Source organism: Pinibacter aurantiacus, assembly GCF_019130065.1.
GTDB lineage: Bacteria > Bacteroidota > Bacteroidia > Chitinophagales > Chitinophagaceae > Pinibacter > Pinibacter aurantiacus.
In genome coordinates this window covers 115344-173014 of sequence record NZ_JAHSPG010000013.1, presented here as the reverse complement: position 1 = coordinate 173014, position 57671 = coordinate 115344, and the positions used below count along the sequence as shown (strand labels likewise).

Here is a 57671-nt window from a genome sequence, read left to right as displayed (position 1 = left end):
GCCATGTTATTTTTTTTAGATGCCGAAGAATGATTTAAGAACAGTCGCCACGACTACCAGGAAAACACAACTGCCAAACCATGCAGCTGCGGTCGAGCCGGTATCCGGGTGGCCGTTTGACCATTTTTGATAGACGCGAACAGCACCTATCAAGCCAAGAATGGCGCCCACCGCATACATCAAATTGCACCCCACGTCAAAATATCCCCTCACTTTTGTATTCGCTTCCTGGATACCTGCAACCCCATCCTGCGCTACTGCCAGTTGATAAGTAATCGCTAATAACATTGTTGCCGCGATAACTCTCATTCTTTTTGCTTTTACCACTACCTGTTTGATTTTCATTTTTTCATTTTTAAAATTTTTAAAAAAACTTTCCGTTCGCTAACAACCCTGCCCCCTAAGCATTTTTTTGGTTGCAGCTCCCGGAAAGTGTTTGCAACCCTACAACCTATACCTAACCTATGAAGAACAACGATCTAGTTATTTGTGTCCTTTGATATTTTGCGTATGCCAAAAAGCCTGAGTATTTCATATTTGAAGAACTTTGCTCCAATAATCAAATAGCATAGGGTCATCCAGATCGCAGTTGCTTTTATGTAAGTCGTCCAGGAAATAAGATGATACATGGTTGATGTTTTGATGAATAATGTCGCTTGATTTTCTTAGACAAAATTGCTATCAAAAAATGGCTGTCTTTCACACCACGGACCGAGTACGGTACAAAATATTTTTAGTTTTTTTAGGTGACAGATTAGGGTGAAAACGTCATAACTCATTGAGAAAACAATTTCAGGCCAGCTTTTTCGAAATGCATTCACACTATGAACCGAGTACGGTATTACTTTTTTATAAAAATTGCCGGGGACTTTCATCCGATTGGTCCATCCGTTGGATCAGTTTTTCAATGAGCAGTTCCAAATAGGCCGTTCGGCTTTCTTTTCTTATTCTTAATTCCTGTAACGTCCTGTAGTAATTACCGAGATCAATATTGAATACCTGTTCCAGGTAGGAGGCCACTTGTTTAACATCGGTAGCGCCGTTATTAAAAGCGCCTGCCGATTGAAGGGCATATAGCAATTCAATAAGGGCCGCTTTGGGTGCTGTCCACTGTAATGGTTGTTTGGGTGTGAATGTGCTTTTAGGCGGTTCATCTTTTCTTTCAAGGTCTTCCACAGCTGCATTTAAATAGATGCGCAGCAATTCGTGCGCATGGATCTTAGCGACCTTGAAATCATGGCTGGTAGAAAAATTAAAATCGGAATCGAAATGAAAACTGTCGAGTGTGAGAAAGATGTCCTGGTTGCCTCTTAAGAAATATTTCTCATCCAGGTAAGTGGCACCAGAACGATAGTATTGGTAAAAATCAAGATTGTTATCGAAGAAATGGGTGAGCCTGCCTAGTTCCTTATGGAGGTATTTTAATTGCGTGTCATTGCTTCCCGTAGGTCTACGGGTTTCTATTCTATACACCTTTAGGTAATAGATAAGCTTGCTGCAAAAGCGTGGCTTAATCTCCTTGAAAAAGTTGATTTCTTCTTCCTGGTTAAGGAAAGTGTATGCAGCAATTTTCAGTCTTAACTGCTCCATGATGCCTTTTACAACACGAATGGAACGCTCAGCTAATGGGATAATATTTTCTTCTTCTGATTCAATTTTATCCAGGCTTGCCTTCAGATCATCATAGAGCTTTTTACAAAAGGGGGCATATCAATTTTTTTGTTGGGCAGCGGCATAGGTAAAGTTTGGGTGAAGGTCTGAAAGAAAGGGGAAAAGAAGGAAGAAACGCGGGAGAAAGATATTTGCAATCGGGAAGAAATGCTTTGAGAAATGAATTTACTCTTTGTGTAATTGTCGGTTACTAAAGGTGTAGCATTCTTAAATTTAGTAATTAAACCGTAAGAATGAAAAAGAATAAAGAGAAAAGGGTCATTGTTTGTACCAGTCTTCTTCTTTTATTCCTGCTTATACTTTTGAAGACAACAACAGTAAATTAATCCCGAGATAATGTTTGTAATCTTACTAACAATATTGAAGCTGCTATAAGCGCCTATGAAAATGTTATTTCCTTCTAGCGTTTAGTTGTTTTTTTGCTTTTTCAATCTTATCAATATGAGTAATCACAGTTTCATCAGAAATCTTATCGACGCCTTGGAGAAATTTATGAAGAGGTATTCCTAATCCTTCCGATAATGCTAAAAGCGTTGTGTATTGTGGGTCTTTTTTACCAGATGAAATTAGTTGTACTATTGCATATTCCAGCCCGGAAGATGCCGCTAATTTTCTTAAACTATTTATTGAATCAACCTTTCCACTCTTTTTATTTTCTTCGATAATGTTAGAAAGGCATAGACCTAGCTTATATTTTGCAACGTTTTTTTCTTTGTTATCCATGGAGTTAAAGTCCGTGGATTAAAATTTCAAATTGACGTTCGTACGGATATCAATTGGAAAATTGTCATATATTTACTTTGCGATTCTTCATAAATAATTTGAAGCTTTCGCTTTGAGTCTTGTTCTGAAACGTCGGAAATTTCAATGCCACAAGATGATAAGCAAGGGCTCACGTTTTGGCGTGGGCTCCCTTATTCGTGGCAAGGCCTCCGACGGCCTCAGAACAGTAAGGTGAGTTCCGCGCCATTTTTTATTCCCGCGACAGTACTTACAATGGACTCTTCATTTTAAAATCATTGTGTATGCGTGTTATACCAACCGATTCCTGCGTTGCCCTGAAGAGCTTCCAGCAAGGAGAGGAAAAAGGGTTTCAGTACTTTTTTCATAAGTATTATGGTTCTCTTTGTCATTACGTCAGTGAAATGACGTCCGATCATGAGCTTGCGCAAGAAATCGCAAGCGATGGGTTTATGAAGTTATGGGAGCGCAGGAAACAGTTCTTCAGCGACAATACCATTCGCTCATTTCTATTTACAGTCACTCGGAATGCAGCTATCAGCTATATAAGAACCCGATCAAAAACTGTTGCCACCGATATTGATGGCGTTTATATCGCGGACGATCATTTCAATTCATTACAAAGCATGATGAGGGCTGAAACCTACTGGCAATTGCATCAGGCGATCGAAAGGCTGCCGAAAGTTTGTCGCAAGGTGATCACGATGTTTTATATCCAGGGAATGAGCTATGAACAAATTGCACAAGAGCTCAATATTTCGCTGGCCAATATCCGCAATCAAAAGGCGAGGGGGATTAAGTTGTTGAGGGAAAAAAGTCTTGGGTATTGGGTGATTTTGGTGGTGGCCATTTGGATGATTTGGCAATAAGTAGGCCCAGAAATAGTTTACATTTTTCGTAAAATACGAGAATCATAATTGTAAGTAATCGATGAATTCTTAGTAGGATGCATAATTGAAATGAGGTAGTGATCTTTTTTCGCAGGCCTTTGATATGCCAAGACAGCCGGTTCAAATCCTGCCACCCCCCGCCTTAAGAAAGTCAAAATAAAAAGCCTATAAAGTCAATAGATTTTTACAGATTTTTTGTTTCCTCGAAATTGTAAAGTTTCTCTGCAGGTTTAAGCATCTGCAGTTTTCAGTGTGGAGCTTCTATACCAACAATGACCGAAAGCTCATTGTTTATTCTGCTGCCTGACGTTATCTGTCTGCTGAAATTGAAGCTAAGCAGCGAACAAAAGTTGAGAATATATTCGTCGCTGCACCATATTGATAATACACAATGCTGGCCGTATGTGGTATATCATTAATGAATTAGCTTCTATATCGTACAATCACTAACTTCCGGAGTGACTAACTCGGCGAGTTTGGCGGCCAACTCTGCCATTGGCTCTTCTGCTGTACTCAGTCCACTTCTTGAGCCGAGCAATGGACTTACGTCACGCAGTTCTTCATATGTTGTATTATGTATAAAGTTCTTCATATGTTGTATTATGTATAATTGGAACAAGCAAATCCCGAGCTAAAAGTGGCGAAAGTTCTTTTTCAGTAGTACCCGCTTCTGCAAGTCGTTTTAGAAAGGCTGGGTCACAAGAACAATGACAACTCGAGACTTCGCAAGTCTTTTGTCGATTTCTCGGAGTAGCAGGGAACCAAACAGAACGTCTTTCTCATTAAACCGAACGGAAACACCTCGTGCTTCAAGCAAGTTGTGTAATTCTTTGGCATAAGAATCGAAGATTAACAATCGAATAAAATGAATCGGGCTCTGCCTGATAAAATGTGTAGAAATGTAGAAATACAGATTACCCAATTCAGCTCAAAAAATCCATTTTTTCAGCCCCCAAAAAAATAACGGTCTGTTGTCGTTGTTCTCAATCTTAAAGCCAATCAAAAACGCGGTTGCCATTAATCTCCGGTCAATTTCAGAAAAAAGTGGTTCGGCCTGTCACTTTGCAGGAGATCATGTAGTGGACTTGCCACTTCCGCACAAAATATATCAATTGGTGCGGATAATCAGACATTTCTTAATAGCATTCGTGTTCAGAGAGAATTGTTTTAGGTAGGATCAGGCTGTCCAGAGACAGGTTACAATGCTATTGGTTGTACTTGGAAAACACTGTTCCCATAATTTAGCATTTTCATTTTGTTGACAAATGTAATCATCGGGAAACCATTCGATGGCATCCACTTTAGCGGGTCTATTTTCTTCAACTTGTCGGTAATAATAATCACCGGCAACTGTATAAGGAGGAACTTTTGTTCCGTAGGAAAGCCATTTATAAGGAAAGTCGTAAGAAGTACTCTTCCATTTAATAATGCCGTTTTCTATAAAAATGATCATAACCGGAAATTCTCCCAATTCCCTGTATCGTAAAAACGTTGCTGTTTTGGAGGCGCCGAAATAAGATCCTATTTCTTCAATAAGCGTTAAAGATAATTTTTTATTTTTCACTTTCCTGGTAAAGAGTTCAGTTGGCATTAATAATTCGGCGGCGAAACTGTTCGCCTCCTTCTCATGTGGTCCTTGAGCATACCATTCTGATAAGGTTTTTTCAGAATCGTTAAAAAGTGCAAGATGCCTGTGCAACTGCGAATGACCTATCTCATGAGCAATTATGTAGTTGATTTTAGGCTGATAGGTGATGTTACTGTTGATCGTTATAATACCATCATCTTCATTCATCAAAATACGACCTTGCGATCCATCCAATTCTTTGAAACGCACAACAAGACCCAGAGACCAGGCAATGTCTTCCATAGACATATCGGAGGGTTCCCGCCACCCCAGCTCATTTAAAAGAGTAACTGCAGCTTTCGAAGGATTAATCATTGCGGTCGGTTTTATTCAGCTTGTCTTTCAATGCTGTTATAAGTTGCAGCAGTTCCTGATCTTCCGCAATTGACTCTTTATCATTTAAGGTCATTGATTCAAATTTGCTGAATAGAGGTTGTAATTGTAATGCTTCTTGTGGTGTTAATATTTTTTTCAATTCATTGGCGCTGATCTTTCTCAGGCGATCAATTTCCTGAAGAATAGATTGGTATAAAGTGCGTTTTAATTCTGCACGATTTCTGGCGATCTTAAGTTTTACCTGCCGCAAATGCTTTTGTATAAATGAGTCTGCAATTTCTTCGGCGGTAGGTGGATCTTCCTCCGACTCATGAAAATTCATTTCCAGCAACAGACTGTAAAAATGGTGCAATATTTCGGCGTTTGTTTTTTGCATACCTTATCCGAGTTGAAAATGAGGGGAACTTTTTACTTTACCGATTAATTTTTCACGAAGCTTATCTATTTGCTTCGGCTGCTTTTCCATAAATGTGGCAATGGCTTCTCGTTTCATGCCGTCTTTTACGCACTCCCAAAACATTTCCAGATTTTCATCGCCTTTTATTGCATTTTCAATGATAGCAATTTTTTTACTGAAAACTGCTTCTTGTACAAGAGTCGGCTCACCGGGTAGTGGATCAGTAGTATAAAAAATTTCATCCATATCGTCTCTCGCCATAGAAAACGATTCGCCCTGTTCAGTCCGATATTTTTCAACCTCTTTTCCTATGCGGTTATCGGCAATTCTGACAAGCTGCTGCCCCAGCGTACGCCCATCCTTCCACTCCCAATTGCCGTCAATAATGGCATCGTACGCGAATTGTACATAATACTCTACCGGGTCCATCCCCAGTCTTTCCTCGGTATGTGCACCGAAGAGTGTTCGTTTACGTAACCTAGTAACTAAATGGTCTTTGCACTTCTTAAGCGCTTTGATCCACTGGTGGTCTGTTACCATCGTCAGTTTCCTGAGATTACGTTCTAAATGTTTGCCTTTTTCCACGGTTATATTAACCGGAAAAATACTTTTTTACCCCAAAGGGGAACTTTTTCCGGATTTCGGTTAAATAAGTTATAGAAGGTTCTTATAAAAATAATAAAAATGGATAAGAATATAAATAATGGTGCTAACAAGGCTTTCAAAATACTTTGTGTAGATGGAGGTGGTATTAAGGGGTTATACTCTTCTACGATACTTGAACACTTGGAGCATAGGTTTGGGTCAATGTCTGATTATTTCGACATGATCTGTGGTACTTCTACAGGAGGATTGATTGCGCTTTGCCTGGCGTTGAAGATTCCCTCATCGGCCATCAGTAATATATATGCTGAACACGGGCACAAAATATTTCCGAAGCGTAGCTTGATAGGCGGCATTTTCAGGCAAACGTTATGGAAAGGTAAGTATTCCGACGAACCGCTAAAACAGGTGCTGAATGATGTATTTGGGGATAAAACCGTTGCCGATCTCCAAAACCTGGTTTGTGTTCCGTCTTATTCGTTAACGGATGCGCGACCTTGGGTCTTTAAAAGGGATCATGGGAAGCTGGACAGGGACAATAAAACGTTGCTGGTTGATGTCGCGCTGGCTACTTCTGCTGCGCCTACCTATTTCCCGCTTTGTGAAATTGCCGCATACAATTATAAGCAGTTTATCGATGGCGGCGTATGGGCTAACAATCCTACACTTGTAGGGCTTATTGAAGCACTAACATATTTCGTGGGTAAGGATAAGGAATTTACTTCCGTCGAAATACTATCTGTAAGCAGCTTGAACAATACGGCAGGTAAACCGGTCGGTTTAAAACGGGCGCGTTCCTTTATTAAATGGAGAAATGACCTGTTTGACACCTCGTTGATCGGCCAAAGCCATTTTACTGATTATTTTATGAACAAGTTGTGCGAAATGAACGATATAAAGATCCGGTATCAACGCATCCCTTCTGAGCAGATTTCTGCAGAGCAACAGCACCTCGTGAAACTGGACTGCGCCTCGAAAAAGGCAATTCAATTTATTAAAGGAAAAGGCAATGATCGCGGTCAGCTGGCAAAAAAGGACCTTGAAGTAGAAACATTTTTTCAATTAAAAAAACAATTTAAAATACAATAGCATGGCAAATCTTCACAATGTGTTCGGTGAGTATAATCGAATTATCCGTCTTTCTGACACAAATAGAACTGAATTGATCCTGGTGCGTAACAATTTACGCACAAGGATTCAGAAGCGGCATAATCAGTTTGCGGAAGCCAATAAGCCTTATGACGAACTTGAATTTCAAAGTCAGGGTTCATTCGTTATGGATACCATCATAACGCCAATGAGGGATGACTATGACTTGGACGACGGCATCTACTTTTTAGGCAGGCTTTCGCGCGAAAAAAGACCGGCACCAGAAGTTTTCCATAAAATGGTTGTACAAGCTATCGGGGCAGATCATGACGAAGTGGAAAAGGTCATCGACAAAAATACCTGTGTGCGGGTGTTGTATAAAAGTGGCTTTCATATTGACCTGCCGATTTATTACGCGGACAATAAGGAATGCCCTGACCTGGCAGACAAGGAAAGAAAATGGATACTGAGCAATCCTGTGGAATTTATAGCGTGGTTTGAGGAAAAAACCCACTCTGGTTTCTTGAAGTCGTTCCTTTATGAATCGGCTTTATATGACCAATATGAGCGATGGATCACCGACATCCGGAAACAGGATGTGCAACTACGTCGCCTTGTGCGTTACCTAAAGGCATGGGGGGATTTGCGGCGTGAAGAAATGCCGTGTGGACTTGTAATGACTATTCTCGTTGCCAATGATTTTTATGAACATGAACGAGATGATATTGCATTGAAGGAAACGCTGGTTTTAATAGAGGCGACATTAAGAAAGTCTTTCAGGTGCGAGCGTCCTACAACGCCGGTTGGGGAGGACCTTCTGGCGTCCTACAAAAACAAGGATGCTTTTATGAAATATTTGGGGCAATTTATTGAGAATGCAAAACAGGCACTGCTCGAAACCGACCCACAAAAAGCCTGCAAACACTGGCAGAAAAGCCTCGGTGATCGTTTCCCCTGTCATCTTGCGCCGGCTTTGCCTAAACCAGCTGTTGCAACTGTTGGTTTAATTACCGGTGCTTCATCCTCAAGACCATGGGGGACAACGTTATGACAAATGGTCACAATCAGTTCATTGCGCAATTGGAGGAAGCTGTCACGGCATTTCCGACTTTACGTATAGAATACGTCAATGGTCGTGAAATCATAAAGGGTAACCTCGCTATTATAGACAGGGATGGAAAATATTGGGAGGATTACGGAGTTGAAATTCATTGCTCCAAAGATTTTCCCAATGAGTTTCCCTTGCTTTTTGAAACAACTGGCAAGATACCAAAGATAGCGGACTGGCATGTCTATGAAGATACGCTTGCCTGTTGTGTAAAAGTTCGTCCGGAGGAAATCATCAGATGTCGAGCGGGAATAACAGTTACTGAGTACATCAGAGAAGAAGTGTTGCCATATTTTTTTAACCAGACTCATCGAAGACTTGAGGGTTATTATGTGAATGGTGAATATGCGCACGGCGTCGGCGGAATTTATGAATATTATTCTGGTATCTTGAAAACTGGCGGTAATATTCAACATACAATACAGCTGATGGAGTATATTGCAGCACACGATCGTCCTGACCGCACGAGCATGTGTTTTTGTGGCGAAAAAATAAAATTTCGTCACTGCCATAGGGTTGCATTTGATAAACTCAAAAGCATAGGAGAAATTACACTTAGAACCCACGCATACGAAATTGCCAAGGCGGCAGGAATAAGAAAATAAACTCGTGCAATGAAAACGCGAGTGATGTAAATAATGCGTATTTCTGACTAAGCGGGCCCATCCAGTTTAGCATGCTAATTTCGACGGCAATTACAATCAGCAATATGAATGTCAATTCTCGTCGCCAGTTTGGTTATTAGACGCTCGTAGGTTTCGGCAGGTACTCTTTTGGCAATGTGATAGTGTTCTTCCAGCATATAAAATCTATCCATCTGCCATGGCCCAGGTTGCCTTGCAGTTGTACTACTTGCTTTGTTGCTCTTCTTCGATTGTGAATAAACGCCGATCTAAGTGATAAAGCGAAAATGGTTATTTGGGGTTCACAAGAGAAATTGCGACCCCGGTTTACCCCAGTACTTCGGCGGTGGATTCTGTCGCGGGATGTAGCACTCGCAGTATTCAAAATTGCGGCTGGCGAAGAGTACGGATTTACCCGTATTACACAGAAGTTGAATCCTTATATTGGTTTTGAGTTCGGATTGATCGATTTGTTTGATCCTGCTATTAAAAAGGATAGAACATCTATGTTGGCTGCCATCTGAGCCGACCAGTAGCAGCTTTGATCTGATAATTATTGTTATTTTTAAGTATGGTGCAAATAGAAAAAATACCCAATGCTGATGGAAAAGGCTTTACAATTGCGGCAATAGCTGAAGATGTGGAGCGCGTCGATGCTGTAGATTATTACAGAACCATATTTGTTGAAAAGCAAAAGGTCATTCTGCGGGAAACATTACGATTGAAGAATCCTCCTTTTCCCATGGAAGACCTTGAACCTTTTATAGAGAAGACAGCCACTGCAGATTGGGAAAAGCTTTACAAACAGATCATGGCTGAAAAGGTGCCTGACTTCCTTTTTTCTACACTGAAGGCTGATAACAGAAATTACCAGGAAAGATTCCTCCGGGGTATGAAATTTACGCCAGAGCAGTTAGCGGCTCTTTATTTCAGGGCTTGCCAGGAACTAAGGTACACTTTCAGTTGTTACTCTTCGGAGCACCTGCCCAACAATCGCGATCTATCGGATATGCCTATCTTGGTTCGTGTTGAAGGTGAGCAGGTAGAAAAAGTGGGAGAAACGCCTTTGTCGGACGGAGAGTTGCGGCAGGTGGTTAATCAACGCTCTGCGATCTATGGAAAAATATTGGATAACGGAGATGAGTGGCACTGCTTTTTCATTACTATTGAAAGCGCAGCCGGAAAAGAAAACTGGAAGGAAGGTCAACCGCATTATCATTATATCTCTGATAAGTTTGGTATATCGAGAGAGGAAGTTGTAAAGCAGCTTCAAAGCAAGGATTATCGGTTGGGCAATTTGCCTCACTTGGAATTACATAATTACCGGGATGAGGAACGTGCCGTCGAAAAAAAGTAAGGTTCAGTAGTCACCATCGTTTAACAGCCCTCTTACGGTAGCTTAATTTTTTTGTCAATTTTCCCCAGCCCACACAGGCGGCGAGGTGTTCAGGGAAGCATTGTAACTGATGTATTGTAAGTGCAAATATGCTATATTGAAATTATCCTATACTTAAGTCTCTTAATTTCATTAAGTCCTCCAAAAAACAGTTCGACAGTTGTTCAGCTGACCCGACTTGAGAGGACAAAATTTAGGAAATGAAATGGTATTCTCAACTAACGCATATAATACAAAGTCAAAAAGAGTATTATGAAGGCTGGCTATACACCAATTGGAGAATACTTTGTTAGGTACAAAAAGAGATAAAGGATCAGTAGCACTCCGTAATGATTAACGCTTATTTTATTAAGCAAGCGTTTAGAATCGATGAACAAATTTCAAATCAAAAAGCAACGATTTGGCTATTGATTAGCCTATGCGAAAAAAAGGAGTCGCTAATGAAAATATTGAATCAATTAAAAACGTGTTCCACTTAAATACATAATGTAAAGAGATGGCCATTGGTACATTGTGGAGCAGGCAGAATTATTGATTGTCGGTCAATATTATCCGAATCGATCTAACCTCATTCAAAATTTTTCTTTCCCTCTTTTTTACAAATCCCCCAATTCTTCGTTATACAAGGCGGTATATAGTTTTTTTCCGGTAGCTATCGCAACAAACTGGAAAAAGCACATTTTTATGCTTAAATTAATGCTATGAAACCTGATCGTCAAATGCATACCGACGACGATGCTTATCGTGCGGCCTACTTGATTGCAGGCTATATCAAAAGAACGCTGTCAACAAGGGAGCATGAAGAGCTCGATGCCTGGGTGGAAGCCAGTGATGAGAACATGAAATTGTTTGAGGACCTGACGGATGAAGATAATATTGGACAAGCCATGTCCTATTTTAAAAGCTTGAATATAGATGCCGCCTATAATCGGGTAAAGGCAAAAATACCATTTGAATCTCCTGCAAAGAAGACGTGGCCAAAGTTTATCAGTATCGCCATTGCAGCCTCTGTAATAATCCTCGTTTCCATTATTTGGTTGGTAAAACACAACGATATCGCTACCGGCAACAAGGACTGGGCGAAACAACAAGGGGATAGCAGTGTAGACATTGCTGCCGGCACCCACCGGGCGACCCTGCATTTGGCAAACGGAAAGACCATCTTGCTGGATCATACGAAGAAGGGTATACTTGTTAACGAAGACGGCGTAAGCATCGAAAACTCCGGCGAAAGCATTAGCTATACGGGAACTGCTGAGGGGAGTGATGCAATGAATACCATTGATGTTCCCAAAGGGGGCCAGTATACATTGCAATTGTCAGACGGTACGACGGTTTGGCTGAATGCAGCTTCTTCCATCACCTACCCGGTTTCGTTTACAGGAAGAGAAAGAAAAATCACATTGACAGGGGAAGCTTTTTTTGATGTGGCGCCAAATGCCCATCAGCCATTTCTGGTACACACGGGAGAGGTGGATATAACGGTACTGGGCACACGTTTTAATGTGCAGGCATATCGGGAGGAGAACATGATAAGAACGACCCTTGTTGCCGGGAAGGTGAGGGTTTCAACGGCAAAGCAATCACAGGAACTATCGCTGGGCAGGCAGGCCCTGTACCGACAAGGTGATTTAATAGTGTCCGAGGCAGATACGGCTGCTGCCATGGCCTGGAAAAACGGCAATTTTTCGTTCAGGGGCGAGCCCATTGAAAACGTGATGCGACAGGTGGCGAGATGGTACGATGTTCAGGTGGAATACAAAGAAAAAATAAATCAACATTTTACTGCAGAAATATCCAGGGACGTTCCTTTATCAAAGATGCTCGGTCTGTTGCAAAAGACCAGCAGCGTACATTTTAACATCAACAACAGAACAATTATTGTAAGCCCTTGATCTAAGAAAAACCACCAATAAAAGATGGGCTCAAAAAAGATCAGGAAGTGGTGCTACACTTCCCGATAAATGATTTGAGCAAAACAGGTGTGCCCGATTTTCATCGGTGCCTGGCAATTCGCTAAAACTGCTATTGATTAACTCAAACAAAACAAAGCTATGCTTTTGAATGCAATCCTCAAAGGTTTGCCTGTAAGATCATTTTACTTGATCTGTACCACTACCAGACATGCGATCATTACAGTAATGACAGCAATATTGCTGCATTGTACAATATCTTCTAATGCCCAGCAGGTAAACTTATCGGTGAAAGACGCCCCCTTGGAAACAGTCCTTAAAAAAATACAGCAACAAACAGGTTACCGGTTCGTGTATACCCAGGAACACATGAATCTGTCGCACAAGGTCTCTCTTTCTATCACAAACCTTTCGCTTGAAAAAACACTGGACGCGTGTTTTCAGGAGCAACCCCTTGAGTTTAGTGTGGAAGATGGGTACGTGATTATTCGTCCCAAACAAACCGGAACAGGTAGGCTTCCTGCAAAAGACAGTGTTATCGCGATAGATGGCCTGGTTGTTAACGAGAAAGGGGAGGCTATGGCGGCCGCAACCATTACCGTGGAAGAAACTCGGTTTGTAACGGTGACCAACAACCGTGGTGAATTTCATATATCAAATGTGCATCCTGACAATACGATCACGATCAGCAACGTAGGATACAATACGGTGCAGATGCCGGTCCGTGGTCAACGCTTTTTCCATGTGTTGCTGAAGTTAGCAGTCAATAGCCTTGACGAGACGGTCGTCATTGCCTACGGCACCACCACCCGACGTCTGAACACCGGTGCTGTAGGCAGGCTAACTGCTGACGATATCAGTAAACAACCTGTGTCCAACCCATTAGGCGCATTGGAGGGAAGAATCACGGGTTTGCACGTCTCTCAAACCAACGGGTTGCCGGGGTCAAATTTTACAGTGTTCATTCGTGGCGTCAATTCGATTCAAAGCGGTAATGCTCCTTTATATATCATTGACGGCATCCCCTTTTTAAATAACATCAACAGCTTTACACAAAGAAGCGGACTCGTTGCCAATAGCCCGTTCAACAATATCGATCCCTCCACTATTGAAAGCATTGAAGTACTCAAAGATGCCGATGCTACCGCGATTTATGGTAGCAGGGGAGCCAATGGCGTTATCCTCATTACCACCCGGAAAGCCAAAGAAGCAGGTACACATGTAAGCTTTAACTATACGCAAAGTTTTTCCCACGTTCGCAGTGCCATGCCCATGATGAATACACCCACTTATCTTGCCATGCGCCGGGAAGCCTTTGCCAATGACAAAGAAACCCCTGATGAGATCAACGCGCCGGACCTGCTTGTTTGGGACACCACCAGGTACACCGATTGGAAAAAAGTATTGATTGGCAAAACCAGTCACTCCGAAAATGGACAAATTCAGGTAAGCGGTGGCAATGCCAGCACAAAATTTGGTGTCGGCCTTGGCTACCTGCATGACGGAACCGTATTCCCAGGCGATTTTTATGACCAACGTGTCAATGGCAATTTCTTTGTCTCCCACCAGTCTTTAAATAAGAAGTTCAACCTAAGTGTCAACACCTCCTATACCAATGAGAAAACCCATTTGCCACAGCAGGATTTGACCAACTATATCAATTTGCCGCCCAATATGTACCCTCCTTTCGATTCACTCGGTAATTTGCAGTGGTCTGAAAAACCAGGGACAGTTTCCATTGGCAACCCTCTTGCAGTATTGCAACAGCCTTACAATACCGAAACTGACCGGTTTACCGCTTCAGGACAAATAGGGTATAAGATCATGAAGAACCTGTCGCTTAGGACCTCCCTGGGATATAACCAGTTTCTTTTTCATGAAACCTCATTGTATCCCATCTCTTCACAAGATCCGTCCTACGGCCCGCAAGGCAGCATGACTATGGGAAGCAGTGCTGAAAAGACATGGAATGTGGAACCCCAGCTGGAGTATACCAATGACAAAGTCGGCACAAAAGGAAAACTGTCTGTTTTGGTGGGCACCACTTTTCAGGCCAGCAACGATTATACGCAACTTGATAACGGGTATGGATATACGAATGATTTGTTGTTGGGCTCTCTTAAAGCCGCTCCCTATTTAACCGCCACCAACTCAACCAGTCAGTACCGTTACAACGCCCTTTTTGCAAGAGTGAATTATAATTGGTCAAACAGGTATTTGCTAAATGCCACGGGTAGAAGGGACGGATCCAGCAGGTTTGGACCGGGTAAGCAATTTGCCAATTTTGGTGCCATCGGTGCTGCCTGGATTTTTTCGGATGAACATTGGATACAGGCTGATTTGCCATTCCTTTCATTTGGAAAACTCCGAGGCAGTTATGGCATCACCGGCAATGATAAAATTGGTAATTATCAATACCTCGATTCTTATATGATCACCAATTATCCTTACCAAAGTTTGCCAGGCCTTCGGCCCGCGAGGTTATACAATCCGGGCTTTAGCTGGGAGAACAATCTGAAAAGCGAACTGGCACTGGAATTTGGATTTCTAAAGAACAGGATACTGTTCAATATTGCTTATTTCAGGAACAAAAGTACTAACCAGATCATCCAGTATAACCTGCCCGGGCAAACCGGTTTTACCGGTATCCTTATGAATTTTCCAGGTGTCGTTTCCAATAAAGGATGGGAGATGGAATTACAAACGGTCAATATTCATACGGCCAATTTTAGCTGGCGCACGGCTTTTAACATCACGGCCAACAAAAACAGCCTTGATGAATTCCCGGGGTTGGCATCTTCCAGTTATGCCAATACCTATAAAATAGGGCAGCCTTTGAACCTAAAGATCGGGTATCAATACCTGGGCGTGAATGCCCAAACGGGTCTCTACACGTTTAATGATTTGAATAAAGACGGTGTTTTGAATGACAAGGATTATGTTACCATCGGGACCACTGATCCGAAATTCTATGGCGGGTTACTAAATACGTTTCAATACAAAAACTGGCAGCTGGATATTCACTTTCAATTTGTAAAGCAAATGGGTATAGACCCCGTCTATAGTACGGGCATGGTGGCTGGTAGCATGTTTAACCAACCGGAACTATTGCTGAACAGGTGGCAACAGCCGGGCGATCATAAGCCTTACCAGCAATATACACAAAGCTTCATCAGTGAAGCGTCGGAAGCTGTCAATTATGTTCAGCAATCAACGGCTCTGTTAACGAACGCTTCTTTTGTGCGGTGTAAAAATATCGCGCTGCAATACAATTTTAAGGAGTCTGTTGTTAAACAACTAAAGCTCGCTAGTGCGCAAGCCTTTGTGCAGGCACAAAACCTGTTTACGTTGACAAAGTATAAAGGACTGGATCCTGAATCGCAAAGTACAGTAACCCTGCCGCCCTTGTTTACGATGGCAGCCGGTATTAAGTTATCATTATAAAAATTGCTCTATGAAAGTTATGTATATAGCATCGATCCTTATGGTGACATTGCTGTCAAACGCATGCAAAAAATTTGTAACTATTGACCCGCCCATCGACCAGGTTGTAAACCCTGAACCATTCACCAATGATGCTTCGGCTACATCCACTATTACCGGCATCTATAGTGAAATGATGAACAATGCGGGCCAGTTCTCAACAGCTTCCACTACTTTTTATGCCGGCATGTACGCAGATGAATTGTATTATTATTCGCCGGGGGTACAGGATGAATTTGTTGCAGGCGACCTTTCGCAGGTAAGTCATGATGTGATCAATAGCAATTTTTGGCAACCGATGTATAAGTACATCTATGCGGCCAACCTGGCGCTGGAACAATTGAGATTGTCAACCATGCTGACAGCGCCGGTTAAACAACGCCTTACCGGGGAGGCTTTGTTCATAAGAGTATTCTGCTATCATTACCTGACCAACTTGTTTGGCGATGTACCACTGGTGCTTGGTTCAGCATACACAGAAAATATGTCTTTGCCCCGGACACCGCAAGCTGCAGTGCTTGCTCGAATGTCGCAAGACATAGCAACAGCCATTGAACTGCTACCTGACGATTATCCGGAAGGGGATCGGACGAGGCCCAATAAATGGTCCGCCAAAGCCTTGCAATCAAGGATGGCCCTGTATGCAAAAGACTATACTAAAGCAGCCAGCGTTGCCGGTGAATTAATCAACAACAACTTGTTTGTATTGGAAGCAGATTGTAAAAATTCTTTTTTAAAAGCCAGTAAGGAGGCCATCTGGCAATTACAGCCTGTTCGTCCGAGTTACAATACGACAGAAGGTAATTTGATTTTGCCTGCTTCCAATGCCACGCAACCCTCCTACCTTGTTACCTCTTATTTGCTGAATGCGTTTCAGGTAGGAGATAAGAGAAAGGACGGGTGGCTCAATGCCAGGGTATATAACAATCGCACGTTGTACTACCCGTATAAATACAAAATAAGAATGAACCAAACAGTCTTTGAGTTCTATGTAGTAGAGCGTTTGGCGGAGCAGTATTTGATCAGGGCAGAGGCAAATACAAGGTTGGGAAATATCGCGGAAGCCATACAAGATATTAATGCCATCAGGACAAGAGCCGGTCTTCCTCCTACAACGGCCAGTGATGAGCAAAGTCTGATCAGTGCCATTGAACAGGAAAGAAGGATTGAACTTTGTTTTGAATGGGGACACCGTTGGTTTGATTTAAAAAGAACACGACAAACGGATGTGTTGGCACCCATAAAAACCGACTGGTCAGCGAAGGATACCCTTTGGCCCATTCCTATTCGTCAAATCAATTTAAACCCGGCACTTACGCAAAATTCAGGTTACTAGGTTCCATTCATTAAAAGTCAACATTTAAATTTCTACTTCTGTATGAAAACAGCATTGTATTGTCTATGCTTTATCAGCATGGCACTAAGTTCCTATTGCCAGTCTGTCAAAAAAAATGGCCTTGACATAGGAGACACCGTTCCCGATGTATTATTAAAAGAAAGTATTCAAAATAGTTTAACCAATGCCAGGCTATCCGATTATCGGGGAAGACTGGTGTTGCTGGATTTCTGGAGCACCGGCTGCATTGGTTGTATATTGGGCATGCCACAACTGGACACCTTGCAAAACCATTTCGGCAATAAAATAAAAACGATTATTGTTTGCAATGATAACCGCAAGCAGGTTGAACGAACCTTTAAAGGTTACAAGAAGAATTACCCGCAAACGCCTGTCGTCATAAATGATTCCGTTTTGAATAAAATGTTTCCGCACATGACAGTGCCGCATCATGTGTGGGTGGATCAGCAAGGGGTGGTAAGATTTATTACGTATGATCACAATGCCACTATCGAAAATGTACAGAAGTTTTTAAATAAGGAACCCTTGCATCTTTCCCTGCGTAAACAGATAACTGATTATGATAGTAAGGTACAGTTGTATAATGAAGGAAACGGAAGATGGAATGACAAGATTAAATACCACACGTTATTTGCGACCTATTTGGAAGGGGTGGAACATACCGATCAGCAACTGGAAGTTGATACAGCAACAAATTCACAAACCTTACGATTAATTAATTTTCCATATTATTATCTATTTCTGGTCGCCTATAATGGCACCTTTATGGACGGACCATTTTGGCGGCAAAATAGATGGGTGTTGGATGTAAAGGATACGGTGAATTTACTGCCGAATGTTGAGGTGGATAGTTTAGTGGACAAATGGAATAATTATGGGGTTGCCAGTTACGAAGCCGTCATACCAGGTACTGATACCAGGGAGTTGTTTAAAACGATGAGGAGGGATCTAAACACCTATTCTCCCTATACAGCCTGGGTGGAAAAGAGAAAAATAAAGTGCTACATTCTTTTCAATGATGGTCTAAAACCATCCACCTATAAAGGTAAAGATTCTGTTAGTGTGCAAGAAGCAAATGGGGCGCTGATGATTAAAAACTATACGGTTAAAAATTCGGTGTGGAATAATTTGGATGCTCAAAATATGTTTTCTCCTATGCCGGTGGTTGACGAGACAAATTATGCCGCAAAAGTCGATCTTAGTTTTTCGAAATGGTTGAACAATTTGGATGATCCCAAAGGTTTCCGGGAAGTGCAAAATGAACTCAAAAAAAATGGTTTAGGGATTAAGGTGGGTGAAAGAGAAATGGAGATGCTAATCATCAAAGACAAATAATGATAAAAAAATGGGCTCTGGCTTCATGAAGCTAAATAACCTTACCTATGTTAGTAGCAGCCAGTAGCCCATTTTGTCTTAGTTCTTCGTTTTTGGAGTATAGAATATAGTCAGATCCGGTTGACCGGAGCCATCATCCTGCGCCTGAACGCCACACCTATGCGCACCGCCCGGGCAAGGTAAAGTAGCTGTTCCATCAGTACCGTACAGTTGGTAGTGAGATGGATCATCTTTATTTGCATCATTTGGATAGTCCATATAGATCCAGTTGAGCACCGGTCCCCGGGTTGTCGCTGTTTTTAGGGTGAAGGAATTCAAAGTGATCGCTGTTACGAGGGCAATAACGCCCAGGAGATACTTTTTCATAATTAAAAAAATTAGGTTTAATGAATAGTGCCTACTATGTCACAGGTGTTCGGCTTTCCCTGCCCGAATGGTCGAGCTCGACGCATCCAGGGTATTGCAATGAGGTTTTGTGTTTGATCGTTGTATAGATAATCGCCAACAGGCAAATGCAATCATACAGCAGAATAGATTGAATAACAAATGTTGCTGCCATGTCATTGTACTGATCAGTCCACCGCAGGAGCAGGGTAGATGCTCCGCAAAGGCCAGCATGTAGCCGACATACAGGCTAAAGAGCAACATCAAAAAAGTGGCTAGTAAAAATCCCTTGCTTCTGTACATAGGTATGAAAAGCAATGCCGTGACTGCCAATTCCATCACGGGAATGCTAAGGCCAAGGATCGGTGCAAGCGGTTGCAATAAAATCGATTCGCGCAAGTTTTGGTAAAAGAGCCGCAAATGCATCAGCTTATCGATGGCTGTATAAGCGAATAGTAAAATAAATAATGCGCTGGTCAGGGATAAGATTATTTTACGCATATGGTATAATGTTACATTTTGTTGCTGATGTAAAATTGTTTATTCTATTTGATAATTTTTTGTAGAATGGATTTGCAAACGGGAATGAATTATATGCGATATTTATTTTCTTCGTAAAGAGGCAGGCGTAAATCCAAAGTATTTGCGGAATGCGGTGATGAAGTTCGTAACATCTCCATAGCCTGCTACTGCAGCGATGGCTTTCATAGGTTCATTGGTATCTGTAAGAAGTGATTTTGCGGTTTCCATCCGTGCATTGGTCAGGCATTCAAACAGTGTGGTGCCAAATGTTGCACGAAAACCCGCTTTTAAGGTGAATTCGTTCAGGCCCACCTTTTTAGCAATGTCAGGGATCGATACATGGTTTTTTATGTCAGCACGAATAATCGAACGGGCGGAATAGATGGCATCCAACTCCCTGGTGGTAAAACGATCGATGGAAGGTTTCTCTTTAAAAGTTTCTGAAAGCAGCGCCAACAGGTATTCTTTCGCCTTTGTTTCAAAATAGAGTTCCTGTACTTCATCAATGTAAGGGCATCGAAGGATATCTTGTATGATACCACTTGCCACTTTTCCTGCATACCTGCTTTTGCCAATGACATGTAACTGGTTAGTATATATCTTTTGTAACGCGTTTTGTAAAGAAATAAAATAAGGAATAAACCGGGCTATAAAATCAGCAGAGAACCATATTTCAAAATCATAATATTTTTTCCCTTTCTCAAATAAAAAAGTTGTTGGTGAATGGGCCGTGTGGAGGAATATGAATTGACTTTCCCGGATAACCATCTTGCCCAAATCTTTTATCGTGGCTTTAAAAGTTTCTCTTAATGAGGCAAACGCAAGTGTTCCTTCCGTATCACTTTGAATTTGCCAGTGGCCGGTTTCTTTAAAAGTAAATTGATTGTATTTAATGGTGAAGTGCTCCGAAACCCTTTCCTGCAGCACGATATAGCCAATATCACCCTGGTAATGGCAGACGTTCCCTCCAGGCAAAACCAATCCGGTAAAGTTTGGAGGTATTGCAGTTAATAGTGATAAGGTTCCATGTTGTGGTGAAGAAATTTGCACCATGCGTTAAAAAACAGTTTCAATAGATAAAGTGTTCTTGGAATGTACAATAATAAAAATATTTTTAAAAGTGTATGAGATAAAAGCGTCAATAGAGTATCTATTACAACCGAATTGACTTTGTAAAATACCTAGAGAGAAATTGATAATTATGCGAGCCTTTGGTGGGGTGCAGTGATAATTTAAAAGCGGCAATGATGGAACCGATGAAAATTGGCCACAAGCATAGATGAAATAATCCCTGGAAATATAATGGATATTAAAGCTGCGCCAATTCGTTTTCAGTCTACCAGCTAAAAATGTAATCTAAAATAATCTTGATTTTTGCAATGGGGTTACTTTGCATTCTGCGAACTACATAGGAAATGTATTATTTGCACTATGTAATAAATTGTATTGGATTCGTTAAGCACTTATGGAAACGCAACCATTGCTTTTATAACACCGGTTTCGGGGTCCAGCCAACTGGCGAAATTATCCTTTAATTCGTCAAATGAAATACGATGCGTGATGTAGGTTGCTGGTTTTACGAGGCCTTTTTTCATTGAATCGATTACATGTTCAAAATCTTGTCTTGTAGCATTTCGACTACCCATTAAAGTGGCTTCACGTTTGTGAAATTCAGGATGCGATATTGCCAGATCCCCCTTTTGAAGTCCTACCAACACATATCTTGCGCCATGTGCCATGTATTCAAATCCTGTATTGATGGCTCTCAAACTTCCCGTAGCATCGATCACAACGGTAGGCATATCGCCGTTAGTGATTTCTTTCAATCGCTCTACTACATTTTCTTTCCTACCATTGATCGTAAATTCAACGCCTAGGTTCTCTTTACAAAACGCCAGGCGATTATCGTTGATGTCCAACGCTATTACCTTTCCTCCGGCTATTCGGGCAAACTCCATCGTGCCCAGACCGATCGGCCCGGCTCCTACCACCAATACAAATTCACCGGGAGTAACATCAGCACGCCTTACTCCATGTGCACCGATAGCCAATGGTTCCACCAATGCCAACTCGTCGAAATTTAAACCTTCGCCATGGAGCAATGATTCTGAGGGAACAAGCAAATATTCCCGCATGCCCCCGTCCACATGCACTCCGCAAACATTGATCGCAGCACAGCAATTGGGCTTGCCCATTCTGCAGGCGATACATTTGCTACAATTGAAATATGGAATGAACGTTACGGCTTCACCGGTCTGAAATCCTGCTGCATCGCCACTGATATACTCAGCGCCCAGCTCGTGCCCCAGTATTCTTGGATAGGAAAAAAAAGGCTGTGTGCCCTCAAATGCATGCAGATCAGTACCGCAGATACCAATTCTTTTGATCCGTAGCAGCGAATATCCCTCTTTTACCTCAGGCATTGCTGCTGTTGCATATTCAAATGTTCCAGGAGTAACACAAACTAATGTTTTCATGGTGTGAAAATAGAAATTATGTGTTCGCGTTTATTCAAGTGGATTGTCAAATGATTCCGTTAATTTGGCTTTGAGTGTATGAATGACAGCATAATAACTTTTACTATTACGTAAGCGTTATTCTTTTTTGGTGTCTTCTTTTGTAGGGCGTCTTGGGAATTAAATGATGGACAATCAGGAGACGGACATTTTGAAGTATTCGTTACCTCTTCGCAAAGTTATTGTTCCGGTCCGGCGTACGAAAGTCTGCGCCTACGGTAAACCTTCTGCTGGCCACGGTTTGCACAAAAAAAATGCGTCCGTTTCAAATAATGATTGGCTGTTGTATTGTACTGTCCATTTTCCAGGGAAAGTATTTTTTTGCATTCGGTGCATACAACGCCATCACGGGCTATTTTCAAAATGTCAAATCATTTAAAAATGAGGAAACCAAACTCAAATCCATTCTATTCGGCGGCGTTGCCCAACAAAGAGCGCAGAGAGCTTTTGACCTGTGCGCAGCATTTATGCAACACGGTAAATCTGCTTTGTACCTGAATTGATCTGAACCATTTCTTCTGATAAAGTTATGCAGCCGCCAGGCAGTATGACTTTTTTTATGTTGGTCGCTTTTCTTTTCAAACGCCAAAAGAAAAGCCTGGCAAAAGAAAAAGCTGGTGCCAGATGGTAACCGTTGGTTGGATCTTTTTTTTTGAAAAGAAGTGATGCATCAATTATTCCAAAATTTCGGCTTTGCCTGGGAAAGGCTTGCAAGGAACTACGGCATAAAAGCAATGGCTTTCGCACAAGGCTTTCCTTTATTCCGTTCCTCCTTGCGCCGTTCCGGCTCCAGCCGGTGAGGCTTCCATAATTTTTTTTCACTTTAAAATCATGAATTATGGAAAAGCTAATCAGCTCATCAGACTGGATGAAGGTCACAGAAGTTGAACTCGTGTACAAATCAAAAATCAAAGCATCTGAACGACCCTCCATTCATACCTCTAAAGATGCCCATGTATTACTCATGTCCATTTGGGATATGAATACCATTGAACTCACTGAGCATTTTAAAGTGCTCTTCCTGAACCAATCGGGTCGGGTGCTGGGTGTATATCATCTTTCATCCGGTGGCGTGACAGCCACAGTGGTCGATCCAAAGATCGTTTTCTGCGCTGCGCTCAAAGCCTGCGCTTGTTCTCTAGTGATTGCTCATAATCACCCATCCGGTTCCTTAAAAATAAGTAAGGCGGATGAAGTCCTAACTGGTCGCTTGAAGGAAGCGGGCCGTTTGCTCGATATCAAGCTGCTGGATCATTTGATCATTACGGCAGAAAGCTATTGTTCATTTGCTGATGAGGGTTTGTTGTAAACAACCCTTTTTTTATGCATCGCGAAGCAACAATCCGGATCAATTTCAGATAAGCGCTCTTTAATTTTTGGACTGTAAGGATTGAAGATTTTGATACATATCAGTTAGCCCTGCCTTGTCCAGCATTTCATGAATAATACCGGAAAGATCGGTCTGTCCATCTTTTTGCAACGCTTGTAAAAGACTGCTTGTTTCCCCTTCCTTTAACTGTTGTCCTTGTTCTAGTAATTTAACCAGTAACAACACATTTTTTCGGGTCATGTTGAAGGAAAGTTTTACATGGTCCTGCATCCCAGGTGAACTAATGATCGTTTGATAAATGCTGGTAATTTCTTTGTCTGATAACATGGTGTTTTATTTTTTAATTGACATAAAATTTTGACACTTTAAAATTAGCAGCTACTGTTTTTAAATACCGTGATTGGCCTGTTGGCAATTCCGACAGGTATTATTTATTTCCCCGGCTACTTTTAATTTAGCAACGGGTCTTTATTGATGAGCTATACAAATGGTTTTTGAGTGGCTATTTTTTAGCATGGATAGCATGTCTTTTTACTTCTCAGAAAATGTTATTAACGGACAAGAATACATTTTTGGTGTGGGAGGACGATGATCTGAACAATTGGCAGGCACTCGTACAGATCTAATTGATGGAAGAAGATCGAGGAGTGGCTGAACAAAAGAATTTGCTGAGGGAGCCTGCTGCTCCGCACCCTGTAAAATGTCCCGTTGTATGACAACGGGCGATTTTACCCGCTTTTACTCCGGAGTCGTTGCGGGTTATTGGATGATTTTATAGAAGCATTTTTTATTTGTAACTGTGAAAATGAAAGGCGATGAATGATAATAATGATAACCGTACAAAGTTCTTGCAGGTAAGATTGACGGAGAAAGAATACAAGCTGGTGACAGAAAAATTTTCGCAATCTGTCTATAGAAAATGGAGCGAATTTCTGCGGAAAAAATTACTGGATAAACCGGTTGCTGTCTATACAAGAAATCAATCTTTGGATGAGTTTATGCGGGAGATGATTGTTCTTCGAAAAGAGCTCAATGCTATTGGAAATAATTATAACCAAGTAGTGAAAAGATTGCACACATTGTCTGAAATAAAAGAGATTTTTTATTGGTTGAATGAACACGAAGCCGCCTTTCAATTGCTGATCAAAAAAACGAACGAAATCAATTCAAAAATTGCCCAAATCAGTGATCAATGGTTGCAGTAATTAAAACCGCCGCAGGTGTAACAAATGCGATTCATTACAATGAAAACAAATTGAAGCAAGGAACAGCACTACTGATCCATAGTAGCAACTTTGCAAAGACCACTGAACATCTTGGATTTACAGATAAGCTACGCACCCTCGAAAAGCTTATGGCCCTAAATGAAAGAACTAAATTAAACGGGGTACATATCTCCCTGAATTTTGATCCGTCGGAAAAAATATTGGTCCCGCAATTACAGAAGATAGCTGACAGCTATATGCAGCAAATAGGATTTGGTAATCAGCCTTATCTCGTGTACCAACATCATGATGCCGGACACCCGCATATTCACATCGTGACCACGAATATTCAATGGGACGGAACACGCATAAAAATGCAGAACATCGGTCGCAACCAGTCAGAGAAAGCAAGGTTGCAGATCGAACGGGATTTTGGACTCGTAAAAGCACAATCCAAACAAAAGCAGGCGGAGATGATCAAGCCGGTTAATGTGCAGAAAGTGCAGTATGGAAAATCAGATACACGCAGGGCAATCACCAGCGTATTGGATGCGGTCTTGCCGGTGTACAAATATGCTTCTCTACCTGAACTTAACGCCGTGTTGAAATTATACAATATCAAAGCTGATAGAGGAGCCGAGCATTCCAGGCTGTTTGATAACCGAGGCTTGCTGTACCGGGTATTAACTAACAAAGGAGAATACGCGGGTATTCCTATAAAAGCCAGCCAGATCTATAATAAACCCACGCTTGATTATTTAGAGCATCGCTTCGTGGAGAATCAACAGTCAAAACAGGGGCATCAAGTGCGTGTTAAAAATGCGATCGATCTTTATTTTAAAACCAACCGGACTCATTCAATGGATGACCTCATGCAAACCTTGCAAAAAGGAGGCATCCATATCATCCTTCGTCAAAATGAATCAGGAATGATATATGGCATCACTTACGTTGACCACCATACGAAATGTGTTTTTAATGGCAGTGACCTAGGCAAAGCCTATAGCGCCAAACAGGTACAGGAACGATGTGATCCGTTTGCGCACTTGCATTCCGAAGACGCTCCTCAATTAAAACATGCAAATGAAAAAATAAATCCAAATGCAACGGCCATCCAGGGCGAAATAAAAGAGCAGGCAGTTGCTATAAGTTTGAAAGAAATCACCAACGCGTTGTTGACCATTGAGCAGGAGTTAGGACTGGCTGCGGAATTAAAGTCGGAAGAAGCTCGCAGGAAAAAGAAAAAATTACGTCACTCTTAAATTGAAATATTATGCGTACCGGGGAGAATGAGCAGGGTTTGAAAAAGGTTATTGATCTTACCAGGATGATCAGTATAGTGATCCTGCTGATCCATTGCTATTATTTTGGGTATGCAGGATTTAAACAGATAGGCTGGGTGAGTGTTTTCTCCGACCATCTGTTACAAAACATTGGTCACATCAAATGGATGAACAGTTTCACCCTTTCAAAAACGGTCGCACTTGGCTTTTTGTTATTGTCAGTTCTTGGCGTAAAAGGCAAAAAAGAAGAGCGCTATGATCTTGGCTCCTCGTTGATATATCTTCTAATGGGATTGTTAATATACTTTGCGAGCGGACTGCTTTTTTATCTTCACGAATCTACAGCTTTGCAGATCGTAATGGCTTATACAACTGCGGTATTCAGCGGCTTCTTATTGGTTATAACTGGTAGCGCGGGCATTGCGCGCATCATCAAAGTGAAATTGAATACGGATACTTTTAATACGGCACAGGAAACATTCCCCCAGGAAGAAAGGCTACTGGCCAATGATCATTCTATAAATCTCCGTGCCCATTACAAATGGAAAGGAGAAACGAGGGCATCCTGGATCAATATCATCAATCCCATGCGAGGGTTGTTGATCGTCGGAAGTCCCGGTGCCGGTAAATCTTATTTCATCATTGAGCAAATAATTGAACAGCACATCAAAAAGGGATTCTGCCTGTTCATTTATGATTTTAAATTTGATGATCTTACCCGGGTGGCCCACGATTGGTTCTGCAGGTACAAACATATTTATCCTGCAAACGCGGCTTTCTACACCATTAATTTTGATCAGCCACAATACCGTTGTAATCCGCTTGATCCTGCCGGCATGAAAGATATTACGGATGCCATCGATGCGGCCAGGGTATTGATGTTGGGACTAAACCGTTCCTGGCTAAAAAAGCAGGGAGAGTTTTTCGTGGAATCACCCATCAATTTTGTTACCGCACTTATCTGGTTCCTACGCAAATACCAGGATGGGGTTTATTGTACATTGCCGCATGTAATTGAACTCATGCAAACGGAAGTAAAACAATTACTGACCATTCTTCGAACGGAACCTGAAATAAGCGCACTCATCAATCCTTTTATCAGCGCCTTTGAGACCAAATCATTTGAGCAATTGGAAGGGCAGCTGGACGCAGCAAAAATTTCGCTGGCAAGGTTGGCGTCACCGTCCCTGTATTACGTTTTGTCCGGCAATGATTTTACACTCGATATAAATAATCCCGCTGCACCTAAAATTGTTACCCTTGCCAATAATCCTCAAAAACAGGAGGTGTATGGTCCCGTGCTTTCCTTATATGTAACACGCATGTCCAAAATGGTAAATAAAAAAGATCAACTAAAAATGAACGTGATCATTGATGAATTCCCTACCATCATCTTGCTCAATTTTGACAACCTTATTGCCACCGGAAGGTCTAACAAAATAGCCACTACCATTGCCATCCAGGATGCCAGTCAATTGAAACTGCATTATGGCAGGGAATGGGCAGAAGTGATCACAAATATTTGTGGAAATATTATTGTTGGCCAAACACGTGGTGAGCTGGCTAAAGCGGTTTCAGAAATGATAGGGAAGACATTGCAGGAAAGAGAAAGTATTTCGGTGAATAGCAATGACAGCTCCATTTCAAAATCAAGGCAATTGGAATCGGTGGTACCGGTCAGCACCATTGCCAATTTATCATCCGGTGAATTTGTAGGGATGGTAGCGGATAATCCTGATCAACCAATTGTTTTGAAGGCGTTTCATGCGAAAATTGGAAGGATCAATGAGCACCGACAAAAGCAATCCTCTCCATTTCAAACAGCCGGTATTTCTCAAAAAGAATTGACTGTATGTTTTGAGCTAATTCAACTTGATATAAAACAACTGGTAGAGGAGTTGATGAATGATATTTTAAATGATCCGGCAAAAGAGTTTTTAGTTGTTCGGTAATATCTAGGAAGGACCTGGATGCTTTGGTTCTAGAGGTAGATGCAGTGAAACCTCTTTGATCCTGAATGGCACTTGTCCTTCAATCACTTAAGGTATCTTATCACATGGCTGATTTTTAAGTTTTATTTCTTTCCTTATTTTCGTGTCAATGGAACATTATTTTGAATTACCGGTGAACTGTGAGGGACAGGAACAAAACTTTAAAGGCCGTCTTGTAACGTTTGGTTACGATTATAAATTTTATATAGTGGTAGCAGGCGAAGAAATTGTTTTTGAAAGAGACGAACATGGATATTTTCACACAATAAGTAATCCAATAAGAACGCCTGATAGAAATAATACAATCCTACTCGAGGCGATCGTTCGATCTTTGCAACAACTGCCTCTTCGTTAAAATAGTAATAAAATTGAGTTCACTATTTTCTTGTTCTATTGATAAGTTTTGTTCATTTTAAAGTTTTGTCCCTTAGACATTACTGATGCCATTCGTTCGAGGGCCAGTTACAAATATGTCTCTGACCGTACGCATTGTTCCTGAACTGACGGACTAACATGGTCCTCCGGGGGAAATTGTAAATTAAAAATTGGTGACTGCCTCGCCGGTATTGCTGTTTGCTCGGGAATGCAAAACTCTACAGTAGTTAGTTTTGATAACATTAAAGTGGAATGAGCTTGGAGTGAAAGGCCAGCTGAAATTGGAGGCTGCTGTGGAGGAAGTTGCAATGACGAGTTGTATAGCAAAAAAATACAATCTAAATAACGCTAAGCGGTCTTTTGTCCGTAAAGTCAAAAATGCTCAATTCAGTATTGTTTAGTTAAGGCTACACGATATTGAATGGAGCGTTTTGTTTTGAGCGGGTTCTTGTCTACCGTAAAAGGGTAGATATGCGCCGTTATCGGGTCAATAAGGTTCAATCTCTGATATTGGCAATGCGACCTGCTTTTCGGTAGTGACAAAGTTGCCTGTTGAAAATGCAATTTTAGCACTCCGGACATTCGGTACATAAAAAACGACAAATGTTCACGTCCAGAACATTTATTCCCTTTTCTTCAACAATTGAGCGATCTGCCTGCTGACGGCAATTCTATTTTTAAGCTGATCTAAAAACTGCTGCCATATCATGTTGAAACGATGTCTTGCCACGGTCGCATTTATGTGCTTTTCATTTTCGCTGGTAAAAGCCCAAACCAACTCTCCCGTAAAAAGTGTGAGTTCAGTTACACCAATTTCAAAATCTGACTCCCTGGCGCTCTATACAGAAGAAATGACCTACGTAAATCCCGTTCTTCCGGGAGACCATCCGGACCCTACACTTCTAAAAGTGGGAGACGATTTTTACCATTGCGGTTCTTCTTTTCACTTTAACCCTTATTTACCGATATATCATTCCAAAGATCTCGTTCACTGGAAAATAATCGGCCGTGTGCTTCCACCTGCTCATTCATCCATGGTGACCGACCGTCCATCAGGCGGTGTGTGGCAGGGAGCCATCACTTATTTCTATGGTTCGTACTGGATATACTTTTCGTCGGGAGGCCAGTGGTTTTCCAAAGCCTCTTCACCGTACGGCCCCTGGTCAGCGCCGGTAGAGGTAAAAACCAATGCAGTGACCGGACCGCTTGGTTACGACAATTCCATTTTTGTGGATGATGACGGCAAGCCCTATATGGTAATTAAGAATGGCCAGAAGGTAAACCGCCTGCAAGCGCTGGGTCGTGACGGACAACTCACCGGATCAGTGATTAATCTCGACTGGATAAATGCCAACCTGCAATACAGTTGGGCAGAAGGGCCGGTGATGTGTAAAAGAAACGGTTACTATTATTATTTCCCTGCAGGGGACGTTTCAGGAGGGCAATATGTCTTGCGTGCCTCTGCCTTAACCGCTGATTCTACAAAATGGGAGCGACTGGGCAATTTCTTCAAACCGAGTCCCGATCCAAGGAATGCATTTAGGAGCCCAAATCATATTGCGGCGCCTGTTCAATTATCCGACGGCACGTGGTGGACCATCGGTCAGAGTTATCAAAAAACAGACAGCGACGACTGGTCCGGTATGGGAAGGCAAACTTCTCTGTACCAGGTGATATGGGAAGGTGATCGCCCATGGGGAATGCCTCCGGTGAGTACGCCGGTTACAAAGCCAGATCTTCCGCAAGGTGGCATTGGGTGGCGAAGCATGTACAGCGATCGCTTTGACGGAAAAACCGAACTTGATCCGAGCTGGCACTTTCTCGACAAAACATCAGGGGCCAGTTATTCATTGTCGGCGAGAAAGGGATGGGTTTGTTTGAATCCGGGCAATGGGAAAACCCATCTCGTTCAAAAAGAAACAGATCATTTTTATACAGTCACTACCAAAGTAGACTTAGATGCGACCGATACTAGCAATAAAGCGGGCATCTATCTCACGAATGGCAATCAAAAAGTATTTGTTGCCTTCTATACAGGTTATAAGAACGGCAGGAAAATAATATTGCAACACGATAGTTCAACTTTTAGCATAGCGAATAAAGCGGGCAGGGAGCTATGGTTGAAACTGGAAAGAAATGAACATGAACTGACTGCTTCGTATAGCAGGAATGGAAACGATTGGATAAAAGTGGGTGCGGTTAACTGCATTAAACTTGATCGCGCACAACCAGGCTTTAATTCCTGGGTGGGTACAAGTGTGGGCGTTTTCGCGCAGGGTAAGTCCGCAGATTTTGACTTTTTCATTTGCAAAGACGGACGCGCTGCTTTGCCGGCCATTGGTTATAATAATTATTATGGTGTGGAAACGGTTACCACAGCCAATGGCAAAATGGTAACCAACAACAGCGAAAATGGTGGCTGGATGATGTATTCAGGAGTCGATCTTGGAACAGAGGCCATGCCTTCCCGCAACATGGAAATAGAATTTTCCGCCGATGAAAATACAAGCCTGGAGGTGTTTCTCGATAGTTTAGATAGTGAAAAACCGCTTGCGGTTATAACAGTTCCTTCCACCCAGGGCAAACTCATAAAACAAAGTATTGATATAGGTAAGTCATGCGGTCAGCATGATGTATTCATTCGCTTTTTCCGCAGAAGCAGCCGGGCCGTGTATATACGCTCGATCAGCTTTCCCGTAAAGTGATGAAGTTTCATGACCGCGTTTAAATTTTTTTAAAACCAATCTATATGCTAATGTCAACCTTCCAACAAAAAAGGCGATCATACCAGCCAAGGGCAGGGATGATCAGAGTTCTAACGATTGCTTTGTCCGTCATGTTAACTTTTTTCCATCACGCTGTAATCGCGCAGGCGATACACGTGACAGGTCATGTAACCAATAGTTCCGGCGAGCCTATTGGTCATGCATCGGTTTCCGTTAAAGGAGGTTCCGGTGCGGTTGCCGCAGACGACAAAGGTCTTTTCCTCATCAACGTTCTGCCAAATGGTACGCTGGTGATCAGTTCCGTTGGCTACGAAAAACAAGAAGTAGCAGTCAACGGACGTACAACCATCAACGTTTCACTCAAGCCGGCGGCGAGCAGCATGCAGGACATTGTGGTGATCGGTTATGGTACACAAAGAAAAGAAGCAGTAACAGGTTCTGTCGCTTCCATCAGCGGTGATGCGATGCGTGAAGTGCCTTCGGCAAACGTATCGCAGGCATTGCAGGGCCGCATGGCGGGTGTGCAAATGACCCAAACATCTACAAAGCCAGGAGCTACGATGCAAATTCGTATTCGCGGACAACGTTCCCTGACCGCTACCAACGATCCGCTGATTGTGCTGGATGGTATTCCTTTTCCCGGCTCTATTGGCGATTTAAATCCCGACGATATCAAAAGTGTGGATGTATTAAAAGATGCATCGGCTACTGCGATCTATGGATCACGCGGTGCCAATGGGGTTATTTTGATCACCACCAATAAGGGCCAGAAAGGTGCAAAACCAAGAATTGCCTACAGTGGTTATTATGGAAACCAAACTGTTTTCGCAAGGTATCCGATGATGAACTGGCGCGAATTCACTACGCTGAAACAAGTATCCAACAGATTCCCTGCATTGGGAACGGACGAAGACTCTACCGGAAAAGTAAATACCGACTGGCAGGATCTTTTGTACAGAACAGGTACATTGAACAGTCATGACATCAGTGTTACCGGTGCAAGTGAAGGCGGTAGTTACAATGTAGGCATGGGATATTACCGCAACCAGGGTGTTATTCCATCCCAGCGCTACACAAGATATTCATTCCGTACATCTGTCGATCAGCAGATCGGTAAATTTGTGCGCGTTGGTTTCACTACAAACAGTAACTACAATTTAAACGAAGGAAGCCAGGTGGGTGTAAACGTTGGGTTGTCGCCACTTGCCAATCCGTTTAATGCCGATGGCTCTACAAAAAGAATTGTAAACACTACGCTTGGAGATAGCTATGTGTTGACAAGAGCGAGAGTGGATAGCTTAACGGATAAGGGTGTATGGTTAAACGAAACAAGAAACTTTGCGACCTACAACTCTGTGTTTGGCGAAGTAAAAATTCCTTGGGTGACAGGCTTGAAATACAGAGTAAACCTTGGCCTGGACTTCATCCAGGGTAACAACGGTAACTATACGGGGCAGGGCGTAAACAGCACGAATGTAACAACGCCTTCAACAGCAGGTATCAGCAATTCACAAACGTATCATTGGACAATCGAAAATATTTTGTCTTATGACCGCACATTCGGCACAAAACATAACATAAACGCTATCGCGTTGTATTCTGCGGAACAACAGAAATACAATTCTTCTTCGATGTCTGCGAGAAACATTCCTTCCGATGCGTTTCAGTTCTATAACATCGGCCAGGCGCAGGCTACAGACATCACGGTTAATCCAAACAACCAAAATTATTATCAGTGGGGTTTATTATCATATATGGGACGTGTGATGTATTCTTATGATAACCGTTACATGATTTCCGCAACGGTGCGTTCAGATGCTTCTTCAAGATTGGCACCTGGTCACCAGTGGCACACATATCCTGCCGTTTCGGTAGGTTGGAACCTGGCTAATGAGTCATTTATGAAAGATGTAACCTGGTTAAATGCCCTGAAGCTTCGCGCAGGTTTCGGACAAACGTCCAACCAGGCTATCGATCCTTATAAAACACTGGGTACATTGGGTACAAGGCCATACAATTTTGGTGAAACCAACTATGCAACAGGTTATTACGTAACGCAGGTTCCGAATCCAAACCTGGGATGGGAGTATTCAAAAACATGGAACTATGGTATCGATTTCAGCTTGTTCCACAATCGCCTGACCGGTACCGCTGAATACTATGTTACAAATACGTTTGATCTTTTGCAGGGACTGGCTTTGCCGGCAACTTCCGGCGTTAGTGGCTATACAGCCAACGTTGGTAAATCGCAAAATAAGGGTATTGAAATTACCCTTAACGGAACCATCATTGATGGCGGTCGCGACGGCTTTACATGGGATGCAGGTATTAACTTTTATGCCAACCGTAACAAGCTCGTAGCACTTGCATCGGGTTCTTCAAAAGATGAAGGCAACGGATGGTTCGTGGGCCATAACATAAACTCTATTTTCGATTACAAAAGGATAGGGTTGTGGCAGTCAAAAGATCCAAACCTTTCTACACTTGAGCCCGGTGGCTCAGTTGGTATGATCAAAGTATTGTACACCGGTGGTTACAATGCAGACGGTACACCGGTTAGAGCGATCGGCGCAGACGACCGCCAGGTGATGGACATGGATCCTAAATACATGGGTGGTTTCAACACACGCCTCGCATACAAAGGTTTTGACCTTTCTGCTGTTGGTTTTTTCCAGCATGGTGGTATCCTGATCAGTTCCGTATATGGATCGGGTGGTTATTTGAACAATTTAACAACACGTAACAACAACGTAAAAGTTGATTACTGGACACCTACACACACTGATGCTAAATATCCAAACCCTGCTGGTCCATTGAGCGGAGACAATCCTAAATACGGCAGCACGCTCGGTTATTTTGATGCATCCTTCCTTAAGATCCGTACCATTTCCCTGGGTTATGATTTTAGCAGAAGCCTCGTTAAAAACAAGGGCGTGAGATTGCGTGGATACTTTACAGTGCAAAATCCTTTTGCGTTTTTCTCACCATATAAGAAAGAGTCAGGCATGGATCCTGAATCAAACTCTTATGGTAACGAAAATGCAGCGGTGCCTTTATCTGCAAGCTTGAAACGTTTGTTAACAATCGGTGTAAACACACCATCTACACGTAACTACATTGTGGGTGTTAATTTATCATTCTAAACTAACGGTCGTATGAAACACATCAATATCAATAAACTATTCGCAGCTACTGCAATGTCAACCTTGTTGCTGGCAGGCTGTACAAAAATATTGGATGAGCAACCGCGTTCCTCTTTCACGCCGGATTATTTTAAAACAGAAAGTGGTGTGAAAGGCGGTATTACTTCTTTGTATGCCCACTTGCGCAACATTTACGGGCAGGCATATTACTACAACTCCTGCATTACAGGAACCGATGAAGCCACATGGGCGCAAAGTGCCGATGGTAACTTTAAAGACATGGACATGTCCGGCGTCGGCCAGGTGACTTCTACCAGTTTTCCGCCAAGTATCCCTTGGGGCGAATCATTTTCTGATATCAATACTGCCAGCGGTATTATCGAAAACGCTACTTCGGTGGGACTTTCAAACGCATTGATTGCAGAAGCAAAATTTTTCCGTGCGTTCGATTACTTCTTGCTCGTGCAAACCTATGGTGGTGTGCCATTGGATCTCGGCAGCGGTGAATTAAAATTTAACACCAACCCTTCAAGAGCTTCCAAGCGCAATACCGTTCCGGAAGTCTATACAAAAGCAATTTTTCCAGACTTGTTGAAAGCAGTTAGCGACCTGCCTGATGCTGGTCGTGTGACGGGAGGTGTAACAAAAACTTTGGCTCGTCTGTATTTATCAAAAGCATACCTGACTTATGCATGGTGGTTGCAGAATCCAAATAACATTCCTACTTATCCTGATGTGGCACGCACAGATCCCGATGGTCACAATGCACAGTGGTATTTCCAGGCGGCTTACGATATAGCAACAGCAGCCATCGACAGCCATGGTTCATTCGCTTTGCAACCAACATTCTACGATCTGGGCGTTGGTTCAAATGACCGTAACAGCGAGGTTCTTTTATATGCTGACCATACGCAACAAAGTGAATATTACAACGGTTCCAGCCTTACTAACGGTAGTGGCGGTGCTCCGGACAACTTTGCTGTGTGGATGCTGACATGGAACTATACATTGATCAGAAGCAGCAAAAGTGCAACAGAATGGACCACCACGGTAAGTACCGTACAACGTGAAGCAGCGCAGGATCTGGGTCGCCCATGGACACGTATGGCGCCAACAATCGATGTGATAGAAAAAACGTTTGCCGACAAAACAAACGACTCCCGTTACGATGGAACATTTGTAACCGTTTATCGTGGCAACTGGGATGTAGCTGGTGATAAAACGTCGACCTATTACAACGCGAACTATATGCCTGTAAAACCAAACGATGCGATCCTTACATTCCTTGACAGCGAACCTGCAACTCCGATTGATTATGCCGCCTGGGCAACTAAAAACAACGTGGGTGCCGGTGCATTACCTGGCAGAGCAGATTTCGTAGTATCTCCTGAAGGAATCACAAGGTTAAGATATCCGGGCCTTTGGAAACTGGGTACTTATCGTACAGATAACAACGGTGGTCTTGGACAGCCAAACGCCGGAACTACGCGCCCTTTCAACATTGCAAAACTGTCTGAGTTATATTTCATTGCGGCAGAAGCAGCGGTAAAAGGAGCCACTACAACAGCGGGTAAATCACCGGCAGAATTGATCAATGTGCTTCGTGCACGTGCAGGTAAATGGCGCTTCAGCAATGCAGACAATGCAATAAAAACAGTTGATCATAGTGCTGAAATGCTTGCTGCTACGCCTGCAACAATCGATATTAACTATATTCTTGCAGAACGTTCACGCGAATATTACGGAGAAGGTTATCGCTGGTACGATTTGGTACGTACGCAGAAATGGAATGAATTGGCGGCAACCTACCGTATTGGTGGAGTAAACATTACTGACCACACACCAACGACTGTAACACGTACTATTCAGCCGTACCATTATTTGCGCCCGATCCCGCAAGGACAGATCGATGGTATGCAAATGAGCGACGCGGAGAAGAAAGCATATCAGAATCCTAACTATTAAGCAAATAACAGTGCTATCGTTCGTGAGCACCAATAAATGTTCGTCGGATATTAGCATTAGCAAGCAGAAGGGGTGTTTCTACACCCTTTTCCCTTTTTCACCGAAAGCTTTCGCAGAACAAAGCGAAATAAGCAGTGATTATTAAATACGATGCATCATTTGATTGGATACATTTGAATAACATAATTAAATCAAAAGATCACAGAAGTCAGCAATGGTGTGTGATCTGACTAGTAGCATAACGCGATATGAAACATTTATTTTCTGTTTGTTGTTCTTTGTTCATTACGACTTTGCTTTTTGCACAGGATGGTCATGAGCTATGGTTGCGTTCTTCAAAATCTCAACCTGTAAACATTGTTTGTTCCAAAAAAACGCCTACGCTGTCTGTGGCCATGGATGAGTTGAGGCGCGGTTGGCAGGGAAAATCTGGCGCAACCATTACATTAACCATCACGAAAGAAAAAGCCCTTAAATACGATGGTTTTAAACTCAGTGAAAACGCTGTACAGGCAAACAATGACAAAGGTATTTTATATGGTGTATATGAATTATTACGTCGGCAACAAACTGGTGAAAATATAACCAGTGAAGTAAACAACCCTTCTTATGAAACGCGTATCCTCAATCACTGGGATAATCCCGATGGTTCTGTAGAACGTGGCTATGCGGGTCACTCTATCTTCTGGAGAAAAGACGAGGCATTTACTGTTACGTCACAGGATAAAAAACTATGGCAGGAATATGCACGTGCCAATGCTTCTGTTGGTATCAATGGCACAGTTCTAAACAATGTAAATGCGGCACCGCAAATATTGAATGCTGATTATCTGAATCGTGTAAAAGTTATTGCAGAGATCCTGCGGCCCTATGGGATGAAAGTTTATCTCTCCGTAAAATTTTCTTCACCCGCTTTGCTTGGAAAATTGAAGACATCTGATCCCTTAGATCCTGAAGTTATAGCCTGGTGGAAAGCGAAGATCAAGGAGATATATAGCATCGTTCCTGATTTTGGAGGTCTTCTTGTAAAAGCCAGCAGCGAAGGACAGCCTGGACCACAGGACTTTGGTCGTACACATGCCGATGGCGCCAATATGCTCGCGGATGCGTTAAAGCCTTATGGCGGCATTGTGATGTGGCGTGCATTTGTATACAGCCCCAATGATAAGGATCGTGCAAAGCAGGCATATAATGAGTTTATGCCGCTTGACGGACAATTCAGGGACAATGTAATCATACAAGTAAAAAATGGCCCAATCGATTTTCAGCCCCGTGAACCCTTTAGTCCGCTGTTTGGCGCGATGAAGAATACATCCGTTATGCCTGAGTTCCAGATAACACAAGAGTATCTTGGCCACGCTACTCACTTAGTGTTCCTTGCTCCGATGTGGGAAGAATGTTTGCAAAGCGACACTTACCAGAAAGGAGAAGGCAGCACAGTTGCCCGTTGTACAGACGGCAGTATTTATCAACAGAATCATACAGCCATTGCAGGTGTTGCAAATATTGGTCTTGATGCCAATTGGTGTGGACATCATTTTGCGCAAGCCAACTGGTATGCCTTTGGCCGCCTCGCATGGAACGTTAATTTGAAAAGCGAACAGATTGCCGAAGAATGGCTCAGACTAACATTTTACAATGATTCATCTGCAAGAACAGGATCATCTGATTACAATGCATCATGGACAAATGATTTTCTCAAACCAGTGAAACAAATGATGCTGGACAGCAGGGAAGCAGCTGTAAACTATATGACACCTCTGGGTTTGCATCATATCATGAGTGCCAATGAACATTATGGTCCGGGACCGTGGTGGGCGCCTAAGGGAATGAGAGCAGACTGGACACCTCCATACTATCACCAGGCAAGTGTCATTGGAATAGGCTTTGACCGTACAACAAAAGGAAGTGATGCTGTTGAGCAATATCATCAACCGTTGGCATCGCAGTTCAACGACCCGGCTACCTGTCCGGAAAAATTTTTGCTATGGTTTCATCATTTGCCATGGAACTATACCATGAAAAGCGGTCGCACCCTTTGGGATGAACTGTGTTATGATTATGACAAGGGTGTTCAGCAAGTTCGTTCTTTTCAAAAGACATGGGATAAGGTTCAGCCCTATGTCGATAGCACGCGTTTCACAGCAGTACAGCGGAGTTTGCGTAGCCAATGCCAAAACGCAATATTATGGAAAGATGCATGCCTATTGTATTTCCAGCAGTTCAGCCGGATGCCCATACCTTATGCGCTCGAACGTCCTGTTAACAATCTTGATGAAATCATTAAAAACGACAGCCGACGGACCGCTGAATAATAAAACGTCATTGTAATCTTTATTGGAGATCATGATAAAAATCAGTGCTATTGTACTGACAAAGAAGCTCGTAAAATGAGCAGTTCATCGGCCCGGTAACGGTGGTGCGAAGCCGGGCCACTTTTTAATTTGCTGGGTGCAAAAAAATATGTGTCTATTTGACAATAAACATCTGCTTTAAGAGGGCAAAAACGATATTTTTAAAGAAAATTATTTTTTAACACAAACGCATAGGTTGCAAAGAATACACAAAGAAAATAAGCCCCGATCTTTTTGGGCCTTTTTCGAAGACATCAACTATTCTCCTGATCGCGGCTTCGGGTAAAAGATTGTTATTGCTTTAGTTTGAAGGATCGCCCATCCGGAACAGGCATTCGATCCATAATGAATTCGACATTTATACTAATAGTGGAAACAAAAAGAACATCCTGATAATAAGGCGGGTCATAATTTTGCACCTTTCACAGACAGGGACTTTGCTTCGGCCGAAGACCTAATTGATGGCTGATGTGTCCTAAACTGCGAGTGCTTTATGTCCAGACTTTTTTCAAAAAAAATTTGATCGTGAGCCAACTTCTTTTAGATCTTTCGGCTAGTTAAAGGTCGCAGACTTTATAAAGCATATACTATTCACAAATTTGATGTATGGTATTTAAATATTATTGAAAGCAAACAATTTTTCCAACCATTTTTTTGAAAAAGAAAAACATGACAAATCGAATAATTGCAGGCATTATTGTTTTTATGGGTGTGATTTCCTCTTATCGATCGACGGCTCAAACAGTGTGGCTCGACCAGTTAGATCTAAGTGTCGCTACGCAAGGTTATGGTGTGCCTGGAAAAAACAGATCGGTGGATAACAAGACGCTTACGATTGCGGGCCAAAAATTTGAACGAGGCTTTGGTACGCACGCTGAGAGCTCTTTGATAGTGTTGCTGAAGGGTAAGGCCCGATCATTCAGTGCTAAGGTTGGAATGGATGATGAGGTTAGGGGGCACGACCCTGCTGTAGAGTTTGTCATCCTTGGAGATGGCAAAAAAATGTGGTCGAGTGGCATAATGCATTTGGGCGACAGCGCCAGACCATGTCATGTTGTTCTTGATGGTATTCAGAAAATGGAATTGGTAGTGACCGATGGAGGAAACGGTAACTACTACGATCATGCAGATTGGGCAGAGGCAAAATTTGAAACCACAGATGCCGCTATATTGTCAACGTTTAGTCCCGTACCTGCGAATCCTTATGTTTTGACGCCTAAGGCTCCGGCCGGTCCACGAATAAACAGTGCCACGGTATTCGGCGTGAGGCCAGGTTCTCCCTTTCAGTTTCGCATAGCCGCAACCGGTGAACGGCCAATGGTTTTTTCCGCAACCGGGCTACCATCCGGACTTACTTTGGATATACAAACAGGCGTTATAACAGGCAAGCTGGAAACAGCGGGCACGTTCAATGTCAAACTCAAAGCCAGCAATGCGAAAGGAGCAGCAGAAAAAACACTTCGCATCATCTGCGGTGACAAGATCGCCCTAACGCCACCTATGGGATGGAACAGTTGGAACTGTTTTGCGGGAGAAGTGTCTGCCGACAAAGTGAAGCGTGCCGCTGACGCCATGGTAAAGATGGACCTTATTAATCACGGCTGGACCTATATAAATATTGATGATTTCTGGCAGAACCATCGCGATTCAAAAGATGAATCTTTACGCGGCAAGTTTCGTGATGATGCCGGTAACATCATTCCCAATGCACGTTTTAATGACATGAAAGGGCTTGCCGATTATGTGCATGGTCTCGGGTTGAAGATCGGGCTTTATTCCAGCCCCGGTCCTTGGACATGCGGTGGCTGCGCCGGCAGTTACGGATACGAAAAGCAAGACGCAGAAAGCTACGCCAAATGGGGTTTTGATTATCTCAAATACGATTGGTGCAGCTATGGTAACGTTATAAACGGACTGCCGGGCAATGATGCGAGTAAAGTTTCCTCTTTATCCTACAAAGGAGGGAATGAACTTGCAACTGCAAAGGCGCCCTTTACGCTCATGGGAAAATATTTGCAGCAGCAGCCCCGCGATATCGTGTTTAGTCTTTGTCAATACGGAATGTCGGACGTTTGGAAATGGGGTGACTCGGTAGGTGGTAGTTGCTGGCGCACAACCAATGATATAACCGATACATGGGCCAGCATGTCCGGCATTGCGCTGGCACAGGATAAAGCGGCACCCTACGCAAAACCGGGTAACTGGAACGACCCCGATATGCTTGTGCTTGGAACAGTGGGCTGGGGCAACCCTCATCAAAGCAAGCTCAGACCCGATGAACAATATCTTCACTTTAGCCTTTGGAGCCTTTTTACAGCACCTTTATTAATTGGGTGCGACATGGAAAAACTGGATGATTTTACCCTCAATCTGCTTACGAATGACGAAGTGATTGCGGTGAACCAGGATGCCCTCGGTAAACAGGCTACCTGCCAATTCAAGAAAGGCGACATGCGCGTTTATGTCAAAGAACTGGAAGACGGTGGGCACGCGGTCGGTTTTTGCAATTTTGGACTAGAGCCTGTTGACATGTCATTCTCAGATTTTCAACAATTGGGTTTGAAAGGGAAATTAAAAGTGCGCGATCTGTGGAGACAGAAAGACATTGCAAAACTGGACGCTCAAAAGGGCAGGCTTCCGATCAATGTGCCTGCGCATGGTGTGTTGCTGGTGAAATTCGTTTCTGTGAAGTAGATGAAAGAATAATAAACAGGAGAATTGAGTTTGCGGGATTTTTTGATAACGCCGTTTATCAGGAAATCCCGTAATTATTTGTGACAATAAGCAAGTGGTGTAACATGAACTGCCGACATATTTTTTGGGTTGAAAGTTTTTACAGCGCCACATCAAAAAAACAAAAACGCTCACACATATAAATACCCGTTATATCGGTGGTTCAAAAAAATAATTGTCTTATTGACAGTAATATTTTTATAAATGTTTATTAACCATCTTGTTGTGTGATTTTTTTATTTACAGTTGATCACATAATCGGACCTTTTAAAAGGACAAAAATGCTATTTATATCTACATCACGTCAAGTCTTTTTTTGAACGATCATTTAGTTTTGACTTATTAAATCACGATTGTTTGTTTCAAATCCTGTGCGTACAGCAACTTATGTAAGTCATAATTTTTTCCGCCATTATTTGTCTCAAAACGTGTTTTAATACACTCCAAATTTAACCGGTTATTTTTTTTGGAAAGATGAAATCAAACCAAGTGTCAATTGCAAATTAGTTGATCACCTGGAAGTCGTTTATATGCTTGCGAACTCAAAAAAGGTTGAAATGCTTAAGCTGTTGATTGATTGTAAAAACAATTGATCAATGTAGCTGCGGCAGTAATATTTCAATACAAGTTAAGATATGAAAAAATACACTAACTGCTCTAACCAACGAGGCGTCCTGCGCCCTAAACTCTGCCTGATTAAGACTGTTCTGACAGTCTGTTTCCTCTTTTGTTTTATCACTTTTTCCATTGCTCAAACCACTCAGAAGATTACCGGAAAGGTTTTCAATGAAAAAAATGAACCCATGGAAGGGGCCAGTGTCACACTGGCCGGCACCAAGATATCGACCGGTACGGGTCGGGATGGTACATTTTCACTAACCGTAAACAGTGCCGATGCAAAATTGGAGATCACTGCGGTAAATTATGTTGGTAAGAATGTCACCTTAAAGCCGGGAGAAACCAATGTTATTGTTCGCCTCGAACTCAACCCGAAGAACATGGAAGATGTGGTGGTGATCGGGTATGGCAAACAAAAGAAACAAAGTGTTGTCGGTGCTATTGCTCAAACAACCGGTGAGGCGCTGCAGCGTGCGGGAGGCGTCAATAATCTTGGAATGGCGCTTACCGGAAACCTGCCAGGCGTAATTACCATGTCATCAACTGGTATGCCTGGTGCAGAAGATCCACAGATTTTGATACGGGCCCAGACTTCCTGGAACAATAGTTCTCCTTTGATTCTGGTGGATGGAATTGAGCGTTCCATGAGCTCCATAGACATCGCCTCCGTGCAAAGTGTTTCTGTGCTCAAAGATGCCTCAGCAACGGCTGTATTTGGTGTAAAAGGAGCCAACGGTGTTATATTGATCACCACGAAGCAAGGCGCAAAAGGTAAGGCGAATATACAGGTTCGTTATAACGCCACCGCAAAGACCGCTTCCAAGTTGCCTGAAAAATATGATTCTTATGACGCGCTGGTGTTGAAAAATCAAACGATTGCCAGGGAACTGATGCTCGGCTCAAATGGTTGGAAAGCCTATAAACCTATGGCCATTATCGATAAATACCGCAATCCTGCTAATGACAAGGAAAGGGACCAATACCCCAATGTTAACTGGACAGATGAGTTATTTAAAAAAGTAGCCATGGCTCACAATGCCAGTGCCAACGTATCGGGGGGCTCTGACTTCGTAACTTACTACGCCGGTGTTGACTTCGTGTATGAAGGTGATCTTTTCAAAACTTTTCAAAATGGCAGGGGCTACGAGTCGGGTTACGGATATACAAGAGCGAATGTGCGTAGCAATCTCGACTTCAATCTGACCAAGACGACCAAACTATCCACTAAATTATTTGGTTCCAATGGTGTTCGCAAATTGCCATGGGGGGCTGCCGATGGCGACGCTTCCTATTGGGCATCTGCCTACAGAACGGCGCCTGATGCAATGCAACCTGTTTATTCCGACGGCACATGGGGTTTTTATTCACCCAGGAATGCAGATGTGCCCAATTCGGCATTTAATCTGGCAATGTCAGGCGTTGAAAAACGAACCAACACGCAACTCACCACAGATTTTATTCTTCAGCAGGATTTAGGAATGCTCCTGAAAGGCTTAAGCTTTAGAGGCAACTTTTCAATGGACAATACATTCCAGGAGACTGGCCGTGGTATAAACGACCTGTATAATTCTGCGCAAAGAAAATGGGTTGACCCGGAAACAGGAACGGTCTATTATGAACAGCAGATCAATACCGGTACCCAGCTTGATTACACCGACGGGGTAAGATGGACGAGCCAGGCGGGATCAGTGAACACTGGCGCCACCTACCGCAGGACAAACTACTCTATGCAATTAAACTGGGCTCAGAAATTTGGTGCCCGAAAACTCCATGATGTGAGTGCAATGGGTGTTTTCCTGCGTGAAAAATATGCCACTGGCAGTGAGTTTCCTCACTATCGTGAAGACTGGGTGTTCAGGACAACTTATAATTATGCATCCCGCTACTTCCTGGAAGCAAATGGCGCGTACAACGGTTCAGAAAAATTTGGACCCGATAACCGGTTTGCATTTTTTCCTTCCTTGTCTGCGGGTTGGATGTTGAGCAACGAACGTTTTATGCAAAAGTTGCCTTTCATCAACACTTTTAAAATTCGCGCATCATGGGGTAAGATCGGTGACGACAATGTATCGGGTCGCTGGCTTTACCAGGACCAATGGACCTACGGAGGAAATTATGCGATGGGAGACATCCCTGCCAATACCCCTTACACATTTTACGATATTTCTTCGCTGGGCAACCCAAATATAGCATGGGAAACCGTGGAGAAACGTAACCTGGGGGTTGATTATAGTTTATTCGGGGGCAGAGTTACCGGTAGCGTAGACGTATTCCGTGATGACAGAAGCAACATTATCATCAATGGCTCCTCACGCGCCATCCCTACTTATTTTGGTGCCACCGCGCCGAGTGCAAACCTTGGAAGAGTGGTGGCCAATGGTTATGAAGTTGAACTTGGGCTGAACCAGACCTTTACCAACGGCATGCGCGTGTGGGTGAATGCCTCCATGACACATGCGAAAAATAAAGTGATCTCGCAGAATAATCCGCAATTGTTGCCGGCCTACCAAAAATCAGAAGGTTATGCCATCGGGCAAACGACATCATATCTCGATTATGGTTTCCTGAAAAGCTGGGATGATCTCTACGGAAGCACGCAAAGAGGAACAAATAACCAAAGTAAGTTAACCGGTGACTATAATATTGTTGACTTTAATGGTGATGGTGTTATTGATTCCTATGACAAGGCTCCTTATAAATTTTCAAGTGTTCCTCAAAATACATTCAATACCTCTGTGGGCGTTGAGTGGAAGGGCGTAAATCTGTTTGTCCAGTTTTATGGTGTTAACAATGTTACGCGTGAAGTGACCTTCCCTACATTCGTGGCGTCTTCAGACGTTGCCTACGTTGAAGGCACTTACTGGACACTGAACGGTGGAGGTAACATTCCATTACCCCGCTGGTCAAGTGTAGTAGGTAATGAGGCCCCGGGTACCCGATACCTCTATGACGGATCTTTTCTGCGGTTAAAAAATGCGGAGATCGGATACACTTTAAAAAACCAAATCGTCAACCGGTTAGGCATAAAGAGATGCAAAGTGTATTTGAATGGTAATAATCTTTTCCTGTGGACAAAGATGCCAGACGATCGTGAGTCCAACTTCAGCGGCAACTCAAGTTTCGGCGCCTACCCAACTTTAAAACGTTTCAATTTAGGGATTGACTTAACCTTTTAAACTGTTTGATAAAATGAGAAAATATGTAGGAAAAATACTTTCCCTTACGACTGCATGTTTGCTATTGATTAGTACAAACTCGTGCAAGAAATATCTGAATAAAGCGCCCCTCAGTGATATCAGTTCGACTGAGGCGTTTAAAAATTTTAAGAATTTCCAGGGATTTACCGAAGAGCTCTACAACAGCCTTCCATTAATAAGTTCCCAGGACTATCATAACAACTGGAATTTCGGAGAAGATGAAAATTGGGAAACGGGTGAAACGCGCCTGATGACCAATGCCATTGACCAGGGAGATTACTGGGGCTGGAACACCAGGGGCTACAGCTATTTTAAAACCGGTGGTGTTGCCTCAACAACCGTTCGTGGTGACAAGGGACACCTGTATGGTCTGTCATGGTATGCCATCAGAAAAGCAAATGTTGGTATTGCCAATTTAAACCTGTTGACAGATGCTACAGATGAAGAGAAAAATCTTATCGCAGGCCAACTATATTTTTTCAGAGGATGGTACCATTTCATGTTAATGCAGTACTGGGGTGGATTGGCTTATGTAGACCAGGCTTTACCTACTGACCAGCCCCTGGATTTGCCAAGGTTGAATTATCAGCAAACCGCTGATAAGGCAGCAGCCGATTTTCAAAAAGCAGCTGACCTGCTTCCTGTTAACTGGGATGAAACAACAATCGGTAAACAAACCCTGGGCAATAACAATTTCCGCATCAATAAAATTCTGGCACTTGCTTATTTGGGAAAGGATCTGCTTTTTGCAGGAAGCCCTTTAATGAACAGGGAGTCTACCGGCAATAGCAGCTATAACGCAGACTATTGTAAAAAAGCGGCTGATGCTTTTGGACAGGCTCTGCAACTAACGGAATCTACGGGACGCTATGAGCTCGCCAATTTTTCAGATTATTCAAAGCTATTTTATACCTATAACCAAAGCGGAAAGATTCCCGGTTTAAAAGAAGCGATGTTTATGGAAAACACCGCCGAGTCCGGCAGTCGCTGGCGCTGGAACCAGGTGAATGACTATCGCCCAATGACCATTGTCGGGTCCGGAATTAAAGTGTACCCAACTGCCAACTATGTGGACTACTATGGTATGGCCAATGGGTTACCTATTGTTGACCCTGAAAAAGCTGATGCGGAATCAGGCTACGATCCTCAATATCCATGGAAAAACAGGGATCCCAGGTTTTACAATGACATCATGATCGACGGTGATAAATGCGTTACCAATGCCGGCAATGTGGGCAATGATCAGAACAGGCAATATGCCAGTCTTTATTCCGGTGGTTTATACAGAACAGCCAATACCACCAAAGCTGTTTTGACAGGTTATATGAATTCAAAATTCACCGCCAAACTGCTCAATGATTGGGACGGCTACAAGGAAAACAATGTGTTTGCGCTCAGCTTTATGCGTCTGGCAGACGTTTACCTGATGTATGCAGAGGCAGCGGCACAAGGATACAATTCCGCACAAGGAAAAAGCAGTAACTACAGCCTTACAGCGGTAGATGCAGTCAATAAAATAAGGGACAGGGCAGGCGTTGGCCACATCTCACCAAAATACCTTAACTCCACTGATGATTTTATGAGTGAATTAAGGAGGGAGCGTGCAGTGGAACTCGCATTTGAAGGGCACAGATTTACGGATCTGCGCAGGTGGCTCTTACTCACCCAGGCACCATACACATTAAAGAAAGGCATTGAATTCGATCGCGGCATGCCTAACGCTGACGTATATGCAAGTCCAAGAAATGCAAAGGTGCTGAACTTCAGGGAGACAATCATATTGGAAAGGCATTTGGGCGAGAAGCATTATTGGTTTCCGTTCCTTCAGTCGGATGTTAACCTTTATAAAGGCTTCAAACAAAATCCTGGTTGGTAATTAAAAATGCAGATGAACAATGAAAAAGAATTATAAAATAAAAACCCTTCTTTTCGCTTTATCTATATTGGGAACGATAAGGCTGAAAGCACAGGAAAATAGCATAATAGTAAATAGTGATACCGTAGTCAATGTTGCATTCGGCTCGGTAAATAAGGCTGATCTTTTAGGTGGTGTCTCTACTGTGAACGTCACAAATCTTCTAAAAAAGAGCTATGGAACATATAGTCTTGATAACCTTCAATGCCTTGTAAGTGGTTATGCGGGTACTATATGGGGACAAGCGCCGCTGATACTTGTAGATGGCATTCCGCGTAGCGCTGCTGATATCAGGCTGGTGGAAGTAGAATCTATAACGGTATTGAAGGGGGCCAGCAACGTAGTGTTGTATGGCAGCAGTGCAGCGAAAGGGGTTGTGTTGATCACCACAAAAAGAGGAAGTAACAGTCCTTTGCACATCGATGTCAGGGTGAATACCGGAGCGTATGTTCCAAAGCGATATCCCGGCTATTTGCATGCTGCAGATTATATGACCTTGTATAACGAAGCATCAAGAAATGACGGCATCGCAGAAAAGTACTCCCAGGATTTGATCCAACAAACCGCACAGGGCACTAACCCATACAAGTATCCGGATGTCAATTATTTTTCTTCGGACTATTTAAGAAAGGCCTATTCAAAATCTGATATAACAACAGAAATATCCGGGGGGAATGACCGTGCCAGGTACTACACCAACGTTGGCTTCTCCTACAACAACGACATTTTAAATTATGGTTCTACCAAAAAGAACAACTCCATGTTGTTCAACATACGATCAAATGTTGACATGAACCTGACCAAGTGGCTTTCTGCATCCACAGATGCCGTTGCTATTGTTTCAGATAACTACGCGGGTCGCGGCGATTTTTGGGGTACTTCTGCCACTTTCCGTCCTAACTGGTTTTCTCCTTTGGTTCCCATCAGCATGTTCGATCCAAATAATAAATCGCTTCAAACGATCGTCGATAACAGTAACAACGTTATAGATGGAAAATATCTTTTAGGAGGAACCTCAACCGACCAGACCAATGCATTTGCTGATATGTTAGCCGCGGGCTATGTTAAAACAAAGAACCGCCGCTTCATGTTCAATGTAAATGCGAATGCTGATCTGGGTTCTTTATTAACAGGCTTGTCCTTTAAGACGGGGCTGAGCATGGATTATTCATCCATTTATTCAGAAGGCTACCAGGTGGCATATGCTGTATACCAGCCAACCTGGGCAACTGTGAATAACAGCGATATGATTACCGCTCTGAAACAGTATAACAACGACGGTAGTTCCACCAATGAATTTATCGGGCAAACAGGATACAACCAAACCATGTCTTTTAAAGGACAGTTTGACTATAAAAGATCGTTCAAGCAAGTGCACAATGTTTCGGCTTCTCTGTTAGGCTGGGGATATATGACACAGGTATCGAGCGATGCCGGTCATAGCGGAAGCAAATATCAGCCTGTAAGAAATTCAAATCTTGGCCTGCAGGCGGGTTATAACTTCGCCCACAGATATTACATTGATTTCTCCGGCGCATTGACACACTCGGCAAAACTTGCACCGGGTCATCGCGACGGAATTTCTCCAACCGCAACAATAGGCTGGCGTATCAGCGATGAAAAATTTTTCAAGAACAATGTTTCCTTTGTGGATGAGTTAAAAATTAACGCGTCTTATGCATCGGTTAAGCAGGACATTGATATTACCAATAACACCACCGACTACTATCTATACCAGGGATATTTTAATAATAAAGGAGGTTGGTACCAATGGAGGGATGGCGTTGCCGGTGGCTGGACAACGGGTTCCGTGCAGGGAGAAAATCTGGACCTTTCTTTTATTAAACGCAACGAGTTCAGAGTGGGATTGGATGCATCGTTATTTAATCACTTTATCATTTTAAATTCAAATTACTTTATTCAGCATACCGATGGATTGCTTACCCAGGGCGCTTCCACTATTTTCCCGTCCTATTTTTCAAACTGGGATTTTTCTTTCCTGCCATACCTGAACTATAACAATGACAAGCGTTCCGGTATAGACTATTCTATCAACATTCAAAAGAAAGTAGGAGCGTTCCAATTGTCGGCCGGTTTTTGCGGAATGAATTTTACCTCAAAAGCTGTTCGCAGGGATGAAGTGTACCAGGATGCTTATCAAAGAAGGGCAGGTCAGCCGCTGGATGCTTACTGGGGTTATGTAAGCGAAGGGTTCTTTCAAAATCAGGCTGACATTGACAATCATGCAAATCAAACATTTGGCAGCGTGAAACCAGGCGATATCAAGTACAAGGATATTAACAACGACGGCGTGATTGATACAAAGGACCAGGTGAATTTGGGTCATAACGGATGGGCGGTTTCTCCATTCACGTACGGTGTAAATGTAACAGTGAACTGGAAAGGATTTACGCTGTTTGCAATGGGAAGTGGTCAGTCCGGAGCGATCGGATTTAAAAACAGTTCTTACTACTGGGTTAGCGGGTCGGCAAAATATTCAGACGTAGTGCTGGGAAGATGGACGGAAGATACAAAAGACAAAGCGACCTATCCGCGCTTAACGACTACTTCAAGCAGTAATAATTTCCAAAACTCAACTTTCTGGTCGTATAAGAATAATCGTTTCAATCTTGCCAGAGTACAACTTACTTATGATTTCAATGAACGCCTGTTTAAAAAATCATTCGTTCATGGCTTGAGTGTATACGCCAATGGTGACAACCTTTTGGTGGTGTCCAAAGAAAGAAAAATGATGGAAACCAATATCGGATCAGCTCCCCAATATCGATTTTATAATATTGGTTTAAAAGCATCCTTTTAACTGAATAAACTAAATGCACATGAAAATGAAAATATTGATCTTGGGAGCAATTGTTATGGTCCTTTCTGGATGTAAAAAATTGATGACCGCGGATCCGGAAAATCAGAAATCGATCGCGCAGATGTATACGGATGCCAGCTATGCCCAGGGCTTTCTGGTAAATGCGTACAGATCGATTCCTGCCTATTATGACAACAGTGATTACGGTACTGATGATGCAGTGACCAATCAGAAAAACAACAGTTATCTGCAAATGGCGAAAGGCTCGTGGACCGCTGCCAACAATCCTGTAAACCTTTGGCAAAGCGCTTATGGCGCCATTCAGTATCTTAATCTTTTTTTGGAAAATGTTGACAAGGTAAAATGGGCGGATGATGTGCAGGCGGCAAAACTTTTCAATATGAGGATGCGTGGAGAGGCTTATGGCTTACGTGCTTTGTTTACGTATTTTTTATTACGTAACCATTCAGGTGTAGGCAGTGACGGTCGTTTACTCGGTGTGCCCATTATTACCAACTACCTGACGGTTAATTCAAATTTTAACTTGCCGCGGGCAAATTTTGATGAATGCGTTAAGCAAATCTACAAGGACCTCGACAGTGCTGAAGCCAATTTGCCACTGGAGTACAATAGTGTAACTGCGCTCGGACAAATACCGCCGCAATTTGCATCGACAGCTAAAACGGTGGAAGTATACAATCGCGTAATGGGCGATTACTCAAGGCAGTTATTTAACGCGCTGATAGCAAAATCATTTCGTGCGAGAACCGCGCTGCTGGCAGCCAGTCCTGCATTTCAAAATGGCAGCAACACTGGTACCTGGACCAATGCGGCCGACTACGCAGCAACTATCATAGATTATAAAGGAGGCATTGGCGGCCTGGCATCTAACGGTATTACCTACTATGCCAATACCAGTGAAATTGATGCACTAAGTGGTGGTAGCAACCCGAAAGAAATTATTTGGAGAGAAAATATTTCCACCAATAATGGCGACCAGGAAGCGCAAAATTATCCACCGTCCTTATTTGGAACGGGATACATGAACCCAACGCAAAACCTCGTTGATGCTTTCCCTATGTTAAATGGTTATCCGATCAGCAATGCCAGTAGCAATTATGATCCAACCAAGCCTTACGCAGGAAGGGATCCACGGCTTGCATACTACATCATTTACAACGGAAGCAAAGAAGGTGTATCAAATACTGTTATTTATACTGGCAGCGCGTCTGGTACGGATGATGGTATCAATGTAAAAGAAACGTCTACCAGGACCGGCTATTACATGAAAAAACGTTTGCGCATGGATGTTAACAGAAATCCATCCGCAACATCTGGCAAAACCCATTATAATCCACGGATCCGGTATACGGAAATTTATCTCAATTACGCAGAGGCCGCCAATGAAGCTTGGGGACCCCTGGGAACGGGCAGTCATGCTTATTCAGCTTACGATGTTATTAAAGCGATCCGAAAAAGAGCAGGCATAGGAACTACTAACGGAGATGCCTACCTGGAAGAATGTAAAGCTGATAAAGATAAAATGCGGGAACTGATACACAACGAACGTCGTCTTGAGCTGTGCTTTGAAAGTTTTCGTTTTTGGGACCTTCGCAGGTGGAAGCAAAACCTGAATGAAACGGCAAGAGGTTTGGACGTAAATGCAAATGTGTACACGCCGATTGCTGTTGAAGAAAGGGCTTACAAGGATTATATGAATTATGGCCCGATTCCATTTTCTGAATTACTTAAATACGGCAACCTGATTCAAAATAAAGGCTGGAACTAACCTTAATAATTGTTTAGAATGAGAAGAAATAACACTTTTTTATGGCTATTGAGCACATGTTGTCTTTTAACGGCCTGTGTAAAAAACAATGACATCACACATCCCAATTTTGATTATCAAACGGTCTATTTCGGCACACAGTTTCCAGTAAGAACAGTGGAATTGGGCGAAGATGTGTATGTCGATAACTCCCTGGACAATGCACATAAAGTGGCCATAAAGGCTACATTGGGAGGGACGCGCGATAATACCAAAAATGTAGAGATTGAGTATTATGTAGATGAAACGCTTTGCAATGGTCTTTATTTTTCAGCTACTGGTGCAAAGGTGTTGCCATTGCCATCCTCTTATTACATATTGACGTCGAATAAAATTGTCATTCCAAAAGGAAGCATACTGGGAGGAACGGAAGTTCAGCTGACAGATGCATTCTTCGCTGATCCCCTTTCAATTCAAAACACGTACGCCATACCGCTGGTAATGAAGAGTGTAGCAGGGGCAGATTCTATTCTACGGGGAACAGCTTCGGTAAGCAATCCTAACAGGTGCATAGACGCTAACTGGACCATAAAGCCACTTGACTACGTGGTGTACGCGATTAAGTTTGTGAACCAATGGCACGGCAATTACCTGAGAAGAGGAAAGGATGCCGTTACTTACCAGGGTGAATCTGTTGCCCGTGATACTGCCAGGCACACCGCTTATGTTGAAACGGATGAAGTGGTCGGTTTAAAGACGCGCTCTCTTTATGAAGTTAACCTTCCGGTTATTTTTAAGAGCAAAACCGGCGCAAATATTTCGTGTACACTGATATTAAATTTTAATGACAAAGGCTCTTGCACCATTTCTTCTGCCACTGCCGGTATAACAGCCAGCGGTACGGGAGCATTCGTGAAAAAAGGTGAAAAAAATAGCTGGGGAAACCAGGACAGGGATGCGCTCTATCTGAGCTATGATGTGTCTATGGCGCAACTCACCGCTAAGACAACAGATACGCTGGTCCTTCGCGATCGCGCGGTATCTCCCGAATATTTTACGCCGGTCGTAAAGTAAACGGTTGGATGGATCTTAGTTAAGATACGAAGAATATTATTTAGGTATCGGCCGGAATTCGATGCTACGCAGTTCAAGCATTAGAAAACGGGACCGGTACCTAAATTTATTATTGAGCGGATTGATTTGATGCGGAGTTAACGACTGCGCAATAAAATATCGACCGGTTGAATTTTTGTGGAGCATTTTATTCTTAACTTGTTGGAGGGAATAACTTGTCAATTTTTGTACGTTTTTCTGAAATGCCGGGTAAGAAGTGTTTTTTTACTGAAAAGTTTTCAGACAGATAATTGCTTATGAAATTACTTCGCTTTGTAAAATATAGGAGTACCATCCTGTGTGATGCGCATTGTTCGGCAATTCAATTTTCCTTGCCTTCATTCATCATCAACCCTAAGTCTTTATGAAATTGCCTGCGTTACGTTTGCTGATCCTGTTGCAATGCTTTTGCTTATTTACTAATCGGGCAACCGGGCAAAAGAATGACTTTTCTTTTGTTCATTACAACATCACAAACGGGCTCTCATCGAACAATATAAAAGCAATTGTGAAAGATAGTTATGGTTATCTATGGATCGCAACAGACGATGGACTGAGTAAATTTGACGGCAGCAGGTTCGTCGTGTATAATCATATTGATGAAGATTCCTCCAGCTTACCCACCGGTTCGATCGTTAGCCTGTATGAAGATAAAGATGGTAATTTTTGGATCGGAACAGCGCTTGGTCTTTATTGCTACGACAGGTTGAAGGACTGCTTTAAAAACTACACTTCTATAACAGGGAAGGTTGTTATTCGAAGTTTTTGTAGCGATAAACAAAATGCCCTTTGGATTGGGACTTTTGATGGGTTGATCAGGTATGACCATGCCACCGGACAAAGCGAAAAATATGTAGCAGATACACTTGCCAATGGATTGGAATCAAATTTTATCACCGCAGTATTTGAAGATAGCAAACAGAGACTTTGGGTGGGTACCAATGTTGGTTTGTATATGTTACAAAGACCGGGCAAAAAATTTTTAAAATATACCAATGTTAACGGCGAACGGTCAGAAGGAACCAGTATTAAAGCAATCGTGGAGGATAGTGTGGGCAGGATCTGGGTGGCAACTGCTGGCAACGGGTTAAGCGTTCTCGAACGTGATGCCAAAAGTTTTCAATATTTCAAGCATGACTTGACGGATGGAACATCGTTAAGCACGAACCTACTAAGCACGATGGTCTGCAATGATGGATATTTATGGATTGGCACTGAAGAAGGCCTGAATAGATTAAATCTTCACACACTTACAATCAGCCGGTTTGCTGAAAACGAACGCAGTAAATTCAACCTGAAAGACAAGAATGTCAAATGCATTTATATCGATAATCAGAATATTTGCTGGATTGGCACGTTCAACGGTTTGTATAAGTACGACCGGAACCAAACCATTTTTAATTTGGTGGAAAGCAACCCTTTTGATCCGAAAGGTTTGAACTTTCCAATGGTTACTTCCTTTGCCGAAGCCCCCAATGGCAATATTTATGTTGGAACAGATGGCAGAGGTTTGAATTTATTTGATCGCAGCACCGGCCTATGCCAGCATATAACCATAGATCCTGCTTTGGCCAACAATAAACTGTCAGTTTTGTCGCTGGAAAGGAGTGATAATCTTTTATGGATCGGAACCTATCAATATGGCTTGTATGTGTTAAATATAACAACGGGCGAAATACACCACTATTCAAAAGGTTTGCAACCCAACCAGCTTTCCAGCAATGATATCTTTTGTTTAAAGAAGGATAGGGAAGGCAACATTTGGATTGGCAGCAATGGCGCAGGAATTGACGTGTATGTAAAAAAGACTGGTCAGTTTAAAAAGTTTTCAAGTTTTGCACGTTCTGCAAATGGAATTTCTATAAGCAGATATATACGTTTTATAGAAGAAGACGCGACAGGCAAAATTTGGATCGGCACGATTGGAACAGGTCTTGTTATATATGAACCTGCTATTGGCACCTACAAAGTGTACTTCCGGTCAAATACTTCCGCTCCGCTTGACGATGTGCAAACAATTTTCATCCAGGATGATTCGACAGCTTGGTTGGGAACCCCGGGAAAGGGATTATTTAAAATGTCGAACAAAAACGGGCAACAACCCCAATTCAAAGCCTATCAGAATATTGTCAACAAAATGATCTGTAAAATTTTGCAGGATAGTTCGGGCAGGCTTTGGGTCAGTACAAACCAGGGCGTTAGTTGTCTGCCTGCCGGTGATTCCATTTTTAGAAATTTTACATCCTACAGTGGCTTGCAGGCAAGTGGCTTCATGCTGAACGCCGGGTTAAGAACCAGTAAAAACGAACTGTATTTTGGGGGACAGGAAGGATTCAATTATTTCTTTCCCGGCAACCTGAATTTTAATCTGAATGTTCCCAAGGTTGTTTTTACAGATCTTAAAGTTGCCAATCAATCAGTCAGGCCCGGAGCAACCAATATTTTGCCCGTCCATATTTCACTGGCCAAACAAATTGAACTAAGTTATAACCAAAGTTTTTCGATTGATTTCAGCGCGCTTGATTTTACAGATCCCCTGGAGTTACAGTACATGTATCGGTTAGAAGGTATCGACACCTCTTGGAATGTAATGGGCCAATCTAAAACAATATGGTTCACGCACCTTAGTCCGGGTAAATATATTTTGAAAGTACGGGCACAAAGCCCCAATGGGCGCTGGACAACAGAAGATGCCACCCTCGCCATAATAATAAAACCTCCATTCTGGCAAACTTATTATGCCTATGCTTTTTATTTATTGTGTCTGGGGGCCATTCTCTGGCTTTTGCGACGAAAAGCAATTCGCCGCATGCATGAAGAGTTTGCACAACAGCAAGAGAAGGAACGTGTGCGCCAGTTCATCGAAAATGAAAGAAAAGATGCAGAACGTCAAAAGGAATTTCATGTTCAAAAAATAAAATTTCTGACCAACCTTAGCCACGAGCTCCGAACACCTGTTGCTTTGATCGTTGGGCAAGTGGATACTTTAAAGGAAAAAATGGAAGCAGTCAATGAAACGGGGCGACTGCAAATCATTCGCCGCAATGCTGCGAGATTGCTGCAGCTGGTGAATCGTTTACTGGATGTACGTAACCAGGAAACTAAGGAACTAAAGCTGAATCTTAGTGAGTCAGACCTGGTGGCACTTGCCAGGGAGATTGCAGATTCTTTCAGAGACCTTGCACAGATAAAAAAGATACAATTTGTTTTTACATGCATGTTTGATCAATTTCAGACCACTTTTGATAAAGACAAGATGGAACGAATTCTTTTTAATGTATTGGGTAATGCCTTTAAGTTTACGCCCGAAGGCGGACAAATTACTTTCTCAATAGGGTGGGACACAACGCTGAACAGATTGGCATTGCAAGTAACCGATACGGGAGTAGGCATGTCCCCTGAAGAGCAAAGCAGAGTTTTTGACAGACATTTTCAGGGGGAACAGGGCACACAATTTGGTGAAGATGGAAGCGGGCTTGGCCTTTCTATAGTAAAAGATTTTGTGCAACTGCACGATGGCTCGATAACCCTCAAAAGCAATACCGGTGAAGGTTCCACTTTTTCCATTTATCTTCCTTTCAATGCCAATGAGACCGCGCCTGTTTTAATGCCGGAGCAAGACCATATAAAAACACCTGTTCATGACGCTAACCTGGAGCTACAGCAGGAACCGGAAACGGAGAACTCGGAAAAGTTAAAAGTATTGATAGTCGAAGATCACGAAGATTACCGGGCATTCCTGAAGGAAAGCCTTATGGATGAGTATAAAATATATGAGGCTGCCAATGGAGTAGATGGATGGAAAAAAGCACTGGCCAGTCATCCCGATATTATTGTGTCTGATCTTCAAATGCCACTTATGGATGGAATTGAATTTGCACAAAAAATAAAATCAGATAAACGAACCAGCCACATTCCTGTTATATTTCTAACAGCGCAATCCGGTGACGACACACAACTGCAGAGCCTGAAAACCGGCGCCAGTGACTACCTTACAAAGCCCTTTCAAGCAGATATTTTAAAGCTTAAAATAAAAAATCTCGCTTTGTTGAATAAAACGTCCAAAGAGATTTATAGCCAACGCGTGAGTGTTCAGGCCAGTGCTGTAGAAGTGGAATCGGAAAAAGAAAAAATGTTGCTGGAAATAGCTCAATATATTGAAGCCCATATTGGAGAAAGCGATCTGTCTGTAGAAGACCTCAGCAAACACATGTGTATGAGCCGCAGTACCCTTTACAACAAAATTGTAGAAATGACCGGTGAAACCCCCATCGAATATATTCGTTCTTTTAAATTGGGCAAGGCCGCTGAGCTTTTGGAAAAAACCGATTTAAAGATTGCTGAAATTGGGTACAGGGTTGGTTTTGGATCCCCCAACTATTTTAGCCGCGCGTTCAAGGCGAAATATGATATTTTACCTTCCGATTATGCAGTGATGAAAAGAAAAAAATAGCAGTAAGAATGAAATTGTAACTAAACATAGAGTCAAATAAGGTCGCTGCCTTTTTTACGTACCAACACCTGCAAAAAAATACCTATTCCGATGATCCGGAAAGGCAGGTTGCCTGTATTGCTCACTGGCATTTTATAGGCCTATTGATTTTTATCATCACGGTTTTTTGAATGCTGTAACTTCTTATCGTTCTTTTAAGTTTTCATGATCCTCGCTATTTCATTAAATAAGTGATTACTAAATAGTCGCGCATGCACAAGTGATGGTTTATAACACGCTTATGCAAGCCGGTTAAAACATTTGTGCAATAAATATCATCAAGAGTGAACCTCCGAAAATGCAGGTGCGAATAGCTTTGGGGCTATTTCTTACTAAAATGTTTGTTATGCCATTTATTCATTTCTTTCCTGCCTTACTGACGATTTCCTCCCCGCCTGAAGAAACTTTAAAATGAGGTGAATGAGTTTTAAAAAAAATAAAATCAAACCGATTTGACATTTGAAATGAGATCCGTAAAAAGAATATACTTCCCTTTCCTGGTATTTTGGATACTTACTTCCTGCGTTTCCTTCGGGAAGACGTCTTCATCAACAACGAATGAAAATTGGGTGGGGACCTGGGCAACAGCTCCACAGCTGGTGGAACCCAACAACCTGCCGCCTGCACCGGGTTTGTCTAACAATACGCTAC

Annotated in this window: 41 protein-coding genes (2 of these 41 cut by a window edge); 27 read left to right on the top strand and 14 right to left on the bottom strand. The window is 42.6% G+C overall.

The features are described from left to right. The 5 genes from KTO63_RS16625 to KTO63_RS16605 form a co-directional block, all read right to left on the bottom strand. Positions 1-5, bottom strand: partial view of a DUF4133 domain-containing protein gene (locus KTO63_RS16625; RefSeq protein WP_217792513.1) — the beginning only. 313 nt of this gene lie to the left of the window's left edge; 5 of the gene's 318 nt are visible here — the first part of the coding sequence; its start codon is at positions 3-5; its stop codon lies off the left edge, out of view. 10 nt (positions 6-15) lie between these two features. Further along, positions 16-345 (bottom strand): DUF4134 domain-containing protein, encoded by a 330-nt coding sequence (locus tag KTO63_RS16620; RefSeq protein WP_449580024.1) that lies wholly within the window; start codon positions 343-345, stop codon positions 16-18. Between the two features lie 134 nt (positions 346-479). Beyond that, entirely contained in the window at positions 480-629 is a 150-nt protein-coding gene (locus tag KTO63_RS16615; protein WP_217792512.1) for a hypothetical protein, read from the bottom strand. Between the two features lie 220 nt (positions 630-849). Then, a complete protein-coding gene (locus KTO63_RS16610) occupies positions 850-1590 on the bottom strand; it encodes an RteC domain-containing protein (protein WP_217792511.1) in 741 nt (246 codons plus the stop codon). Positions 1591-2061: 471 nt separating this feature from the next. After that, positions 2062-2394 carry a helix-turn-helix domain-containing protein gene (locus tag KTO63_RS16605; RefSeq protein WP_217792510.1) on the bottom strand — a complete coding sequence of 111 codons (333 nt, stop codon included), beginning with the start codon at positions 2392-2394 and terminating at the stop codon, positions 2062-2064. A gap of 302 nt (positions 2395-2696) precedes the next feature. On the opposite strand from KTO63_RS16605, the gene KTO63_RS16600 reads away from it, so the two are divergent. Continuing rightward, on the top strand, positions 2697-3281 hold the full coding sequence (locus KTO63_RS16600) for an RNA polymerase sigma factor (RefSeq protein ID WP_217792509.1): 585 nt from the start codon (positions 2697-2699) through the stop codon (positions 3279-3281). Positions 3282-3732: 451 nt separating this feature from the next. Here KTO63_RS16600 and KTO63_RS16595 read toward each other — a convergent pair whose 3' ends face one another. From KTO63_RS16595 to KTO63_RS16580, 4 genes are all read right to left on the bottom strand, one after another. Beyond that, complete coding sequence (locus KTO63_RS16595; RefSeq protein WP_217792508.1) at positions 3733-3894, bottom strand: hypothetical protein; 162 nt, start codon at positions 3892-3894, stop codon at positions 3733-3735. 585 nt (positions 3895-4479) lie between these two features. Beyond that, entirely contained in the window at positions 4480-5244 is a 765-nt protein-coding gene (locus KTO63_RS16590; protein WP_217792507.1) for an ImmA/IrrE family metallo-endopeptidase, read from the bottom strand. Beyond that, positions 5237-5641, bottom strand: coding sequence for a hypothetical protein (locus tag KTO63_RS16585; RefSeq protein ID WP_217792506.1), 405 nt, complete (start codon positions 5639-5641; stop codon positions 5237-5239). Before KTO63_RS16585 ends, KTO63_RS16590 begins: the two co-directional genes overlap by 8 nt. A 3-nt stretch (positions 5642-5644) precedes the next feature. After that, entirely contained in the window at positions 5645-6247 is a 603-nt protein-coding gene (locus KTO63_RS16580) for a hypothetical protein (RefSeq protein ID WP_217792505.1), read from the bottom strand. Positions 6248-6346: 99 nt separating this feature from the next. Here KTO63_RS16580 and KTO63_RS16575 point away from each other — a divergent pair, with 99 nt between their 5' ends. From KTO63_RS16575 to KTO63_RS16540, 8 genes are all read left to right on the top strand, one after another. Further along, positions 6347-7354 carry a CBASS cGAMP-activated phospholipase gene (locus KTO63_RS16575; RefSeq protein WP_217792504.1) on the top strand — a complete coding sequence of 336 codons (1008 nt, stop codon included), beginning with the start codon at positions 6347-6349 and terminating at the stop codon, positions 7352-7354. A 1-nt stretch (position 7355) separates the two neighbouring features. Beyond that, positions 7356-8405 (top strand): CBASS cGAMP synthase, encoded by a 1050-nt coding sequence (locus KTO63_RS16570; RefSeq protein ID WP_217792503.1) that lies wholly within the window; start codon positions 7356-7358, stop codon positions 8403-8405. Next, the gene (locus KTO63_RS16565; RefSeq protein WP_217792502.1) at positions 8387-9067 is read left to right on the top strand and encodes a hypothetical protein; all 681 of its coding nucleotides are present in this window, start codon (positions 8387-8389) and stop codon (positions 9065-9067) included. Before KTO63_RS16570 ends, KTO63_RS16565 begins: the two co-directional genes overlap by 19 nt. A 589-nt stretch (positions 9068-9656) precedes the next feature. Then, positions 9657-10442 carry a hypothetical protein gene (locus tag KTO63_RS16560; protein ID WP_217792501.1) on the top strand — a complete coding sequence of 262 codons (786 nt, stop codon included), beginning with the start codon at positions 9657-9659 and terminating at the stop codon, positions 10440-10442. A gap of 740 nt (positions 10443-11182) precedes the next feature. Beyond that, the gene (locus KTO63_RS16555) at positions 11183-12376 is read left to right on the top strand and encodes a FecR family protein (RefSeq protein ID WP_217792500.1); all 1194 of its coding nucleotides are present in this window, start codon (positions 11183-11185) and stop codon (positions 12374-12376) included. Positions 12377-12535: 159 nt separating this feature from the next. Next, positions 12536-15838 carry a SusC/RagA family TonB-linked outer membrane protein gene (locus KTO63_RS16550; RefSeq protein WP_217792499.1) on the top strand — a complete coding sequence of 1101 codons (3303 nt, stop codon included), beginning with the start codon at positions 12536-12538 and terminating at the stop codon, positions 15836-15838. Between the two features lie 10 nt (positions 15839-15848). Beyond that, positions 15849-17213 carry a RagB/SusD family nutrient uptake outer membrane protein gene (locus KTO63_RS16545; protein ID WP_217792498.1) on the top strand — a complete coding sequence of 455 codons (1365 nt, stop codon included), beginning with the start codon at positions 15849-15851 and terminating at the stop codon, positions 17211-17213. Positions 17214-17255: 42 nt separating this feature from the next. Next, positions 17256-18569, top strand: a complete 1314-nt coding sequence (locus KTO63_RS16540; protein ID WP_217792497.1) for a TlpA family protein disulfide reductase — start codon at positions 17256-17258, stop codon at positions 18567-18569. Positions 18570-18647: 78 nt separating this feature from the next. On the opposite strand, the gene KTO63_RS16535 is transcribed toward KTO63_RS16540, so the two are convergent. The 4 genes from KTO63_RS16535 to KTO63_RS16520 all read right to left on the bottom strand — a co-directional run bounded on the left by KTO63_RS16535 (position 18648) and on the right by KTO63_RS16520 (position 21952). Beyond that, positions 18648-18935 (bottom strand): hypothetical protein, encoded by a 288-nt coding sequence (locus tag KTO63_RS16535; protein WP_217792496.1) that lies wholly within the window; start codon positions 18933-18935, stop codon positions 18648-18650. A gap of 39 nt (positions 18936-18974) precedes the next feature. Then, on the bottom strand, positions 18975-19454 hold the full coding sequence (locus tag KTO63_RS16530; protein ID WP_217792495.1) for a MauE/DoxX family redox-associated membrane protein: 480 nt from the start codon (positions 19452-19454) through the stop codon (positions 18975-18977). Between the two features lie 102 nt (positions 19455-19556). Beyond that, positions 19557-20528: a helix-turn-helix transcriptional regulator gene (locus KTO63_RS16525; RefSeq protein WP_217792494.1), complete on the bottom strand. Its 972-nt coding sequence runs from the start codon at positions 20526-20528 to the stop codon at positions 19557-19559. A gap of 410 nt (positions 20529-20938) precedes the next feature. Continuing rightward, on the bottom strand, positions 20939-21952 hold the full coding sequence (locus KTO63_RS16520) for a zinc-binding alcohol dehydrogenase family protein (protein WP_217792493.1): 1014 nt from the start codon (positions 21950-21952) through the stop codon (positions 20939-20941). A 293-nt stretch (positions 21953-22245) separates the two neighbouring features. Here KTO63_RS16520 and KTO63_RS16515 point away from each other — a divergent pair, with 293 nt between their 5' ends. Next, positions 22246-22494: a DUF945 domain-containing protein gene (locus KTO63_RS16515; RefSeq protein ID WP_217792492.1), complete on the top strand. Its 249-nt coding sequence runs from the start codon at positions 22246-22248 to the stop codon at positions 22492-22494. A 335-nt stretch (positions 22495-22829) separates the two neighbouring features. Then, on the top strand, positions 22830-23300 hold the full coding sequence (locus KTO63_RS16510; RefSeq protein WP_217792491.1) for a JAB domain-containing protein: 471 nt from the start codon (positions 22830-22832) through the stop codon (positions 23298-23300). A 60-nt stretch (positions 23301-23360) separates the two neighbouring features. Here KTO63_RS16510 and KTO63_RS16505 read toward each other — a convergent pair whose 3' ends face one another. Further along, positions 23361-23648 (bottom strand): hypothetical protein, encoded by a 288-nt coding sequence (locus KTO63_RS16505; RefSeq protein ID WP_217792490.1) that lies wholly within the window; start codon positions 23646-23648, stop codon positions 23361-23363. Between the two features lie 488 nt (positions 23649-24136). Here KTO63_RS16505 and KTO63_RS16500 point away from each other — a divergent pair, with 488 nt between their 5' ends. The 16 genes from KTO63_RS16500 to KTO63_RS16425 form a co-directional block, all read left to right on the top strand. Next, entirely contained in the window at positions 24137-24526 is a 390-nt protein-coding gene (locus tag KTO63_RS16500; RefSeq protein ID WP_217792489.1) for a plasmid mobilization protein, read from the top strand. Beyond that, positions 24514-25788, top strand: coding sequence for a relaxase/mobilization nuclease domain-containing protein (locus KTO63_RS16495; protein WP_217792488.1), 1275 nt, complete (start codon positions 24514-24516; stop codon positions 25786-25788). The genes KTO63_RS16500 and KTO63_RS16495 overlap by 13 nt, the downstream gene beginning before the upstream one ends. 11 nt (positions 25789-25799) lie before the next feature. After that, positions 25800-27761 (top strand): conjugal transfer protein MobC, encoded by a 1962-nt coding sequence (mobC, locus tag KTO63_RS16490; protein ID WP_217792487.1) that lies wholly within the window; start codon positions 25800-25802, stop codon positions 27759-27761. 148 nt (positions 27762-27909) lie between these two features. After that, positions 27910-28155 (top strand): hypothetical protein, encoded by a 246-nt coding sequence (locus tag KTO63_RS16485; RefSeq protein WP_217792486.1) that lies wholly within the window; start codon positions 27910-27912, stop codon positions 28153-28155. A gap of 727 nt (positions 28156-28882) precedes the next feature. Beyond that, on the top strand, positions 28883-30880 hold the full coding sequence (locus KTO63_RS16480; RefSeq protein ID WP_232373218.1) for a family 43 glycosylhydrolase: 1998 nt from the start codon (positions 28883-28885) through the stop codon (positions 30878-30880). A gap of 44 nt (positions 30881-30924) precedes the next feature. Beyond that, entirely contained in the window at positions 30925-34044 is a 3120-nt protein-coding gene (locus tag KTO63_RS16475) for a SusC/RagA family TonB-linked outer membrane protein (RefSeq protein ID WP_232373217.1), read from the top strand. A gap of 12 nt (positions 34045-34056) precedes the next feature. After that, the gene (locus tag KTO63_RS16470) at positions 34057-36009 is read left to right on the top strand and encodes a RagB/SusD family nutrient uptake outer membrane protein (RefSeq protein WP_217792485.1); all 1953 of its coding nucleotides are present in this window, start codon (positions 34057-34059) and stop codon (positions 36007-36009) included. A gap of 248 nt (positions 36010-36257) precedes the next feature. After that, the gene (locus KTO63_RS16465; protein WP_217792484.1) at positions 36258-38324 is read left to right on the top strand and encodes an alpha-glucuronidase; all 2067 of its coding nucleotides are present in this window, start codon (positions 36258-36260) and stop codon (positions 38322-38324) included. 708 nt (positions 38325-39032) lie between these two features. Next, positions 39033-41057: an NPCBM/NEW2 domain-containing protein gene (locus KTO63_RS16460; RefSeq protein WP_217792483.1), complete on the top strand. Its 2025-nt coding sequence runs from the start codon at positions 39033-39035 to the stop codon at positions 41055-41057. Positions 41058-41731: 674 nt separating this feature from the next. Next, positions 41732-44890 (top strand): SusC/RagA family TonB-linked outer membrane protein, encoded by a 3159-nt coding sequence (locus KTO63_RS16455; RefSeq protein WP_217792482.1) that lies wholly within the window; start codon positions 41732-41734, stop codon positions 44888-44890. A gap of 13 nt (positions 44891-44903) precedes the next feature. Then, complete coding sequence (locus tag KTO63_RS16450) at positions 44904-46787, top strand: RagB/SusD family nutrient uptake outer membrane protein (protein WP_217792481.1); 1884 nt, start codon at positions 44904-44906, stop codon at positions 46785-46787. Positions 46788-46806: 19 nt separating this feature from the next. After that, complete coding sequence (locus KTO63_RS16445) at positions 46807-49647, top strand: SusC/RagA family TonB-linked outer membrane protein (RefSeq protein WP_217792480.1); 2841 nt, start codon at positions 46807-46809, stop codon at positions 49645-49647. Positions 49648-49666: 19 nt separating this feature from the next. Continuing rightward, on the top strand, positions 49667-51436 hold the full coding sequence (locus KTO63_RS16440) for a RagB/SusD family nutrient uptake outer membrane protein (RefSeq protein WP_217792479.1): 1770 nt from the start codon (positions 49667-49669) through the stop codon (positions 51434-51436). 18 nt (positions 51437-51454) lie between these two features. After that, positions 51455-52489, top strand: coding sequence for a DUF5627 domain-containing protein (locus tag KTO63_RS16435; protein ID WP_217792478.1), 1035 nt, complete (start codon positions 51455-51457; stop codon positions 52487-52489). Positions 52490-52892: 403 nt separating this feature from the next. Continuing rightward, positions 52893-56981: a hybrid sensor histidine kinase/response regulator transcription factor gene (locus KTO63_RS16430; protein ID WP_217792477.1), complete on the top strand. Its 4089-nt coding sequence runs from the start codon at positions 52893-52895 to the stop codon at positions 56979-56981. A 503-nt stretch (positions 56982-57484) separates the two neighbouring features. Further along, positions 57485-57671 carry the 5' portion of an SGNH/GDSL hydrolase family protein gene (locus KTO63_RS16425; protein ID WP_217792476.1) on the top strand. 1043 nt of this gene lie beyond the right edge of the window, so 187 of the gene's 1230 nt are visible here — the first part of the coding sequence; the start codon lies at positions 57485-57487; its stop codon lies beyond the right edge, outside the window.

What these genes read in the sequence shown, in the direction of transcription:
- KTO63_RS16485 (WP_217792486.1), top strand. Translation starts at nt 27,910, where the DNA reads ATGGAACATTATTTTGAATTACCGGTGAACTGTGAGGGACAGGAACAA.
- KTO63_RS16435 (WP_217792478.1), top strand. Translation starts at nt 51,455, where the DNA reads ATGAGAAGAAATAACACTTTTTTATGGCTATTGAGCACATGTTGTCTT.
- KTO63_RS16555 (WP_217792500.1), top strand. Translation starts at nt 11,183, where the DNA reads ATGAAACCTGATCGTCAAATGCATACCGACGACGATGCTTATCGTGCG.
- KTO63_RS16505 (WP_217792490.1), bottom strand. Translation starts at nt 23,648, where the DNA reads ATGTTATCAGACAAAGAAATTACCAGCATTTATCAAACGATCATTAGT.
- KTO63_RS16515 (WP_217792492.1), top strand. Translation starts at nt 22,246, where the DNA reads ATGCGTCCGTTTCAAATAATGATTGGCTGTTGTATTGTACTGTCCATT.
- KTO63_RS16480 (WP_232373218.1), top strand. Translation starts at nt 28,883, where the DNA reads ATGTTGAAACGATGTCTTGCCACGGTCGCATTTATGTGCTTTTCATTT.
- KTO63_RS16430 (WP_217792477.1), top strand. Translation starts at nt 52,893, where the DNA reads ATGAAATTGCCTGCGTTACGTTTGCTGATCCTGTTGCAATGCTTTTGC.
- KTO63_RS16540 (WP_217792497.1), top strand. Translation starts at nt 17,256, where the DNA reads ATGAAAACAGCATTGTATTGTCTATGCTTTATCAGCATGGCACTAAGT.
- KTO63_RS16560 (WP_217792501.1), top strand. Translation starts at nt 9,657, where the DNA reads ATGGTGCAAATAGAAAAAATACCCAATGCTGATGGAAAAGGCTTTACA.
- KTO63_RS16590 (WP_217792507.1), bottom strand. Translation starts at nt 5,244, where the DNA reads ATGATTAATCCTTCGAAAGCTGCAGTTACTCTTTTAAATGAGCTGGGG.
- KTO63_RS16525 (WP_217792494.1), bottom strand. Translation starts at nt 20,528, where the DNA reads ATGGTGCAAATTTCTTCACCACAACATGGAACCTTATCACTATTAACT.
- KTO63_RS16605 (WP_217792510.1), bottom strand. Translation starts at nt 2,394, where the DNA reads ATGGATAACAAAGAAAAAAACGTTGCAAAATATAAGCTAGGTCTATGC.
- KTO63_RS16440 (WP_217792479.1), top strand. Translation starts at nt 49,667, where the DNA reads ATGAAAATGAAAATATTGATCTTGGGAGCAATTGTTATGGTCCTTTCT.
- KTO63_RS16615 (WP_217792512.1), bottom strand. Translation starts at nt 629, where the DNA reads ATGTATCATCTTATTTCCTGGACGACTTACATAAAAGCAACTGCGATC.
- KTO63_RS16445 (WP_217792480.1), top strand. Translation starts at nt 46,807, where the DNA reads ATGAAAAAGAATTATAAAATAAAAACCCTTCTTTTCGCTTTATCTATA.
- KTO63_RS16520 (WP_217792493.1), bottom strand. Translation starts at nt 21,952, where the DNA reads ATGAAAACATTAGTTTGTGTTACTCCTGGAACATTTGAATATGCAACA.
- KTO63_RS16500 (WP_217792489.1), top strand. Translation starts at nt 24,137, where the DNA reads ATGAATGATAATAATGATAACCGTACAAAGTTCTTGCAGGTAAGATTG.
- KTO63_RS16465 (WP_217792484.1), top strand. Translation starts at nt 36,258, where the DNA reads ATGAAACATTTATTTTCTGTTTGTTGTTCTTTGTTCATTACGACTTTG.
- KTO63_RS16570 (WP_217792503.1), top strand. Translation starts at nt 7,356, where the DNA reads ATGGCAAATCTTCACAATGTGTTCGGTGAGTATAATCGAATTATCCGT.
- KTO63_RS16535 (WP_217792496.1), bottom strand. Translation starts at nt 18,935, where the DNA reads ATGAAAAAGTATCTCCTGGGCGTTATTGCCCTCGTAACAGCGATCACT.
- mobC (WP_217792487.1), top strand. Translation starts at nt 25,800, where the DNA reads ATGCGTACCGGGGAGAATGAGCAGGGTTTGAAAAAGGTTATTGATCTT.
- KTO63_RS16600 (WP_217792509.1), top strand. Translation starts at nt 2,697, where the DNA reads ATGCGTGTTATACCAACCGATTCCTGCGTTGCCCTGAAGAGCTTCCAG.
- KTO63_RS16495 (WP_217792488.1), top strand. Translation starts at nt 24,514, where the DNA reads ATGGTTGCAGTAATTAAAACCGCCGCAGGTGTAACAAATGCGATTCAT.
- KTO63_RS16610 (WP_217792511.1), bottom strand. Translation starts at nt 1,590, where the DNA reads ATGGAGCAGTTAAGACTGAAAATTGCTGCATACACTTTCCTTAACCAG.
- KTO63_RS16475 (WP_232373217.1), top strand. Translation starts at nt 30,925, where the DNA reads ATGCTAATGTCAACCTTCCAACAAAAAAGGCGATCATACCAGCCAAGG.
- KTO63_RS16455 (WP_217792482.1), top strand. Translation starts at nt 41,732, where the DNA reads ATGAAAAAATACACTAACTGCTCTAACCAACGAGGCGTCCTGCGCCCT.
- KTO63_RS16585 (WP_217792506.1), bottom strand. Translation starts at nt 5,641, where the DNA reads ATGCAAAAAACAAACGCCGAAATATTGCACCATTTTTACAGTCTGTTG.
- KTO63_RS16510 (WP_217792491.1), top strand. Translation starts at nt 22,830, where the DNA reads ATGGAAAAGCTAATCAGCTCATCAGACTGGATGAAGGTCACAGAAGTT.
- KTO63_RS16575 (WP_217792504.1), top strand. Translation starts at nt 6,347, where the DNA reads ATGGATAAGAATATAAATAATGGTGCTAACAAGGCTTTCAAAATACTT.
- KTO63_RS16550 (WP_217792499.1), top strand. Translation starts at nt 12,536, where the DNA reads ATGCTTTTGAATGCAATCCTCAAAGGTTTGCCTGTAAGATCATTTTAC.
- KTO63_RS16545 (WP_217792498.1), top strand. Translation starts at nt 15,849, where the DNA reads ATGAAAGTTATGTATATAGCATCGATCCTTATGGTGACATTGCTGTCA.
- KTO63_RS16470 (WP_217792485.1), top strand. Translation starts at nt 34,057, where the DNA reads ATGAAACACATCAATATCAATAAACTATTCGCAGCTACTGCAATGTCA.
- KTO63_RS16595 (WP_217792508.1), bottom strand. Translation starts at nt 3,894, where the DNA reads ATGAAGAACTTTATACATAATACAACATATGAAGAACTGCGTGACGTA.
- KTO63_RS16460 (WP_217792483.1), top strand. Translation starts at nt 39,033, where the DNA reads ATGACAAATCGAATAATTGCAGGCATTATTGTTTTTATGGGTGTGATT.
- KTO63_RS16530 (WP_217792495.1), bottom strand. Translation starts at nt 19,454, where the DNA reads ATGCGTAAAATAATCTTATCCCTGACCAGCGCATTATTTATTTTACTA.
- KTO63_RS16620 (WP_449580024.1), bottom strand. Translation starts at nt 345, where the DNA reads ATGAAAATCAAACAGGTAGTGGTAAAAGCAAAAAGAATGAGAGTTATC.
- KTO63_RS16565 (WP_217792502.1), top strand. Translation starts at nt 8,387, where the DNA reads ATGGGGGACAACGTTATGACAAATGGTCACAATCAGTTCATTGCGCAA.
- KTO63_RS16450 (WP_217792481.1), top strand. Translation starts at nt 44,904, where the DNA reads ATGAGAAAATATGTAGGAAAAATACTTTCCCTTACGACTGCATGTTTG.